Annotated in this window: 52 protein-coding genes (2 of these 52 cut by a window edge); 50 read left to right on the top strand and 2 right to left on the bottom strand. The window is 41.2% G+C overall.

The window, feature by feature from the left end; genetic code table 11:
- Positions 1–441 carry the beginning of an RNA-guided endonuclease TnpB family protein gene (locus tag JOC34_RS17440; protein ID WP_205138066.1) on the bottom strand. The gene continues 1,146 nt to the left of window position 1, outside the view, so the window shows 441 of its 1,587 coding nt (coding positions 1–441); the start codon lies at positions 439–441; its stop codon lies off the left edge, out of view.
- A 573-nt stretch (positions 442–1,014) separates the two neighbouring features.
- Here JOC34_RS17440 and JOC34_RS17445 point away from each other — a divergent pair.
- The 3 genes from JOC34_RS17445 to JOC34_RS17455 all read left to right on the top strand — a co-directional run bounded on the left by JOC34_RS17445 (position 1,015) and on the right by JOC34_RS17455 (position 3,583).
- Positions 1,015–2,334: an HD domain-containing protein gene (locus tag JOC34_RS17445; RefSeq protein ID WP_205138067.1), complete on the top strand. Its 1,320-nt coding sequence runs from the start codon at positions 1,015–1,017 to the stop codon at positions 2,332–2,334.
- Positions 2,324–2,824, top strand: coding sequence for a YwgA family protein (locus JOC34_RS17450; protein WP_205138068.1), 501 nt, complete (start codon positions 2,324–2,326; stop codon positions 2,822–2,824). Before JOC34_RS17445 ends, JOC34_RS17450 begins: the two co-directional genes overlap by 11 nt.
- A 237-nt stretch (positions 2,825–3,061) precedes the next feature.
- Entirely contained in the window at positions 3,062–3,583 is a 522-nt protein-coding gene (locus JOC34_RS17455) for a YwhD family protein (protein ID WP_205138069.1), read from the top strand.
- Positions 3,584–4,505: 922 nt separating this feature from the next.
- Here the strand turns inward: JOC34_RS17455 and JOC34_RS17460 are convergent.
- Complete coding sequence (locus JOC34_RS17460) at positions 4,506–6,563, bottom strand: transglycosylase domain-containing protein (RefSeq protein WP_205138070.1); 2,058 nt, start codon at positions 6,561–6,563, stop codon at positions 4,506–4,508.
- A gap of 158 nt (positions 6,564–6,721) precedes the next feature.
- Between JOC34_RS17460 and JOC34_RS17465 the strand changes: the two genes are divergently transcribed.
- The 47 genes from JOC34_RS17465 to JOC34_RS17695 all read left to right on the top strand — a co-directional run.
- Positions 6,722–7,156 (top strand): YwiB family protein, encoded by a 435-nt coding sequence (locus JOC34_RS17465; protein ID WP_338062695.1) that lies wholly within the window; start codon positions 6,722–6,724, stop codon positions 7,154–7,156.
- Positions 7,153–8,823: an arginine--tRNA ligase gene (gene argS / locus JOC34_RS17470; RefSeq protein WP_205138072.1), complete on the top strand. Its 1,671-nt coding sequence runs from the start codon at positions 7,153–7,155 to the stop codon at positions 8,821–8,823. The genes JOC34_RS17465 and argS overlap by 4 nt, the downstream gene beginning before the upstream one ends.
- A gap of 347 nt (positions 8,824–9,170) precedes the next feature.
- Positions 9,171–11,273 (top strand): heterodisulfide reductase-related iron-sulfur binding cluster, encoded by a 2,103-nt coding sequence (locus tag JOC34_RS17475; RefSeq protein WP_205138073.1) that lies wholly within the window; start codon positions 9,171–9,173, stop codon positions 11,271–11,273.
- 948 nt (positions 11,274–12,221) lie between these two features.
- On the top strand, positions 12,222–13,409 hold the full coding sequence (locus JOC34_RS17480; protein ID WP_205138074.1) for an acetyl-CoA C-acetyltransferase: 1,188 nt from the start codon (positions 12,222–12,224) through the stop codon (positions 13,407–13,409).
- Positions 13,410–13,447: 38 nt separating this feature from the next.
- Positions 13,448–14,299, top strand: coding sequence for a 3-hydroxybutyryl-CoA dehydrogenase (locus JOC34_RS17485; protein WP_205138075.1), 852 nt, complete (start codon positions 13,448–13,450; stop codon positions 14,297–14,299).
- A 35-nt stretch (positions 14,300–14,334) separates the two neighbouring features.
- Positions 14,335–15,468: an acyl-CoA dehydrogenase gene (locus tag JOC34_RS17490; RefSeq protein ID WP_205138076.1), complete on the top strand. Its 1,134-nt coding sequence runs from the start codon at positions 14,335–14,337 to the stop codon at positions 15,466–15,468.
- Positions 15,469–15,486: 18 nt separating this feature from the next.
- On the top strand, positions 15,487–16,626 hold the full coding sequence (locus JOC34_RS17495) for an acyl-CoA dehydrogenase (protein ID WP_205138149.1): 1,140 nt from the start codon (positions 15,487–15,489) through the stop codon (positions 16,624–16,626).
- 89 nt (positions 16,627–16,715) lie between these two features.
- Entirely contained in the window at positions 16,716–17,357 is a 642-nt protein-coding gene (locus tag JOC34_RS17500; RefSeq protein ID WP_205138077.1) for a TetR/AcrR family transcriptional regulator, read from the top strand.
- A 36-nt stretch (positions 17,358–17,393) separates the two neighbouring features.
- Positions 17,394–20,636: a fused isobutyryl-CoA mutase/GTPase IcmF gene (icmF, locus tag JOC34_RS17505; protein ID WP_205138078.1), complete on the top strand. Its 3,243-nt coding sequence runs from the start codon at positions 17,394–17,396 to the stop codon at positions 20,634–20,636.
- A 170-nt stretch (positions 20,637–20,806) separates the two neighbouring features.
- Positions 20,807–21,124 carry a DNA-directed RNA polymerase subunit delta gene (gene rpoE / locus JOC34_RS17510; protein WP_205138079.1) on the top strand — a complete coding sequence of 106 codons (318 nt, stop codon included), beginning with the start codon at positions 20,807–20,809 and terminating at the stop codon, positions 21,122–21,124.
- Between the two features lie 190 nt (positions 21,125–21,314).
- Complete coding sequence (locus JOC34_RS17515) at positions 21,315–22,919, top strand: CTP synthase (protein ID WP_205138080.1); 1,605 nt, start codon at positions 21,315–21,317, stop codon at positions 22,917–22,919.
- Between the two features lie 248 nt (positions 22,920–23,167).
- A complete protein-coding gene (locus tag JOC34_RS17520) occupies positions 23,168–23,536 on the top strand; it encodes a response regulator (RefSeq protein ID WP_205138081.1) in 369 nt (122 codons plus the stop codon).
- A 202-nt stretch (positions 23,537–23,738) separates the two neighbouring features.
- On the top strand, positions 23,739–24,596 hold the full coding sequence (locus JOC34_RS17525; RefSeq protein WP_205138082.1) for a class II fructose-bisphosphate aldolase: 858 nt from the start codon (positions 23,739–23,741) through the stop codon (positions 24,594–24,596).
- A gap of 77 nt (positions 24,597–24,673) precedes the next feature.
- Positions 24,674–25,315: a fructose-6-phosphate aldolase gene (gene fsa / locus JOC34_RS17530; RefSeq protein ID WP_205138083.1), complete on the top strand. Its 642-nt coding sequence runs from the start codon at positions 24,674–24,676 to the stop codon at positions 25,313–25,315.
- 146 nt (positions 25,316–25,461) lie between these two features.
- Positions 25,462–26,748 carry a UDP-N-acetylglucosamine 1-carboxyvinyltransferase gene (locus tag JOC34_RS17535; RefSeq protein WP_205138084.1) on the top strand — a complete coding sequence of 429 codons (1,287 nt, stop codon included), beginning with the start codon at positions 25,462–25,464 and terminating at the stop codon, positions 26,746–26,748.
- Between the two features lie 201 nt (positions 26,749–26,949).
- Positions 26,950–27,918 (top strand): class II fructose-bisphosphatase, encoded by a 969-nt coding sequence (gene glpX, locus JOC34_RS17540; protein ID WP_205138085.1) that lies wholly within the window; start codon positions 26,950–26,952, stop codon positions 27,916–27,918.
- Positions 27,919–28,256: 338 nt separating this feature from the next.
- The gene (gene rho / locus JOC34_RS17545) at positions 28,257–29,540 is read left to right on the top strand and encodes a transcription termination factor Rho (protein ID WP_205138086.1); all 1,284 of its coding nucleotides are present in this window, start codon (positions 28,257–28,259) and stop codon (positions 29,538–29,540) included.
- Positions 29,541–29,698: 158 nt separating this feature from the next.
- Positions 29,699–29,944 (top strand): type B 50S ribosomal protein L31, encoded by a 246-nt coding sequence (locus JOC34_RS17550; RefSeq protein ID WP_205138087.1) that lies wholly within the window; start codon positions 29,699–29,701, stop codon positions 29,942–29,944.
- 327 nt (positions 29,945–30,271) lie between these two features.
- Positions 30,272–30,892 (top strand): thymidine kinase, encoded by a 621-nt coding sequence (locus tag JOC34_RS17555; RefSeq protein WP_205138088.1) that lies wholly within the window; start codon positions 30,272–30,274, stop codon positions 30,890–30,892.
- A gap of 347 nt (positions 30,893–31,239) precedes the next feature.
- Positions 31,240–32,196 carry a nuclease-related domain-containing protein gene (locus JOC34_RS17560; RefSeq protein WP_205138089.1) on the top strand — a complete coding sequence of 319 codons (957 nt, stop codon included), beginning with the start codon at positions 31,240–31,242 and terminating at the stop codon, positions 32,194–32,196.
- 548 nt (positions 32,197–32,744) lie between these two features.
- Positions 32,745–33,815, top strand: a complete 1,071-nt coding sequence (prfA, locus tag JOC34_RS17565) for a peptide chain release factor 1 (protein WP_205138090.1) — start codon at positions 32,745–32,747, stop codon at positions 33,813–33,815.
- A 1-nt stretch (position 33,816) separates the two neighbouring features.
- Positions 33,817–34,671 (top strand): peptide chain release factor N(5)-glutamine methyltransferase, encoded by an 855-nt coding sequence (prmC, locus tag JOC34_RS17570; RefSeq protein WP_205138150.1) that lies wholly within the window; start codon positions 33,817–33,819, stop codon positions 34,669–34,671.
- A gap of 105 nt (positions 34,672–34,776) precedes the next feature.
- Entirely contained in the window at positions 34,777–35,385 is a 609-nt protein-coding gene (gene spoIIR, locus JOC34_RS17575) for a stage II sporulation protein R (protein ID WP_205138091.1), read from the top strand.
- A 76-nt stretch (positions 35,386–35,461) separates the two neighbouring features.
- Positions 35,462–35,857: a GNAT family N-acetyltransferase gene (locus JOC34_RS17580; protein ID WP_239544548.1), complete on the top strand. Its 396-nt coding sequence runs from the start codon at positions 35,462–35,464 to the stop codon at positions 35,855–35,857.
- A gap of 219 nt (positions 35,858–36,076) precedes the next feature.
- On the top strand, positions 36,077–37,105 hold the full coding sequence (locus tag JOC34_RS17585) for an L-threonylcarbamoyladenylate synthase (protein WP_205138093.1): 1,029 nt from the start codon (positions 36,077–36,079) through the stop codon (positions 37,103–37,105).
- A gap of 89 nt (positions 37,106–37,194) precedes the next feature.
- Positions 37,195–37,755, top strand: a complete 561-nt coding sequence (locus JOC34_RS17590) for a manganese efflux pump MntP (RefSeq protein WP_205138094.1) — start codon at positions 37,195–37,197, stop codon at positions 37,753–37,755.
- A gap of 147 nt (positions 37,756–37,902) precedes the next feature.
- A complete protein-coding gene (locus JOC34_RS17595; protein ID WP_205138095.1) occupies positions 37,903–38,502 on the top strand; it encodes a low molecular weight protein arginine phosphatase in 600 nt (199 codons plus the stop codon).
- A 91-nt stretch (positions 38,503–38,593) separates the two neighbouring features.
- Positions 38,594–39,034 carry a ribose 5-phosphate isomerase B gene (gene rpiB, locus JOC34_RS17600; RefSeq protein ID WP_205138096.1) on the top strand — a complete coding sequence of 147 codons (441 nt, stop codon included), beginning with the start codon at positions 38,594–38,596 and terminating at the stop codon, positions 39,032–39,034.
- An 18-nt stretch (positions 39,035–39,052) separates the two neighbouring features.
- A complete protein-coding gene (locus JOC34_RS17605) occupies positions 39,053–39,598 on the top strand; it encodes a TIGR01440 family protein (RefSeq protein WP_205138097.1) in 546 nt (181 codons plus the stop codon).
- Between the two features lie 197 nt (positions 39,599–39,795).
- Complete coding sequence (locus JOC34_RS17610) at positions 39,796–41,031, top strand: serine hydroxymethyltransferase (protein ID WP_205138098.1); 1,236 nt, start codon at positions 39,796–39,798, stop codon at positions 41,029–41,031.
- 146 nt (positions 41,032–41,177) lie between these two features.
- On the top strand, positions 41,178–41,807 hold the full coding sequence (gene upp, locus JOC34_RS17615; RefSeq protein ID WP_205138099.1) for a uracil phosphoribosyltransferase: 630 nt from the start codon (positions 41,178–41,180) through the stop codon (positions 41,805–41,807).
- A gap of 18 nt (positions 41,808–41,825) precedes the next feature.
- Positions 41,826–42,941, top strand: coding sequence for a non-hydrolyzing UDP-N-acetylglucosamine 2-epimerase (gene wecB / locus JOC34_RS17620; RefSeq protein WP_205138100.1), 1,116 nt, complete (start codon positions 41,826–41,828; stop codon positions 42,939–42,941).
- Between the two features lie 542 nt (positions 42,942–43,483).
- Entirely contained in the window at positions 43,484–43,681 is a 198-nt protein-coding gene (locus tag JOC34_RS17625; protein ID WP_205138101.1) for a hypothetical protein, read from the top strand.
- A 134-nt stretch (positions 43,682–43,815) separates the two neighbouring features.
- Positions 43,816–46,002 carry a S8 family serine peptidase gene (locus JOC34_RS17630; RefSeq protein ID WP_239544551.1) on the top strand — a complete coding sequence of 729 codons (2,187 nt, stop codon included), beginning with the start codon at positions 43,816–43,818 and terminating at the stop codon, positions 46,000–46,002.
- A 333-nt stretch (positions 46,003–46,335) separates the two neighbouring features.
- Positions 46,336–46,707 (top strand): ATP synthase subunit I, encoded by a 372-nt coding sequence (locus JOC34_RS17635; RefSeq protein ID WP_205138102.1) that lies wholly within the window; start codon positions 46,336–46,338, stop codon positions 46,705–46,707.
- 52 nt (positions 46,708–46,759) lie between these two features.
- Positions 46,760–47,482 carry a F0F1 ATP synthase subunit A gene (gene atpB / locus JOC34_RS17640; protein ID WP_205138152.1) on the top strand — a complete coding sequence of 241 codons (723 nt, stop codon included), beginning with the start codon at positions 46,760–46,762 and terminating at the stop codon, positions 47,480–47,482.
- Between the two features lie 91 nt (positions 47,483–47,573).
- Complete coding sequence (atpE, locus tag JOC34_RS17645) at positions 47,574–47,780, top strand: F0F1 ATP synthase subunit C (RefSeq protein ID WP_205138103.1); 207 nt, start codon at positions 47,574–47,576, stop codon at positions 47,778–47,780.
- Between the two features lie 169 nt (positions 47,781–47,949).
- A complete protein-coding gene (gene atpF, locus JOC34_RS17650; protein ID WP_239544573.1) occupies positions 47,950–48,453 on the top strand; it encodes a F0F1 ATP synthase subunit B in 504 nt (167 codons plus the stop codon).
- Positions 48,450–48,992 carry a F0F1 ATP synthase subunit delta gene (locus JOC34_RS17655; RefSeq protein WP_205138105.1) on the top strand — a complete coding sequence of 181 codons (543 nt, stop codon included), beginning with the start codon at positions 48,450–48,452 and terminating at the stop codon, positions 48,990–48,992. The genes atpF and JOC34_RS17655 overlap by 4 nt, the downstream gene beginning before the upstream one ends.
- A gap of 21 nt (positions 48,993–49,013) precedes the next feature.
- Positions 49,014–50,522 carry a F0F1 ATP synthase subunit alpha gene (gene atpA, locus JOC34_RS17660; protein WP_205138106.1) on the top strand — a complete coding sequence of 503 codons (1,509 nt, stop codon included), beginning with the start codon at positions 49,014–49,016 and terminating at the stop codon, positions 50,520–50,522.
- A 100-nt stretch (positions 50,523–50,622) separates the two neighbouring features.
- Positions 50,623–51,480 (top strand): F0F1 ATP synthase subunit gamma, encoded by an 858-nt coding sequence (locus JOC34_RS17665; protein WP_205138107.1) that lies wholly within the window; start codon positions 50,623–50,625, stop codon positions 51,478–51,480.
- Between the two features lie 89 nt (positions 51,481–51,569).
- Entirely contained in the window at positions 51,570–52,979 is a 1,410-nt protein-coding gene (gene atpD / locus JOC34_RS17670; RefSeq protein ID WP_205138108.1) for a F0F1 ATP synthase subunit beta, read from the top strand.
- Positions 52,980–53,066: 87 nt separating this feature from the next.
- Complete coding sequence (locus JOC34_RS17675) at positions 53,067–53,462, top strand: F0F1 ATP synthase subunit epsilon (protein ID WP_205138109.1); 396 nt, start codon at positions 53,067–53,069, stop codon at positions 53,460–53,462.
- A 259-nt stretch (positions 53,463–53,721) separates the two neighbouring features.
- Entirely contained in the window at positions 53,722–53,952 is a 231-nt protein-coding gene (locus tag JOC34_RS17680; RefSeq protein ID WP_205138110.1) for a DUF1146 family protein, read from the top strand.
- 130 nt (positions 53,953–54,082) lie between these two features.
- Positions 54,083–54,796: a YwmB family TATA-box binding protein gene (locus JOC34_RS17685; RefSeq protein ID WP_205138111.1), complete on the top strand. Its 714-nt coding sequence runs from the start codon at positions 54,083–54,085 to the stop codon at positions 54,794–54,796.
- Positions 54,797–54,831: 35 nt separating this feature from the next.
- Positions 54,832–56,160, top strand: coding sequence for a UDP-N-acetylglucosamine 1-carboxyvinyltransferase (murA, locus tag JOC34_RS17690; protein ID WP_205138112.1), 1,329 nt, complete (start codon positions 54,832–54,834; stop codon positions 56,158–56,160).
- Between the two features lie 533 nt (positions 56,161–56,693).
- Positions 56,694–57,671, top strand: partial view of a S8 family serine peptidase gene (locus JOC34_RS17695; protein ID WP_205138153.1) — the start only. It continues 2,445 nt past the right edge of the window; only the first 978 of its 3,423 coding nucleotides appear in the window; its start codon is at positions 56,694–56,696; the stop codon falls past the right edge of the window.

The following is a 57,671-nucleotide window of genomic DNA, read 5'->3' on the forward strand; positions in this document are numbered from 1 at the left end:
CGGTTTTTTCTCAGCTATGGCATGATCTAACAACTGATCCACAACTTGTAATTCATCTGTATCAAGAATGGACGCATTCAATAATGAAAAAAATGAAATATAAAGCAACAATTCCGGGCTTTCGTTTTGAATATAGCCGTAGAGGTTATTTCGGATTCGAATAAAATGATTATGCGTTTCTGTCATGGCTTGATCAATAGCATTTTGTCCATAGGCAGAACCAAGTGAATGTGTATTTCTCTCCTTCTTCTCCAATCCCCTAATCCTGGGTGACTGTTTATTTTTGTTAAATATATCCAAAAAGTAAACTTCATTGCTCAAAAGTATTTCTATAAAACGATTGATTAAAATGGTGTATGCCGCTTGTGTTTCTATAAATCTCTTTTCTTTTGTTTTAGTTGGATAACCATATAGGAATACCGACTTTACACTTGTTGTCAAAACGGATCATCCCCTTGTTTTTTAATTTTCTACATATCGTTTGATCGCCTCTTCAGATACTGAATCGACTGACTCGATATTAGAGCTACTGTTTCATAACCTTTCTTTCCATAATTTCCTCTTTATTTTCGGGAATTCAACAAACAATCTACTTCCAGAAATTCCTTTGGACATTTTTACAATATAAGAAGGAGAAAGGAAGCTTGGGTGGCGCTGAGACAAACATATGGCAAATCTATCTCAACAGCTTGAATAATGAATCCCTTCTCATTGTAAAGGGTTTCTTTTGAAAACACTCCCACATCCGGTGTTACCACCTTTCGTCGGTATTTTACCGATCAGACAATATGATAATTAATGTTATATACAATTGTTCTTCCGTAGGTTAATTTTGTTTTATTTACCATACATATAGTATATAATAACATAACTATAACTGGCAAAATTCAGGTAATGTAATAAACTTGTATCGTTAAAATGAAAACTAGCCGATTCATCCCAGCATTGAAATACTAGGGATTCTCGGCTATTTATCTAATTACAATCATCGAAAAGAAATGGGTTGGGGAATAGATGGCATATAAGGATGAACAGCTACATGAAGAGAAGGTTTTTAAAGACCCTGTACATAGATATATCCATGTCAAAGATCGTGTGATCTGGGACTTAATCGCCGCGCCGGAATTTCAGCGGTTACGCAGAATAAAGCAGCTCGGAACAACAAATTTAACATTTCATGGAGCGGAACATAGCCGGTTCAGTCATTCGCTTGGTGTTTATGAAATCGTTCGGAGAATCATATACAATTTCAAGGGACGCCGACATTGGAATGATGATGAACGCTTGTTGAGTCTCTGTGCAGCGCTCTTGCATGACTTAGGGCATGGACCATTTTCACATTCCTTTGAGAAAGTTTTTAAATTGGATCATGAATATTATACCCAGCAAATCATTATTGGAGACACAAAGGTAAATGAAATATTACGACGTGTTGCACCAGGTTTTCCGCAAAAAGTTGCCGATGTGATTGCCAAAACCTACGAGGATAAATTGGTTGTGAGTTTAATCTCCAGTCAAATTGATGCGGATCGGATGGATTATTTGCAGCGGGATGCGTATTTTACGGGTGTCAGTTATGGTCACTTTGATATGGAACGAATCTTAAGGGTGATGCGTCCAATCGAAGATCAAGTCGTCATTAAATCAACGGGGATGCACGCAGTGGAAGATTATATTATGAGTCGCTATCAAATGTACTGGCAGGTGTATTTCCATCCTGTAACAAGAAGTGCGGAAGTTATTTTAACTAAAATTCTGGATCGGGCAAAACACTTATTTGAAGCAGATGACTTCACATTTAAGCTGGAGCCAACGCATTTCGCTTCCTTTTTCACGAGAAGCGCTACATTGGATGAATATTTAAAGCTGGATGAAGCGGTTGTATATTATTACTTTCAGCAGTGGCAGGAAGAGGATGATGTGATTTTAAGTGATCTGTGCGAACGATTTATGAATCGCCGTTTGTTTAAATACATTGAATTTGACCCAAATAAGCAAATGGGTGAAGTAAAAGCACTTCAACAATTGTTCCGAGCAGCCGATATCGATCCGAAATATTATTTGGTGATCGATTCCTCGTCAGATCTACCTTATGACTTTTATCGTCCGGGGGAAGAGGAGGAACGTTTGCCAATTCATTTGCTTATGCCGAATAATGAATTGCGGGAGCTGTCACGCCAATCGGATATTGTCGAGGCAATTTCCGGAAAGAAACGAACAGATCATAAGCTGTACTTTCCAATGGATAAACTGGAAGAAATCAAAGACGAGGATTTAAAGCAACAAATAAAAGCGATACTTTATGATCAGGGAGAGATACAGGATGTTGAATAATCATGCTAAATTAATGCAATTCTTTTCAATCGCCCAGGAAGTAACCGGTAGAAAAAAGCTGCAAAAAATGATTTATATTTTACAAAAATGCAACATACCATTTGAAGAAAAATACGCGTTTCATGTATATGGGCCATACTCCGAAGAATTGACATTACGGGTGGAGGAACTTTGTAATTTGACGTTTATTGATGAAGTGAAAGAGGATAAAGGGAATTACTTCCAATACCATTATCATATTACCGACCGGGGAAAGAACTTTCTAGAAGAGTTTGGACTAGATATGCCGGATATGTCTAATAAAGTAGATCAGTTAAAATCAAAAAGCGCCCGTTTTCTGGAGCTTGTAGCAACAATGCTTTATTTTGATGACTTGACGAAATCAGAAGTCGAAGCGAAAATTCATCAAGTGAAACCAAAACAAAAATATAGTGAAGCAGAAATAGCTGCATCCTGGGCATTTATTGGTGATGTAACACAAACGCATTAATTCAGCGGGAAATTCACATGGGAATGGGAAAAAGGGTAGCGGTAATACTGGTGATGTTTCCTATACGTTTTTTGATATGCCATTTTTTGTAGACATTTTAGGCGGGTTAGTCATCAGCATGCGTTTCTTTATCATTCTCAGAGGACGTAAAAAAGCTTAGTATAGTACCAAACAAGTGAAAATCATGGGGCACCTATGCTAAAATGAAACCAGAATAACCAGAAGGAGGATCCTTTCATGTCTTCAGATCAATCTTCAAATAAAAAGAAGCAAAATGCGTTTACAATAATTAAAGATGATTCAACAGATGGTCATGGTGGGTATGGTGCGGGTACAGTTAGTCTAGAGAATATGTCCCCAGTCATTATCGATCCGGATGAAAATAAAGCCTATGTGGATATGGATGCAATGCATGCGCGTAGTGAAATTGAACGCCGGGTGAAGTATGTGCAGGATCGAAGCGAAGTGCCCGATCCCAAACTATATTGGATCGTATGGGTCAATGTGGAACGCGGGGAGCATGGTCCATTTTACGGTGGGGTTACAGGCTGCGAACTGCTGGTTGACCGCCCCAATAAACGTGCCTATAAGTCGATGGCACAACATGTGACCTATATGGAAAAGTCATTAAAGGGAAAAATAATCGTCGAGCATATGGATGATAAATCCAAAAAGCTGCTGAGGGATTTTCTTGTGACGTTTGACGAATCGATGTGGAACAATTCTACGGAAACGCTAAAAGAAACACTCCCGAAATAATGAACAATATGTGACCGAATCATGACGAATTAGCTAAACAGTTGTACTTTGTTATAAATGTTTGTAAAATGTAAATACATGGGCTATCTCATGTATTGCTAGGACAAAAAGGAAGCCGATTTTCAGGTGAACGGACTCACACTGATTATCGGCTTCTTTTTTGCAGTAGGAAAACTTCTCTACTGTCTTCGTTTTTTATACCAGGTGAACTTGCGCCAAAGACAAGCCCCTCAGCCTCAAGTTTCGTCAGATAACAATCTTATTAAGGTTGTTTTTAAAAGTTTGTCACTTTCCAAGTAATTAACCCTAACTAGTAGTTGATAGAAACTGCGACGTAATGAGTTAGTACTTATCTTCGCTACGGAAATACACTACGCTTTCCGCGGGCTCGCGCTGAGCCTCCTCGCAAAGAACGTGGCCACTGAAAAAGTTAAATATAGCACTATAATATGCAGATCTACCATCGCATCTTCGAATATACTGCGCTTTCCGCGGGCGAGTGTCGAGTCTCCTCGGACTACCGTCCTGCGGGGTCTCGTCGATCTCTTACTTCCCGCAGGAGTCTCCGTATATTCGAGATGCTAGATTAAGGTGAAAAGCAATTTTTTTTAAAATCTACCACTTTTTCAGTGACCACAAGAACGCTGCGGGGTCTCATCGTCTTCGCTTTCCCGCAGGAGTCTTCGTGTATATCCGTCGCTAGTATTGTGCAATGTTATATCATTTATCAATTGCTTTATAAAGTAGTCTCTCCACCTTCAAAGCTTGGAATTATTAATACAGTGCTTGTAAAGACAAATGAAGATAAAATACTGAACGCTATTCACGTAGGTTGATTGGAACGGAAATCAACCTGCTCTTACGTTGCAGTTTATATATCATTAGCAACAAACGCTGTGAAATGAGCTATTATTAACTACGGCTAAGAAAACAAATTAAACCACTTCTCAAGTATGCCTTCCTCTTCTTTAACATCATCCGTATTATCTTGATCGCTTCCACTATCATCTTCAGGAAAGTGCTTCGAACAATACACTTGCGGCTCTGTTCCTTTTTCAAAATACATGATCCGGCTTACATCACAATAAGGTGTCGCGCGTTCGCCTGTAGCAGGATCGATCGGGATCCCGACCACACCGTCAGGGATTGGGAAGTTTTCCTGATCGATGCCCTGATGCGCAGCTTCCATAAAATCCGCCCAAATATTTTTGCTGTAAGCTGATTCTGCAACAACTTCAATGGTGCGATTATCATCATAACCGGTCCAAATGCCTGTGACCAGTCTAGGACTGAATCCGATCATCCAGCTATCTGAACTGGTTGTCCCTGACTTTCCAGCATAAAGCCGTGTTAGCTTATCGGCAATGGTTGATCCGGTGACAGCCGTATAACCATCTAATTCCCGATCAAACATACCTGTCATTAACTGGGTTAAAATAAATGCCTTCTTCGGATCCAGCAACTTGTCTCCAGGTTTGTTTTTCCTTTCGAAAATGGTCTTGCCGTTTCGATCAACGATGCTATCAATCGTATATAAATCAATATCCTGTCCGCCATTTGCCAGTATGCCGTACCCGGTAACCATTTCCTTTAGAGATACTGTAGCCGTTCCGAGTGCGAGTGACGGTACTGCAGGCAGTTTGCTTGTAATGCCAAATTTTTCTGCGGTATCAACTAATTTGTCAGCGCCTAAGTAGATATTTGTTTTCACGGCATAGATGTTATCCGATAGTGCCAATGCTTGTGCTAATGGGATCCGCGCATTGGCATAGTAATCATTGTAATTACTTGGTTGATAGACCTCCCCGTCCTCCAAATCAAACACTGTAGGCTTACTTAATAGCATTGTCGTAGCGTTATAGCCATTCTCTAGTGCCGCATAATATAAAAATGGTTTAAAACTAGAGCCAGGCATCCGCTTGGCATCCATCGCTCGGTTGAACGGGCTTTTTGCATAATCAGTGCCGCCGATCATTGCCCGAACCGCACCTGTATCAGGATCCATCGCCATGCCACCAACCTCCATTTCACTAGAGGAATCGATCGTAGCATGCACCTGCTTTTCGAGCACTTTTTGCAAATTACTGTTCAATGTCGTATGAATTTCATAACCGCCAGAACGAATATCCTCTGGATCAAGCTTCAACAGACGGGAGGTTTCTTTTAAAGCAGTATCCTGAAAATAAGGTCCAAGCGCTTCCGATTCACTTTCCTCATGTGCTGTGTACGTTAATTGTTCCTGGATTGCTTCGTCATATGCTTGTTTGGTGATCGTGTTTGCATTTAACATTGCCTGTAAAATCCTCTTTTGCCGCTTGTTTGCATTATCTTCGTTGTTGAGGGGCGAATAATAGGTGGGTCCTTTTGGGATTCCTGCTAACATTGCCGCTTCGGCCAAGCTTAATTCCTTGGCTGTTTTATCGAAAAAGTAATGGCTTGCTGCTTCAATACCGTGTGCACCATGTCCATAATAGATCACATTTAAATAGCCCTCGAGAATTTCCGATTTGGAATAAAACATCTCCAGGCGAATCGTATAAAAAGCCTCCCGCACTTTCCGTGTCCATGTTTTTTCCTGGGATAGATACAGATTTCGGGCATATTGCTGTGTTAATGTGCTGGCACCTTCTTTAAAAGACATGCTTTTTATATTCTTGAGCACGGCCCCCACAATTCGTTTCAAATCAAAGCCATGATGTTCGAAAAAGTGCTTGTCCTCGATTGCAAGCGTCGCATTAATTAGGTCAGGGGAAATATCCTCTAAGTTCACCTGATAGCGACTTTGCAATCCGTGTTCTTCACCGATCACATCACCAGATTGGCTATAATAAATCGTGTTTTGCTCATTTGTTAGCTTTGGCGGACCTAATAAATAACTCAGCAAATAGACGCCAATGAAAAAACTGACACCAATTGCAATGACGCCAACTATGAATCGACGAATAAAATTCCTTTTTTTAGTGAATAATCCAAATCCCATCATGATTAGCTCCAATTTTCATACGTATTAGTCACATTATGGGAATAGATAACAAGAAATAAACGCAGTTAACAACTTTATATTGATAAAGCGCACCATTTACCGCTATAATAAGACAATATATGATTTGTTTAGGGACTGAGGGGATAAATTTGAGCGTGATTGAAAAAAAAGTATTTATTGAACTTCATACAATCATAGATGATGATGGACAAATGGAATACAACACAATCAAAAGTACTGGCATCTATTATCAAAAGGGTAATATTGATGTGCTCCGATTTGAAGAAACGTCGGAAGATAATGCACCGGTAAAAAATTTTATAACGATCCAACCAGATAAAGTAAATATTAAACGGAATGGTCATATTGTGATGAATCAGCAATTCCGGATGCGTCAAACAACAGAAAATGTATTCCGGCATCCTTATGGAACCATGCATATGGAAACAACTACGAATAAGATTACATACCAGCCACTAACGGAACAAGATAATGGATCCCTGGTCATGTCTTATAATGTAAAAATAAATGGGCAAGAAGAACGCCAGCACAAGTTAACTTTGACGTATAATGAGGAGGATGTAAGATGAACGTGTTGCAACAAACAGAAGACAACTTAAAACAGGAAATCTCTACTGCAGTTGTTCAAGCAGCCCTTGCAGAAACAGCGGATATTCCTGAAATTGTTTTAGAAAAACCAAAGGATAAAGCGCATGGTGACTTTGCGACAAATATCGCCATGCAGCTTGCGCGAATTGCTAAAAAGCCTCCCCGTAAAATTGCCGAGGATATCATGGAAAACCTTGATCAAACGAAAGCATCGATTAAAAAAATAGAAATTGCCGGACCGGGATTTATTAACTTTTTTATGAAGCAGGACTTTCTTGGAGAAGTAATCCCAACGATACTCGAGGCAAAAGATGCATACGGACAAACAAATGCCGGAGGAGGAGAGAAAGTTCAAGTTGAATTTGTCTCTGTTAATCCGACTGGTGATCTGCACCTTGGTCACGCTCGTGGAGCAGCTTTTGGTGATGTGCTATGTAATTTATTCGCGGCTTCAGGCTATCAAGTGGAACGCGAATATTATATTAATGATGCTGGTAATCAAATCGATAAACTAGGACTCTCCGTGGAGGCCCGCTATTTTCAAGCGTTAGGCAAAGATGTCGACATGCCGGAGGACGGCTACCGTGGTAAAGATGTTGTGGAAATTGGCAAGGCACTGGCAGCTGAATATGGAGATAAATGGGAACAAGCGGAAAGTACAGATCGTTTGAACTTTTTCAAAGAACACGGATTGCAGCGTGCTCTGGCCCGGATTGAAATGGATTTAAACGACTTCCGTGTACATTTTGATCACTGGTTCTCGGAAAGGTCATTATATAAAAATGGAAAAATCACCGAAGCACTTAGCACACTGGAGGCAGCCAATTACACGTTCAAACAGGATGGTGCTACATGGTTTCGTTCGACAGACTTTGGGGACGACAAGGATCGTGTATTAATTAAGCAGGACGGCTCCTACACCTATTTAACACCAGATATTGCTTACCACAAGGATAAGTTGGATCGTGGATTTGATAAAATCATTAATGTGTGGGGCTCAGATCATCATGGCTATGTTCCAAGAATGCGCGCAGCGATTCAGGCACTTGGCTACGAGAAGGAAAAGTTTGATGTAAAGATCATCCAAATGGTTAACCTGTTTGAAAACGGTGAAAAGATTAAAATGAGCAAGCGTACCGGAAAAGCTGTCGCATTGCGTGAACTAATGGATGAAGTTGGCATCGACGCTGTTCGCTATTTCTTTGTTGCCCGTTCTAATGATTCACAACTCGATTTTGACATGGATTTGGCTCGATCTGAATCAAATGAAAATCCGGTTTACTATGTTCAATATGCACACGCCCGAATTTGTACGATGCTCAAACAAGCGGAAACAAAAGGATTTACTATAGATGGTGACTTTGACGTAAGCTTGTTAACAGCAGAAAAAGAAGTGAATTTGCTAAAGAAACTTGGCGAGTTCCCGCAAGTAGTAGCAGATGCGGCACAGAAATCTGCACCACATAAAGTACCGCAATATGTATTTGATCTTGCCACCTTACTGCACAGCTTTTACAATGCGGAAAAGGTACTGGATGCGGATCACCAGGAACGGACAAGTGCACGTATTGCCCTAATGGAGGCTGTTCGTATTACGATTGCAAATGCTTTGAAGTTAATACATGTAAACGCGCCGGAAAAAATGTAAATGCTTGGAAGAACAAATTCCTCAACCTGTAATAGGTTGGGGAATTTCTATTGGCAATAAAAAAATATGGATGGCTTTTATTTTCTGAACAGGTGTAATCTAAGGCATTCCCCAAAAGGTTTGCGAATACCTATTTTTCTAAAAAATGTTCCTGTTAGCATGAATCCATACAGGTTTAGGCTGTAATCCGGGTTGGAAGATGTGATTAAAAGTAAAAATTCACATGAAAACGGTTGACTGAATGATCATTCACATTTAAAGTAGTAGTATAATGATTTACGAAAGTTAAGTTGTTTCGGAAAAATGCAATCGCTATCATTTCGAATATATAAAAGGGGGAGCAGAAAGTGGATACATTTTTGCTGATTAACGCAATAGCGTTCGTAGCCATCGTACTATATGGTCTATATTTATTTGCTAGGGTTGTAGCGACACGGGTGGCTTATATCAGGCTGGGAAAAAAGTCGGAATTTGATGGGGAAATTAAATTACGGCTTAAACGAATAGGGAAAATTGTCTTCGGACAGTCGAAACTTTTGAAAGATAAGAAATCGGGGACCATCCATGTGATGATGTTTTATGGCTTTATTCTTGTGCAATTTGGCGCCATAGACATGTTTATTAAGGGACTTTCACCTGGAAATCATTTACCGTTTGGAGCCCTTTATCCCGGCTTTGTATTTTTCCAGGAACTGGTTACCTTAATGATTCTTGTAGCTGTCGGCTGGGCCTTCTACCGCCGCTATATGGAAAAAATCGTTCGTCTGAAACGTGGCTTTAAGGCGGGATTAGTGCTTATATTTATTGGGACGCTAATGGTTTCCGTACTAGTAGGGAACGGTATGGCACAAATTTGGAACGGTACTAGTGCTGCATGGACGGAGCCGGTTGCGAGTTTAATAGGCATGGGATTCGGTTGGATGTCAGCACCTGCTGCAATGGTTGTATTTTATATAGCCTGGTGGGTACATACGATTACCATTCTCACCTTCTTGGTTTATGTACCGCAATCTAAGCATGCGCATTTAATTGCGGCACCCATTAACGTGTTTTTGAGTAAACGTGTACCAGGCAAGCTTAAAAAAATTGATTTTGATTTGGACGAGGACGCTGAGGAAGCAGAAATTTCATTTGGTGTTGGAAAAGTAGAAGACTTTGAGCAGCATCAAATGATTGATTTTTATGCCTGTGTGGAATGTGGGCGCTGTACAGATGTGTGTCCCGCTTCAGGTACCGGTAAAATGCTGTCACCAATGGATATTATGGTCAAAGTAAGGGACCATTTAACAGAAAAAGGGGCAGCAGTTACAGGGAAATCACCATGGGTTCCATCATTCGCTTTTGCCGGAACAGCGGGGAACCAGGTAAGTGCTGGTGGCGAGGCAGCTGCAACTGTACAAAGTGCAAGTTTGATCGGCGATGTGATTACTGCAGAGGAACTTTCTGGCTGCACAACATGCCGAAATTGTGAGGATGCATGCCCGGTGAATAATGAACATGTTGGTACAATTATTGACCTTCGCCGTTACCTTGTGATGACAGAAGGAAAAATGGACTCAGATATCCAACGCGCTGTTACGAATATCGAACGCCAGGGTAACCCTTGGGGACTATCGAAAAAAGATCGTATCAAATGGCGTGATCAAGATGAATCGATTGATATCCCAACAGTGAAAGAGCTGAAAAAGGAAGATAAGGAATTCGAATATCTGTTCTGGGTGAGTTCAATGGGCTCATTTGACAGCCGCAGCCAAAAAATCGCACTTGCATTCGCTAAATTAATGAATCAAGCAGGTGTTAGCTTTGCGATATTAGGAAATAAAGAAGCAAACTCCGGCGATACAGCACGTCGTATCGGGAATGAATTTTTATTCCAGGAAATTGCAGAAAAAAACATTAAAGAATTCCAGAAAAATAACGTAACAAAAATTGTCACGATCGATCCGCACGCCTATAATATTTTCAAAAATGAGTACCCGGACTTTGGGTTTGAAGCAGAGGTTTATCACCATACTCAATTGCTTTTTGATCTTATAACGGAGGGTAAATTGAAACCTCAAACTGCGATTAATGAACGATTAACCTACCACGATTCCTGTTATTTGGGAAGATACAACGGGGTATATGATCCGCCAAGAGAAATTTTGCAATCTATCCCAGGATTGGAATTAGTAGAAATGAACCGTAATAAGGAAAATGGCATGTGTTGTGGTGCGGGTGGTGGATTAATGTGGACGGAAGAAACAACAGGTAACCGTATTAATGTCGCTCGTACAGAACAGGCAATGGCTGTCGAACCGACGATGATTTCCAGTGCTTGTCCATTCTGCTTAACCATGTTAAGTGACGGAACAAAAGCAAAAGAAGTGGATGAAGATATCAGTACAATGGATGTCGCAGAAATCTTGGCATTATCTGTTTTTACTGAAGAAGAATCTCAATCAGCATAAAAAAAGTGTTCCAGCGGTTTGTGGGGAGCTTTTTGCGATATCTCAGAATACAAGTGGCTCGGGGAACTGAAGACTCCCCCAGAAAAAAGCGGGAAATCATACGGAAAAAGTTTTTCTTATCATCACGCAAATGGAATATACTGCGCTTTCCGCGGGCGAGTGTCGAGTCTCCTCGGACTACCGTCCTGCGGGGTCTTCGACGTACAGGATGTACTAGTACAGACGTTGCGACAGGACGTCGCGAATTTAGTCTGTGTACCACTTAATTACTTCCCGCAGGAGTCTCCGTATATTCGAGATGCTAGATTAAGGTGAAAAGCAATATTTCTAAAAATCTAACACTTTTTCAGTGGCCTCCTTGCTGTCCCACAGGAGTCTCACATATTCCATTTGCTGGGGGTGGATTTTTATTTTCGTCAGTTTGTATTACTGTTTTGGTTCATAGGAGCCAATTTCATAAGCGCTACAGCTTATCCATAGTCCCAAATATAAGATACACCATCATTTAATCATTCATTAATTCAGAGCACTACATCGTTGATTGGAACGGAAGGCGGCGACTCCAGCGGGAACAGCGCGTGTCTGAAGACCCCGCAGAGTGGGTTTCTCGAGGAGGCTGAAGCCGTGCCCGCGGAAAGCGTCCGCCTGCAGTGGAAATCAACGGTTTTAGCACACAGTGTAGAGGAGCGGCGGGCAAACAGATCCAACTATTATAGAAAAGCCCGTTTACTAGAAAATGATTTACTTTTTCGATAAATGAAAAAGGGCACATCGTAAAAAGCTCGTGGAAGTATCTCGTTTACACAAAAGAAGTTTATGATTATAATAGATTTACAGAGGGGTATCACAAGTACTCCTCTTCTTACCGACGCAAGTTGAGCGAGCGTTCAATCAAGACTAAAGTAAGCGCTAACAAAAAGTGTGTGAATATAGAAAGGAAGATGATCAATGAGAAAGAGCGTTATTGTTTCAGGTGCGAGGACACCCTTTGGGAAGTTTGGAGGAGCGTTGAAGCCATTTACTGCTTCCCAGCTAGGCGGCACCGCGATTCAGGAAGCATTAAGTCGTGCTGGGATGGAAGGTCCAGAGATTGATGAGGTAATCATGGGTACCGTATTACAAGGCGGTCAAGGTCAAATCCCGTCACGACAGGCTGCCCGTCATGCCGGCATTCCATGGGATGTTAAAACAGAAACCATTAATAAAGTATGTGCATCCGGATTACGCAGTGTCACACTGGCAGACCAGCTGATTCGGCTTGGGGATGAAGAAGTGATCGTTGCTGGTGGTATGGAAAGTATGAGCAATGCCCCTTATTTTCTGCCTGACGCGCGCTGGGGTAATCGGATGGGCGATAAATCCGTCAAAGATATGATGGTGCATGACGGGTTAACCTGCTCATTTGAAGGTGTCCATATGGGGAGTTATGGAAATAACACAGCGGAAAAGTACGGGCTGACAAGAGAAGCACAGGATGAATGGTCATACCGCAGTCACCAACGGGCTGTCCAGGCCATTGAAGATGGAAAATTTGCCGAGGAAATTGTCGCGCTCGAAGTTCCCCAACGTAAGGGTGAACCAATCGTCGTTGATACGGATGAGGCGCCGAGAAAAGATACGAGTGTGCAAACATTGGCGAAACTAAGACCGGCATTTGGTGCGGATGGCACGATTACCGCTGGAAATGCGCCCGGAGTCAATGATGGTGCCTGTGCCTTTGTCGTGATGAGTGATGAAAAGGCTAAAGGCTTAGGTAAAACAGCAATTGCAACTGTACATGGTCATGCGGAAGTTGCTGTGGAAGCGGAGAACTTTCCAGAAACCCCTGGACTGGTCATTAATAAATTGCTTGAGAAAACAGGGTATACGAAGGATGAGATTGATTTATTTGAAATTAATGAAGCCTTTGCAGTTGTCTCGCTTGCAAGTGGGAAAATTGCCGGAATCGATACGGACAAAGTAAATGTAAATGGTGGAGCAGTTGCGCTTGGTCATCCTATTGGTGCTAGTGGTGCACGGATTATTTTAACATTAATTCATGAATTAAAACGTCGTGGCGGCGGTCTGGGTATCGCGGCAATTTGCAGTGGTGGCGGGCAAGGGGACGCAGTGCTAATTGAAGTACCAAAGAATTAAACGAGCGCATATGGAATGAACAAAGGGGGAACTTTCAAGTGGAAATAAAGAAGATCATGGTCATTGGCGCTGGGCAAATGGGCGCCGGGATCGCGCAAGTCTGTGCACAGGCCGGGTATGATGTCCTGTTAAACGATATGAATGAAAAAGCGCTGGATCAGGGAATGAAAAATATTGAGAAGCACTTAACACGAGCAGTCGATAAACAACGAATTTCCGATCAAGATAAAGCAGAGACATTAGCTAGATTAACGGCCTCATCACAGCTTGAAGATGCAGAAGGAAGAGACTTTGTGATCGAAGCAGTAGTGGAAAATATGGATGTGAAGGCAAAGCTATTTCGTGACCTGGATACCATTGCGCCAAAGCATGCTATTTTGGCATCTAACACATCATCCCTTCCGATTACCGAAATCGCAGCGGTGACTGAGCGTCCGGACCAAGTGATTGGGATGCATTTTATGAATCCAGTACCGGTTATGAAGCTGGTGGAAATCATCCGGGGACTACAAACAAGTGATGAAACGTATCAGCAAGTTGAGGCGCTCACAAACGAATTGAAAAAGGCGCCAGTCGAAGTTGCGGACTTCCCGGGATTTGCTGCCAACCGAATTTTAATGCCAATGATCAATGAAGCGATCTATACCGTTTACGAAGGTGTGGCATCACCAGAAGATATCGACACGGTGATGAAACTAGGAATGAATCATCCGATGGGGCCGCTGACACTAGCTGACTTTATTGGCCTGGATACTTGTTTATACATTATGGAAGTGCTTTACGAAGGATTCAGTGACAGCAAATACCGTCCATGTCCATTACTACGCAAATATGTAAAGGCAGGCTGGTTAGGCAAAAAATCTGGCAGAGGCTTTTACCAGTACACGTAATTTACATCACGAGGAATGATACAGGGGGAACAAGGATGGACATACAATTTAGTGAGGAACAGGAAATGCTGCGTAAAATGGTCAGGGAGTTTGCGCAAAAGGAAATCGTCAAGGACATCGACCGGATGGAACAGGAAGACCGTTTTCCGAAAGAAATCATTCGAAAAATGGGTGAACTGGGATTAATGGGCATTCCGATCCCTGAAGTCTACGGTGGAAGCGGCATGGATTTTACGTCTTATATCAGTACGATCCACGAGTTGTCTAAGGTGAGTGCTACTATTGGCGTTATTTTATCTGTCCATACATCTGTTGGAACCAATCCGATTTTATATTTTGGTAATGAAGCACAAAAGAAACATTATTTACCTAAGCTTGCAGGTGGTGAATATTTAGGTGCCTTTGCAGTTACGGAGCCTGGCGCAGGGTCTGATGTGGGAAGCATGAAAACAACAGCGAAAAGAGATGGCGATCATTATGTTTTAAATGGTTCAAAGGTGTTTATCACCAATGGTGGTGAAGCCGATACCTATGTTACGTTTGCGCGTACTGGAGAGGGGAAGCGTGCTATTAGTGCTTTCATTGTGGAAAAGGATTCTCCAGGACTGATTATCGGGAAAAGGGAGAAGAAAATGGGCCTTCATGGTTCCAGTACGGTGCAGTTAACATTTGATCAATGTAAAATTCCAAAAGAACAGCTGCTTGGGGAAGAGGGGAACGGTTTTAAAACGGCCATGGCTAACCTTAATGTCGGACGAATCGGCATCGCCGCCCAAGCGCTGGGTATTGCAGAAGCGGCGCTGGAATATGCCACGTTCTATGCGAAGGAACGTGAACAATTTGGTAAATCGATCGCACATAATCAGGGTATCGCTTTTAAATTAGCAGATATGGCAACAGCGGTTGAATCTGCAAAACTATTAACCTATCATGCGGCATCGCTTGTCCAGCGTAATGTTCCTTGTGGAAAAGAAGCATCCATGGCAAAAATGTTCGCCTCCAAAACTGCGGTAAATGCAGCAATCGAAGCGGTCCAGATTTACGGCGGCTATGGCTATACTGAAGATTATCCGGTTGAACGCTTGTTCCGTGATGCCAAGGTCACTGAAATTTATGAGGGAACGAATGAAATACAACATATTGTAATCGCAAATAACTTACTTAAATAGCAAAAGGAGTTAATGATAATGGACTTTCAATTAACAGACGAACAGGAAATGCTACGCAAAATGGTTCGTGATTTTGCCAAAAAAGATGTTGAACCTACTGCAGCTGAACGGGATGAAGAAGAACGCTTTGACCGTGATATTTTCGACAAAATGGGTGAACTGGGTTTAACTGGAATCCCTTGGCCGGAGAAATACGGTGGTATTGGTGCGGATTACGTAAGCTATTGTATTGCGGTAGAAGAGCTCTCCCGCGTATGTGCCTCAACCGGAGTCACGTTATCGGCGCATCTTTCGCTGGCGAGCTGGCCGATTTACACATATGGCAATGAAGTACAAAAACAAACATTTTTAACCCGATTGGCGACAGGCGAAGCGTTAGGTGCCTATGCACTGTCAGAGCCTGGTGCGGGAAGTGACGTTGCATCGATGAAGACAACTGCTAAAGCAGACAGTGATCATTATGTGTTGAATGGTAACAAGGTCTGGATTACGAATGGTGGTGTCGCAGATATTTATATCGTGTTTGCCAAGACAGATGTAGATGCGAAGCATAAAGGAATCAGTGCTTTCATCGTAGAAAAAGGTACAGCAGGATTCACATTCGGCAAAAAGGAAAAAAAACTGGGCATCCGCTCATCGCCAACAACTGAATTGATTTTTGAAAACTGTCGTATTCCAAAAGCAAACATGCTGGGGGCCGAAGGGGATGGCTTTAAAATTGCCATGTTCACACTTGATGGTGGTCGTAATGGCATTGCTGCGCAAGCATTAGGGATTGCCCAAGGTGCACTGGATGCTGCGGCAGGCTATGCCAAGGAACGTGAACAATTCGGAAAGCCGATTGCGCACAACCAAGGCATTTCATTCAAACTGGCAGATATGGCCACCGATGTCGAAGCAGCTCGCCTACTAACCTATCAGGCGGCATGGCTAGAATCAAAAGGCCTGCCATATGAAAAGCAATCTGCCATGTCTAAACTTTTCGCCGGTGATGCCGCCATGCGAACCACAGTAGAAGCCGTGCAAGTATTTGGCGGCTACGGTTACACGAAAGACTACCCAGTAGAACGCTACATGCGCGATGCCAAAATTACGCAAATTTACGAGGGAACCAATGAGATTCAGCGACTGGTTATCGGAAGAATGCTAACCCAGTAAAAATAGCTGAAGTTGAGCGTGGTAGGTGTAAAGTTGATCGCAACACAACTAACCATCACCGATAGTGAAAAAGAAAGGAGGCAGATACAATGAGCCAAGACCAGATCCTATCCTCCATCAAAGACCAGGAACTGGTAGAAAAACGGCGGAATCAAATGATCCAGGGCGCGATCATCCTATTCAAGGAAAAGGGATTTCATCGTACAACGACGAGAGAAATCGCAAAAGAAGCAGGATTCAGCATTGGTACGCTCTATGAATATATTCGGACGAAAGAAGATGTGCTATTTCTTGTTTGCGATTCCATTTATGAACAAGTTCGCGAACGCTTAGAATTAGCAATAGACATGGAAAAGCCATCGATAGAAAATCTGGTTACCGTCATTAAGTCATATTTTTACCTGATGAACGATATGCAGGAAGAAATACTGATCATGTACCAGGAAGTTAAATCATTGAAAAAAGATTCAAAGGAATATGTACTGCAAAAGGAACGGGATATGGTTGGTATGCTTGAACGAGTCATTGTGGCATGCCTTCCGAACAATCTGGATGTATCCAAACAAGATGCTGTCCTTTTGGCGAATAATATTTTTATCCAAGGTCAAATGTGGGGCTTTAGAAGATGGGTACTGCAAAAGCAATTTACATTAGATGGCTATATAGATCGACAAATTCACTTTTTATTACAAATGATAGCTGCGGAAACCGAAGCAGATAAAGCGGAATAAATATTATCAGTTTCATACGAAAAGGAGGATTTCTTCATGGCGGAAGTAGAGATTTACAAACCGGAACATCCTGTACGATTTGTAACCGCTTCAAGTTTATTTGATGGGCATGATGTATCCGTTAATATTATGCGGCGGATTATGCAGGCAAGCGGAGCAGAAGTCATTCACCTTGGGCATAATCGGTCTGTTGAGGATGTCGTGCATGCCGCGATCCAGGAGGACGTTCAAGCGATTGCGATTTCATCCTATCAGGGCGGCCATATGGAGTATTTTAAATATATGCATGATTTATTGAAGGAATTAAATGCTGATCATATAAAGATATATGGCGGTGGCGGCGGTACGATTATCCCGCGCGAGGTCAAAGAATTGCATGATTACGGCGTGTCCTGGATATTCACCCCGGAGGATGGCCGGGGACTGGGGCTGCAGGGAATGATCAATCGGATGCTGGAAGAGAGCGATTTTATCCCGCCAATTGAGCTGGAAAAGGATCTGAAGCAATTGGCAAAAGGAAACCGGCAAGCAATGGCGCGTTTTATCAGCTATATGGAAAATGATGCAGCGGATCCGGATGAGAAGAAAAAGATACCCAGCGCCTTACGTAAAAAGGGAGATAACAAAATCCCTGTCCTCGGCATGACTGGAACAGGTGGCGCAGGTAAAAGTTCGCTGACCGATGAATTAATCCGCCGTTTTATCCACGAAATCCCCAACAAAAAAATTGCTATCATTTCGATTGACCCAACGAAGCGGAAAACAGGCGGGGCATTGCTTGGAGACCGGATTCGGATGAACGCTATTTTTACGGACCGCGTTTATATGCGTTCTTTGGCAACACGAGATTCCCGCAGTGAACTAACGGCCGCGATTGAGGAAGTAATCGACGTCGTCCGTGCATCGGGTTACGATTTCATTATTATTGAAACAAGTGGTATTGGGCAAGGGGATGCCGCAATCACAGATATTACCGATCTATCAATGTACGTGATGACGGCCGAATTCGGGGCACCAACACAGCTGGAAAAAATAGATATGATTGACTATGCTGATTTCATCGTCATCAATAAATTTGAACAAAAGGGTTCAGAAGATGCTTTGAATCAGGTGCGCAAGCAATATGAGCGCAGTCATATGCTATTTCATCAGGAAAAGGATAATTTCCCTGTCTTCGGGACCATCGCAAGTCAGTTTAATGATGCAGGTACGAATGCGTTATTTGCATCGATTATTGATACATTAAATGAAAAATACGGGTGGGATAGCCAGATTGATTTTGCCCGAAATACGATTGCGCAGAAACAAAATAGGATTATTACCAATGAACGCCGCCATTATTTACGTGAGATTGCCAACCATGTGCGTAACTATCATCAAGCCATTGAAAAGCAAAGCCAAACTGCAAGGAAACTGTATCAGCTTGAAGGGACAAAAGAAATCCTGGAAGATACAGATGTTGTAAAAAAACTGGATCAAAAAATTAATCAGTACCAGGATGAACTCGATCCGAAAGCAAAGCAACTGCTTGATGCCTGGGATGAAACAAGGGATAACTATAGCCAGGACACAATGACCTTCTCTGTTCGCGATAAGGAAATTAATATGGATATTTCCACACAATCTTTATCAGGCACCAGGATTCCGAAAGTAGCCTTTCCTAAATACCAGGATTGGGGAGAACGATTAACGTGGCTTTTAAAAGAAAATGTACCTGGTGCATTTCCATTTACTGCCGGGGTATTTCCTTTTAAACGAAAAGGCGAGGATCCGACACGTCAATTTGCAGGCGAAGGAACTCCAGAGCGAACCAATCGGCGCTTTCACTACTTATCGAAAGACGATGATGCGAAACGACTTTCCACTGCATTTGACTCGGTGACATTGTACGGGGAAGACCCTGCCGAACGGCCAGATATTTACGGAAAGGTTGGGGAAAGTGGTGTAAACATTTGTACACTGGAAGATATGAAAAAGTTGTATGCGGGTTTTGATTTAACCAATCCATTAACATCGGTATCGATGACAATCAATGGACCGGCACCGATTATTCTCGCCATGTTTTTTAATACCGCTATTGACCAGCAAATCACGAAATTTAAAGAAGAAAATAATCGTGAACCAAGTCCGACAGAACACGATCAAATAAAACAGGAAACAATCGCAGTTGTTCGTGGTACTGTTCAGGCAGATATTTTAAAAGAGGATCAGGGGCAAAACACTTGTATTTTCTCGACCGAATTTGCATTACGAATGATGGGGGATATTCAACAGTATTTTATCGATAATAAAGTGCGAAATTATTATTCGGTTTCCATTTCCGGTTATCATATTGCAGAGTCTGGCGCGAACCCGATCACACAGCTTGCCTTCACATTGGCCAATGGCTTCACCTATGTTGAATATTATTTAAGTCGGGGAATGGATATTAATCAATTTGCGCGCAATTTGTCTTTCTTTTTCTCGAATGGATTAGACCCTGAATATACGGTAATTGGTCGCGTTGCACGCAGAATCTGGGCGATTACGATGCGGGATAAGTACGGTGCAAATGAGCGCAGCCAAAAATTGAAATACCATGTACAGACGTCAGGACGTTCTCTGCACGCACAGGAAATTAATTTTAATGACATTCGTACGACATTACAAGCGCTACTGGCGATTCAGGATAACACCAACTCATTGCACACGAACGCCTATGATGAAGCCATTACGACGCCAACAGAAGAATCTGTCAGACGGGCCATGGCCATTCAAATGATCATTAACAAGGAATTCGGTCTAACCAAAAATGAAAATTCCTTGCAAGGATCTTTCATTGTGGATGAATTAACGGATTTGGTGGAAGAAGCAGTACTCGCGGAGTTTGAAAATATGAATGATCGCGGCGGTGTGTTGGGGGCAATGGAACGACAATATCAACGTGGTAAAATTCAAGAGGAGTCCCTTTATTATGAAGGGAAGAAACATTCCGGTGACTTACCGATCGTTGGTGTGAATACGTATCTCAATCCTAATCCACCAACTGAAGAACAGGTCGATTCCATGGAGTTGGCACGCGCCACAACCGAGGAAAAGGAACATCAAATTACAGAACTAAGGAGATTTCAAGATGCCAATCGTACACATGTGGAAACAGCATTGGCACAACTGAAAAAAGTAGCAGCATCTGGTGGAAACATTTTCGAAGAACTAATGGAAACGGTAAAAGTGGCTAGCCTTGGTCAAATTACAAACGCACTCTACGAAGTAGGTGGGCAATACAGAAGAAATATGTAAAAAACAGCATAAATAAAAGAAAAGTTGAGGAGACATAAGTGTTTGCTCAACTTTTTATTGTTTATTTCTGGCATATTCACCTTTCAATTGTGTATAATGTAAGTTATGATTAATTTTACTTATAAACATAAACAAGTGATTAAACTTTAAAATAAAGGGAGTGCATAACTGTGAGTTTAAAAAAGGTTAGTGCAGAAGAAGCAAAAGTGACACCGATGATTGATTTGGCACATATTTACTTAATAGATAAGAAAAAACCAGTTAAATTTTCAGATGTCTATGATAAAATTGCAGTACTCAAAGCATATACAGATGAAGAAAAAGCAGCGTATATCTCACAATTTTATACGGATTTAAGTGTCGATGGGCGTTTCCTGGCGATGGGACAAAACAAGTGGGCATTGAGACGCTGGTATCCGGTTGACGAAGCGGATGAAGAAGTAACCGTCACACCGAAGAAAAAGAAAAAGGCAGCAGCAAAAAAATAATCAAATAGGCTAATGAAAAAAGTTTAATAGGGTGCTTGACTTTTTTTAGCCATATGAGTACAATTTTTATTGGGCTCTTTAAATTCAATTACCAAAGCGTTTCCCCAGAAAGTGGGGAGGCGCTTTTATTATTTACACGGGTAGGAAAGAATAAATCTTAAAGCATATAGCGAAGGAAGAGGGATAAACAGTGACTAAATATATTTTTGTAACTGGTGGTGTTGTTTCATCTTTAGGAAAGGGAATAACAGCCGCCTCACTGGGACGTTTGTTGAAAAATCGTGGGTTAAAAGTTACCATTCAGAAATTTGATCCCTATATTAATGTGGACCCGGGAACGATGAGTCCTTACCAGCATGGAGAAGTGTTCGTGACAGAAGACGGCGCAGAAACGGACCTGGATTTAGGACATTATGAACGTTTTATTGATAATAATTTAAATAAATACAGCAATATTACAACTGGAAAGGTATATTCCAGTGTAATAAAAAAAGAACGTCGTGGCGCTTATGAAGGCAGAACGGTTCAAGTTATCCCTCATATCACAAATGAAATCAAGGAACAGGTTTTCCGTGCTGGCGAAGCGACCAAAGCGGATGTGGTGATTACAGAAATTGGTGGCACTGTTGGTGACATTGAATCGTTACCATTCCTTGAAGCCATTCGCCAAATTAAAAATGTTGTTGGCAGAGATAGTGTAATGTATCTGCATTGTACCCTTGTACCGTACATGAAAGCAGCTGGAGAAATGAAAACCAAACCAACCCAGCATAGTGTGAAAGAGCTGCGATCGTTGGGAATTCAGCCAGATGTGATTGTACTAAGAACAGAATTACCGATTAGTAAAGCAATGAAGGAAAAAATTGCCTTGTTCTGTGATATCAATGAAAAAGCAGTTATTGAAATGCGCGATGCAGATACACTTTATCATGTGCCGATTGCTTTACAAGAACAAAACTTAGATCAAATCACTTGTGACCATTTTAACTTGGATTGTAAACCGGCAGATATGGAAAAATGGAAAGACCTGGTTTCCAAAGTGAGAAACCTTTCTGGGAAAATTGATATTGGTCTCGTTGGGAAATATGTTGAGCTACCGGATGCTTATATTTCCGTTGTGGAATCCTTAAAACATGCAGGCTTTACCTATGATACGGATGTTACCATTCATTGGATTAATTCCGAATTGCTGGATAAGGCAACGATTCAGGAAGAACTCTCCCACGTGGATGGAATCATTGTACCAGGTGGATTCGGTAACCGGGGAATTGACGGGAAAATTGAAGCCATCCGTTTTGCCCGAGAAAACAAGATTCCTTTCTTTGGAATTTGTCTTGGCATGCAGCTGGCAACAGTGGAATTTGCTCGGAATGTGCTCGGATTGGAAGATGTTCATACAGCAGAGATTAATCCGAATACAGCAAACCCAATTATTGATTTAATGCTAGAACAAAAGGATGTTACAGATTTAGGTGGTACGTTAAGACTTGGAAAATATCCTTGTGAATTAAAAGACGGAACAAAAACGAAAGCAGCTTATAAAGGTGCTGCTGTAATTGAGGAACGTCATCGTCACCGTTATGAATTTAATAACGACTATCGTGAACAGATGGAAGCAAAAGGGTTTGTTATTTCAGGTACAAGTCCAAATGGAAAACTTGTGGAAACAATCGAGTTGGAAGATCACCCATGGTTTGTAGCCTGTCAGTATCACCCGGAATTTAAATCACGTCCATTAAGACCGCATGCATTGTTTGAAGGCTTTATCGGTGCTGCTGTTGCACATCAAAAATAAAATATGATTTAAAAAGAGCCCCGAATAGACGACTAATCCTATTCGGGGCTCTTTTATGACGCAAAGGACGTGCAAATGCAGTCGTTGTCACAATCGTTATGAATGAGGTCCCTTTCGTTACTTTCGTCTCGTGAATATAAAAAATATTGGGATAGACTGGTAAAACTTGCAGGAAAAAGCGGATGCCGTATAGAAATAAATATATAGCGAAAGAGATTACGGAAAAGAGAAAAGAGGGGGAAAATATAATGGTAAAGGAGATATTGATCGTTGACGACCAACTAGGCATACGTACATTGCTATCTGATATTTTAACAAATGAAGGGTATGGGGTATCGACAGCCGGGACGGGGAAAGAGGCATTGGATAAAGCATTAGCAAATTACTATGATTTAATTATTTTGGATTATAAGCTTCCATTTTTTAACGGTGTAGAGGTTTTACAACAATTACAGCAGAATCAAATAGAAATTCCGGCAATATTGATCAGTGGCTTAATTAATGATGAAGTAAAAAAAACAAGTGCTGGCTTGATCCAAAAGGTGATGGCAAAGCCTTTCAATGTTAAGGATATACAGCAATCTGTAAAATTAATTTTAGCAGATAGGGAAGTATAAAAGCTTTCCTCCTGCATAAGTGTAGGCTATGATATTCGCCATTAAATGCTTGGTGGATGCCAAGTTTTCTATGGCTGTGCTAAGGGAAAACGAATAATCATTATTTTTAAATGTTGCGCCAGCAAGCTCTAGTTGGTATCCTTATATAGGAACTAAAATTAATTAGGATAGATGAAGAACTCATCTAAGAGGGGGATATCACATGGCATTAGAATCGATGAAGGACATGCTTGAAAAAGGTAAAGCAAATGGATATGCTGTTGGACAATTTAATATCAACAATATGGAGTATATCCAGGCTATTCTCCAAGCAGCAGAAGAAGAGAAGTCACCAGTGATTTTAGGTGTATCTGAAGGCGCTGCGAGATACATGGATGGATTTAAAGTAGTTGTTAAACTGGTTGAATCATTTATGGAGGCATATGGTACAACAGTGCCGGTTGCGATTCATTTGGATCATGGGTCAAGCTTTGAAAAATGTGCAGAAGCGATTCATGCTGGATTTACATCTGTGATGATCGACGCCTCTACTAAGCCACTAGAAGAAAATATTGCAACAACGGAAAAAGTTGTTGAATTGGCACATCTCCATGGGGTTTCTGTTGAAGCAGAACTAGGAACAGTTGGTGGACAAGAAGATGATGTCATTGCAGATGGCGTTATTTATGCGGATCCCGCAGAATGTAAAAAACTTGTCACAGCAACAGGCATTGACTGTTTAGCTCCAGCACTTGGCTCTGTTCATGGTCCATATAAAGGTGAACCGAACCTAGGCTTTGCTGAAATGGAAGAAATCTCTAAAACAATCGACCTTCCTTTAGTACTTCATGGTGGAACTGGAATTCCAACTAAAGATATCCAACGCTCAATTTCATTAGGTACTGCAAAAATTAATGTGAATACAGAAAACCAAATGGAACAGGCAAAAGTGATTCGTCAAGTACTAGCGGATCAACCTGAACAATATGATCCAAGGAAATATATGGGACCAGGTCGTGACGCGATTAAAGAAACCGTTATCGGTAAAATGCGCGAATTTGGTTCATCTCAAAAAGCATAAGTAAATGAAGGGTGCACTTACACTGGTATGGAGGGTTAACTTTTTATATTAGTGTAAAAAAAGGAGGGGGAAATAAGATGAAATTTTTTATTGATACAGCAAATATTGATGATATTCGTTCTGCTAATGAATTGGGGATATTAGCAGGTGTAACAACAAACCCGAGTTTGGTTGCCAAAGAAGGAGTATCATTTCACGAACGTCTAAGAGAAATAACGGCAGAGGTTTCCGGATCTGTTAGTGCTGAGGTTATTGCAGAAGATGCAGCAGGTATGATCAAAGAAGGAAAAGAATTAGCTGAAATTGCTCCAAATATTACTGTGAAAGTTCCAATGACATTGGAAGGGTTAAAAGCAGTAAAAGCACTGAGTGACGCTGATATCAAAACAAATGTCACATTGATTTTCAATGCGAACCAGGCACTTCTTGCAGCACGTGCCGGCGCATCCTATGTCTCACCTTTCTTGGGGCGTCTAGATGATATCGGACAGGATGGGATGGATCTGATTGCAACTATTTCAGATATTTTCTCCATTCATGGTATCGAGTCAGAAATTATTGCGGCATCCATCAGACATCCGCTGCATGTGACTGATGCTGCATTAAATGGCGCTCATATAGCAACCATTCCATTTAAAATATTGGAACAGATTGTAAAGCATCCATTAACAGACCAAGGGATTGAAAAATTCCTTGCCGATTGGAATGCTGCAAATTAATTGCATGAATTTGGAAAAAAAGTACAAGCTAATATAAAAGGCTGAGGCTCCGGGATAAACCTGGAGCCAATGCTCATCATTACAACTTGAGAAATGTGTGTTCAAATGAATGATTTGAACAACTCCTATAAAGCGGGGGTATTTAAATGCAAAAGATGTTAATTGAAGGTGGTCATTTACTGAACGGTAGCGTGCGGGTCAGCGGTGCAAAAAATAGTGCGGTTGCACTGATACCAGCCTCCATACTTGCTGATTCAGAAGTAACAATCGAAGGTCTCCCTGAGATTTCCGATGTACACACACTAGGTGATCTATTGGAGGAAATTGGCGGAACCGTTTCCTGGGATGGACAAACTGTAAATATTGACCCTGAAAATATGATAGCGATGCCATTACCCAATGGAAAAGTAAAGAAATTACGTGCATCCTATTATTTCATGGGTGCGATGCTAGGTAAGTTTAACAAAGCAGTTATCGGTCTTCCGGGCGGCTGTTATTTAGGGCCGCGTCCAATCGATCAGCATATCAAAGGATTTGAAGCGCTTGGTGCAGAAGTAACCAATGAGCAAGGCGCGATTTATTTACGTGCCAAAGAGCTAAAGGGTGCCAGAATTTACTTGGACGTTGTCAGTGTTGGCGCAACAATTAATATCATGCTTGCAGCGGTAAAGGCAAAAGGAAAAACAGTGATCGAAAATGCGGCAAAGGAGCCTGAGATCATTGATGTAGCAACATTATTAACCAACATGGGTGCGAAGATTAAAGGGGTTGGTACAGATGTTATCCGGATTGAAGGGGTTCCCTCTTTACATGGATGCAGACACACGATTATCCCCGACCGAATTGAAGCTGGTACCTATGTAATTGCTGCAGCGGCTCAGGGTGAGGAAGTAATTGTTGATAATGTAATATCTCAGCATCTCGAATCATTGCTGGCTAAGCTACGAGAAATGGGTGTGTCGATTGAGGAAAGTGATGAATCACTATTAATTAAACCGAACAACCCGTTGAAAAGTGTAGATATTAAAACCTTAGTCTACCCAGGATTTCCTACAGATCTTCAGCAACCATTTACGTCCTTACTAACCAAAGCGGTTAATACAGGTGTCATCACAGACACGATTTATTCAGCCCGTTTAAAACATATTGATGAATTAAGGCGAATGAATGCTATAATAAAAGTTGAAGGTGGTTCAGCAATTGTATCTGGACCTGTTCAGCTTGAGGGTGCACGGGTGAAAGCCAGTGACTTACGGGCTGGTGCATCATTGATTGTCGCTGGCTTAATGGCAAACGGTGTTACAGAGATAACCGGTCTTGAGCATATTGACAGAGGTTATGAAAACATAGAAGAGAAATTGAATAACCTTGGTGCCAATATTTGGCGGGAGGAAATGACAGAACAAGAAATTGCACAATTTCAAAACTCATAAAGCTGGATATGCCTGTTCAGATAAATAAATTATACAGGATACATCAGTCATATAGCCTAGAAGTCCATGGATGGAGCAGGTAATCGAGACCCTGCTCTCTACCTTAATAAAACTTCCTTTTGGGATGAGGATATTTTATAGAAAAACGCACCAAAGACTAGCTTTAAAGCTAAAAACAGGTGCAAAAAGGGAGAGATATACATGGAAAGAAGTTTAACGATGGAAATAGTCCGTGTTACTGAAGCGGCAGCATTATCATCTGCACGTTGGATGGGAAGAGGAAAGAAAGAGGAAGCGGATGACGCAGCAACAACAGCGATGCGCAATGTGTTTGATACGATTCCAATGCAAGGCACCGTAGTCATTGGTGAAGGCGAAATGGATGAAGCCCCAATGCTGTATATTGGTGAAGAGCTTGGTACTGGTTCAGGTTCAAGTGTTGATGTCGCGGTTGATCCGCTGGAAGGCACAAATATTGTCGCACAAGGAACTTGGAACGCACTCGCAGTTATTGCGATTGCAGACCAAGGGACATTATTACATGCACCCGATATGTACATGCAAAAAATTGCAGTTGGCCCTGAAGCGGTAGGGAAAGTCGATATCAATGCTTCCACACTTGAAAATTTACAAAGTGTAGCAAAAGCCAAGAACAAACATGTAGAAGATGTAGTTGCCATTGTACTGGATCGTCCACGCCATACAAAATTAATTGCTGAAATCCGTGAAGCTGGAGCAAGAATTAAATTAATTCCGGATGGTGATGTGGCAGCGGCCATTAATACGGCTTTTGATGATACCGGTGTAGATGTGCTACTTGGAATCGGTGGTGCACCTGAAGGCGTCCTGGCTGCCGCAGCATTAAAATGCCTTGGTGGTGAAATTCAGGGAAAACTTGTTCCATCCAATGATGAGGAAGCGGCACGCTGTAAAGAAATGGGCATTACTGACATAGAAAAGATCTTTTACATGAATGACTTTTGTAGTGGGGATGACGCTATCTTTGCAGCGAGTGGTGTAACAGATGGTGAATTACTAAAAGGCGTCCAGTTTAAAGGTTCTAAAGCAACAACACAAACGGTCGTGATGCGGGCAAAAAGCGGCACAGTTCGTTTCATTGATGGAGAACATAGCTTAATTAAAAAACCAAATCTTGTAATGGAATCTTAAATATGCAGGGGGGAAGTCATGTAAACTGGCTACCTTCCTTTTTCTATCAATTATGTAATAAAAAATAGAGTTGAAAAATAGGTCGGGAAAGCGTAATATGATATATGTTTAATAAAACTATTAACTGGTTACGATAGTTTATAATTGCATGAATGCACATGCGAATTACTTTTATAACAATACGTGTCACAAAACGAACTTCTATTCTAGCTTCTCTCAAGCCTTCATTTCTTTACAACTGCTCTCCAAAAGAAGTGAAACACTCAACGAAATAATAAGTATGACACAGTCGATTTGACTGTTTAAATAGATTTAAAATAAATAGGCGTGGTGATTTTATGGCTGCATTAACAATCTCTCAATTAGAGAAGATTAATTTAAAAGAAATTTATGAGTTGGCACGGGAATACAAAGTGTCTTATTATGCAAAATTATCAAAAAGGGAACTTATATTTGCAATATTAAAAGCGCAAGCGGAAAAAGATGGATTTTTATTTATGGATGGTGTTTTGGAAATTATACCTTCTGAAGGTTTTGGTTTTCTAAGACCCATTAACTACTCAGCGAGCGCAGAGGATATTTATATTTCTGCCTCACAAATTCGTAGATTTGATCTACGTAACGGTGACAAAGTATCTGGAAAAGTCCGTCCACCAAAGGAAAACGAACGTTATTATGGACTGTTGCACGTTGATGCTGTTAACAGTGAAGATCCTGATTCTTCTAAGGATCGCGTTCATTTTCCGGGATTAACTGCTTTATATCCGGATCGTTTTATGCGATTGGAGAATGAAGAAAACAATAAATTATCTACCCGAATTATTGATTTAATGACACCTGTAGGATTTGGGCAACGTGGTCTAATTGTTGCACCACCAAAAGCGGGTAAAACGGTACTAATCAAAGAAATTGCGAATAGTATTTCAAAAAACCATCCAGAAGCTAAGTTGATTATCTTATTAGTCGACGAGCGACCGGAAGAAGTGACGGATATCGAACGATCTGTACATAGTGATGTTGATGTCGTCAGTTCCACATTTGACGAAATACCAGAGAATCATATCAAGGTAACAGAGCTTGTATTGGAAAGAGCCATGCGCTTGGTCGAACATAAGCGTGATGTGATTGTACTGATGGATAGTATTACACGTTTAGCGCGTGCATATAACTTAGTGATTCCGCCAAGCGGTCGAACACTATCAGGTGGTATTGACCCTGCAGCCTTCCATCGTCCAAAGCGATTCTTTGGTGCAGCGAGAAACATTGAAGAAGGCGGTAGTTTTACGATTTTGGCAACTGCTCTGGTTGATACTGGTTCACGGATGGACGACGTTATTTACGAAGAATTTAAAGGAACAGGAAACATGGAATTACATCTTGACCGTAATCTGGCAGAACGTCGTATTTTCCCTGCCATCGATATTTTACGTTCCGGAACTCGGAAGGAAGAATTACTTGTGGATAAAGCACATCTTGATAAAATATGGGCAATCCGCAAAACGATGCAGGATTCACCAAACTTCCTTGAACGCTTCTTAAAACGGTTAAAGGCTTCTAAAAATAATGAAGAATTCTTCCAATTGATGGATGAGGAAATGAAACGTAAAGGTATAAAGCGATAAAGATAGCTGATAAAGGAATATTTTTAACGCAGCTGTTGCATTCAAAACGGGAGACTGTTATAATTTCCTTATGTGAGTTTTAATAAGGTTAATACCTATGACGGCTCTTACGATAACTCTGTTTCCAAAGGACTCAGGGCAAAAAGGAGTGGAAAGACATGAAAAAGGATATTCATCCAGCGTATAGAAAAGTAGTTTTTCTTGATACGAGCTCAGATTTTAAATTCTTGAGTGGTTCAACACAAAACGCAGAAGAAACAATTGAATGGGAAGATGGTAACACATACCCATTAATCCGAGTGGAAATCAGCTCAGATTCACACCCTTTCTATACAGGAAAACAAAAAGCTGACAAAGTTGGCGGACGTGTAGATCGCTTCAAGAAAAAATATAATATGAAGTAAAAGGCTGAGGCAATTGTTCAGAAGCGGACGCAGTAAGGGACCGAAGAGCGGATGATTTTGTCGTTCAAAGTGTCAATTGCTTATGACGGCAGCTTCTAGGAGCCTAAGCTAGATTGAAATAATTGGCGCAGCGGACTTGTTAAGCGACGGATGGCTTAAGTAAGCTACCATCGGCGCAAGGTACAGCGCTTTTCGTAACAAACAGACAGGCAAAGTAGAAATATTTTGCCTGTTTTTTTACGGTTAAAAGTGATAAAGATGAGTTAATATAATCGGAATTAGTGGTAAACTAATCTATACATAGTGGCATGAAAGGGGCACCTATCAATGTATGTAATGAAGCACAGTGGATGGTTAGAAGTCATTTGCGGTAGCATGTTTTCAGGGAAATCAGAGGAATTAATCCGCCGGGTGCGTCGAGCAACCTATGGTAATTTATCTGTACGGGTCTTCAAACCGGCAATCGACAATAGATATGATAATAAATCTGTCGTATCCCATGATGGTTCTTCAACCATCGCAAGGCCTGTAACATGCTCCGATGATATATTAGAGCATATCGATGGTCACCTGGACTTAATCGGCATTGACGAAGTGCAGTTTTTCGATGAGAAAATTGTGGACGTCGTTGATGAATTGGCCAATCAAGGAATACGCGTGATCGTAGCGGGTCTCGATAACGATTTCCGCGGTGAACCATTCGGCCCCATGCCAAAGTTGATGGCACTAGGTGAGTCAGTAACTAAATTAAACGCTATATGTCCCATTTGCGGATCACCAGCCAGCCGTACGCAGCGCTTAATCGATGGCAAACCGGCATCCTATAACGACCCAACCATTCTGGTCGGCGCATCCGAATCTTATGAACCAAGATGTCGCCACCATCACGAAGTACCAGGAAAACCAGCAAACGATGTGGTTAAAAATTTAGTTAAACTATCCCAATAAAAATTAGCGCAGGCATTTGCCTGCGCTAATTTTTATTTGCAGATGTTAAACCTTGCCTGATTGGTTACTGCTTAATGCCGCGAACGATGAACTTTATCCCGCGTGCGGCTGAACCTTAGGACATGATCGCAGGGCTTAATGTGGTAATCGCCGAACTTTTAGACGTGAGCGCCGGACGTGATGCGCTAATCGCCGAACGACCATGTCATGAATCCTAATTCGAAAGTAATAATATACAAAGAAGGATTTTCTATCCGTTCTGTAGAATGAGTTCAAGAGTGAAAAATAAAATATGAAGGTAGTGATAGAGGATCATGATTGTTAAGAAGCGTGGGAAGACTCTAGAAATGATGCGACTTGATGCGCTTTTGCGAAGATTACCTGAGTCTCATTATAAGAAAGGAACTGTACAGAATGATTATAAAAAGAAAATTAGTGAGTTGAGAGGGGAAAGGGAAGTAGATTATCCATTGGGGTTTTTAGATGATAAGGATTATTTGATTTTACACAATGTGCGTTTAGCAGATGTAAATGGCTATTTTCAAATAGATACATTAATTTTAACGGAAAAATATATACTGATTTTAGAAGTTAAAAATTGGTATGGCACTATCCTATTTGGAGAAAACGGACAAGTAACGCGAGTTGGGGATGATCAGAAAGAAGAGGGGTTTGCCAATCCAATTCCCCAGGTTAAGACACAATTGCATCGTCTGCAAAAATGGATTCGTTCAAGGGGAATGCCAGCAATTCCAATTAAATTCTTCGTAGTAATTAGTTATCCTTCTACCATAATCAAATCAACATCTCCAAATAATATAATCCCAAATGAAGTTATCCACAACAGCCAATTATTTTTTCAAATAGAAGAATTAAGCAGCAAACTTCCTCCTTCGGGGCTGAGAATGAATCAACTTATAAACCTTTCCGAACAAATAACAAGATGCCATGTGCCTCCAACAGAAAATATTCTGGGAAAATATAATTTATCAATGGATGATCTGATAAAGGGGGTTGTATGTCCAAGTTGTATGGGGATACCGATGATAAGGGCAAAAAGAAAATGGTTTTGCAATAAATGTAATCATTCATCAGTAAATGCACACTTGATTGCATTGAATGATTACAAATTATTAATTGGGGACATCATAACAAATCGGGATAGTAGAAGTTTCCTGCTTATAGAATCGTCGCATGTTGCAAAACGGCTATTAAAAGGAGCGAACTTTAAAGCGATTGGTAGTACAAGTAAGCGCAGGTATGAATTAACACTGAATTTGAATAATCAAAGCACCTCACTATAAGCATTGACCTCTCCACTGCGAGCACTGAACGCCACCCGCTGCGAACGCCGAACCACACGCCGTGAGCGCTGAACGAATCACGATAACCGCTGAACCTTCTGGCATGAGCGCCGAACGATTAGCGTATCGCTGAACGTCCGACCGTGAACGCTGAACAAATCGCAGTAATCGCCGAACCATTCGCCACGAGCGCTGAACGAATCGCGACAACCGCTGAACCTTCTGGCATGAGCGCCGAACGAATAGTGTATCGCTGAACCACACGCCGTGAGCGCTGAACAAATCACGATAACCGCTGAACCTTATGTCGTGAGCGCCGAACGATTAGTGTATCGCCGAACGTCCGACCGCGAACGCTGAACAAATCGCAGTAATCGCCGAACCACACGCCACGAGCGCTGAACGAATCGCAATAACCGCTGAACCTCCAACCACGAACGCCGAACCAAGGACAGTAATCCTAAACCCCCATCCACCACATCAAAAATAACTTTGACCTTCACCACAAATGTATATTATAATGTTACTTAGTAGAAAGAGGTGCCGTGATGATAGATCGATTACAATCATTGGAGAATCGTTATAATAAATTAAATGAAATGCTTAGCGACCCCGAAATTATTAATGATACAAATAAACTACGTGAATACTCAAAAGAACAATCTGGCCTGGAAGATGTTGTGCAGGCTTATCGTGAATATAAAGATGTTTCATCCCAGCTGAAAGATGCGAAGGAAATGCTGGCGGATAATTTAGATGATGAAATGTATGCAATGGTGAAGGCTGAAATTGAGGAACTAACAGGAAGTCAAACAGATTTGGAAGAGAAGATGAAAGTGCTTCTTCTGCCAAAAGATCCTAACGATGATAAAAACGTATTTGTGGAAATTCGTGCTGCAGCGGGTGGCGATGAAGCGGCTTTGTTTGCCGGCGATCTTTATCGGATGTATTCGAAATACGCGGAGAACCAGGGATGGAAAACGGAAGTGATGGAAGCCCATACGACAGGTGTTGGCGGATATAAAGAAATCATTTTCATGATTAACGGAAAAGGCGCGTATTCGAAATTGAAGTATGAAAATGGCGCACACCGTGTTCAGCGTGTTCCTGAAACAGAATCCGGCGGCAGAATTCATACATCCACTGCAACGGTAGCTGTTTTGCCAGAAGCGGAAGATGTGGAAGTCGATATTAATGAAAAAGATATTCATATGGATACGTATCGGTCAAGCGGAGCTGGCGGTCAGCATGTAAATACAACCGACTCTGCAGTAAGATTAACGCATGAACCAACAGGTGTGGTAGTTTCTATACAGGATGAAAAATCTCAAATTAAGAACAGAGAAAAGGCTATGAAGGTATTACGTGCTCGAATTTATGACAAGTATCAACAAGAATCACAATCTGAGATTGACGAAAACAGAAAGTCTGCAGTCGGCACTGGAGATCGTTCCGAACGAATCAGAACATATAATTTCCCTCAAAGCAGAGTAACTGATCATCGAATTGGTTTGACATTACAAAAGCTCGATCAGGTATTAGAAGGAAAATTAGATGAATTCATTGACGCATTGGTAATTGGGGAACAAGCGGAGAAAATGGAGCATATAGGTGAATAATATGGAACAAACCAAGCAATATGAAGTCCTGCAATGGGCTTCTCTTTTTTTAGAAAACCATCAGCGAGAACCAAAGGTAGCGGAAATATTACTGCAGCATTATTTAAACATCTCACGTTCAAAATTTTATACCATGATGCGGGATCCGATTGCTGAGGATGTCATCAAGCTATTTAAAAGTGCAATCAAGCAACATGCCACGTCAGGCATTCCTGTCCAGCATCTAATAGGGTATGAAATGTTTTACGGACGCGAATTCGCGGTGAATAAGCACGTGCTGATCCCTAGGCCGGAAACGGAAGAACTTGTGCAGCATGTGATACAAACCGCTGGCCAGCATCAACGCCCGCTTACGATTGTTGATGTTGGTACGGGAAGCGGAATTATTGCGATTACGCTCGCCTTGGAGCTTGTACATGCAACCGTTTATGCGACGGACATTTCTACGACTGCACTGGAAGTAGCACAAAAGAATGCGGAACAGCTACAAGCTAATGTGACTTTCCTAGAGGGTGACTTTTTACAGCCGCTTCAGAAGGAAAATATTCAAGCAGATATCGTCGTTTCGAATCCACCTTACATTGCCCGGGCAGAGGAAGCACTTTTAGCGGATACAGTGAAAAACTTCGATCCTGAGCTTGCTTTGTTTGCTGAAGATAATGGACTAGCTGCCTATAGACTGATTATCGAGCAAAGCAAAAAAGTCGCGAAACGGCACGCGGTGTTAGCATTTGAAATTGGCGATGCCCAAAGTGAAGCTGTCCGTTCATTGATCAAAGAAACCTACCCAACCAGTAACGTACACACAATCAAAGATATAAACAAAAAAGACCGCATTATCTACGCACAACTGTAAAGAAAGGCGGTCGATCAACGAATTAATATTTTACGAGAATACTAGTTTAAATTCATCACCCCCTGTCCATACTAAGAATAGATCAAGGGAGAGGGGAACTAAACGATGAGGAAACTAGTATTTTTTGCTTTCATACTTATAATTTTATTTTTCGCCGTACCGGTAAAAGGTGTTGGACAACAAGCTGAGTCAGCGGATGATTATCAGGTTATTCCGGATGAAGCGATTCGTCTGCGGATTCTTGCAAATAGTGATACAGAAGCAGATCAGGATCTTAAGCGGACCGTTCGTGATCGTGTAAACGAGCAGATCACTGTTTGGGTGAAGGATATCGATACGATTGAGAAAGCTAGAGAGCTGATAGAGAGTAAAATCCCTGACATCGAGGCGATTGTTGCACAAGTATTAAAAGAAGAAAATGCAGATATCGATTATGAAGTCGAATATGGTAGCGATATTAGTTTTCCGGCGAAACTTTACGGCCCCTATCTATATCCAGCGGGGGAATATGAGGCAGTACTCATTACACTTGGTGAAGGGCAGGGTGCAAATTGGTGGTGCGTACTATTTCCACCACTATGCTTTTTAGACTTTTCAAATGGAACAAGTGTGGCAGCGGCTGAAGCTGAAGCGGATGAGGAAGATGTTCAGGAGGAAGAAACGGAGCAGGTAGAAGTAAAGTTCTTCCTATTTGAGTGGTTTGGTTGGTCATAATCTCTGAATAGGTGCATAGAATGGTAGTAAAGCAAAAGTTATCTATCAAAAAATAGTAGAGGTGAATCCCATGCATATGATCAGAGCTCATGACGTTTCATACGACCGATTAAAAGTATTCCTGGAAAAAAATCAAACCGTAGATAAAGTAAATTTGCTGAAAAATGGTTATGTCGTGGAAATACAGGATGAAATCGAAGGCTGCTTTATATTGGAAATGATGCGTGAAGGTGAATATTGGTTGAAACAGCTTTTCATTACAAAAGAACATGCGGCAATGTTGCCTGTGCTATTGGAAGCAATTCTCACACTGGCAAAACAGCAACGAGCGATCGTTGTCTATGTGCACAGTTATCAACCGGTTGTGGATATATTATTGGAAGCGCTACAATTCCATCCACAAAAAGAAAAGGATTTCGTGGATAAACATGAAATAAACAAGGGAAATTGGTGGTCTTACAGTGTTTCTTAAGAACATATACACAATATCCACAAGAGGTTGTGAATAACTTGTGTGAATGCTGTGCATAACTATTGTGATATGTGCATAACTTTAATAAAAATAATAAAAAAAGCGAATGTATAACAATTAATCTGTGGATAAAAGCCTGCAGATTTTTTGTTTTTATCCACATTTTGCGTAAATAGCTGTTATCCTCTAAAATATAAAATAGGAAAAGAGGTAACAGCAATGAGACAAACCAAACGTTGGTATTTAAAAAATGATACAACCTATAATCAAGAAGCATTAATAGAGGCTGCAAATCTGCTGACAAGTGGGGAAACGGTAGCCTTCCCGACTGAAACAGTTTATGGATTAGGGGCAGATGCCACCAATGAAACAGCCATCATGAAAATTTTCCAGGCAAAGGGACGCCCGCAAGATAATCCGTTAATTGCACATGTAGCAACAAAAGAACAATTACTAAAGCTTGTGGATGGATTACCTGCCTATGCAGAAAAGCTTGTGGATCAATTTTCACCAGGCCCCTTAACTTTTGTATTGCCGGAAAATGGGACGTGCGCAGCGAATGTAACTGCTGGGTTATCCACAATTGCGGTAAGAATCCCGGATCATCCGGTCGCACAACAATTATTAAAACAATGCAATATCCCAATTGCCGCCCCAAGCGCGAATATTTCCGGAAAACCGAGTCCAACAACGGCAGGCCATGTTTGGACAGATTTACAAGGAAAAATTTCCGGTCTGATCGATGGTGGTCCAACTGGTGTAGGGGTGGAATCCACGGTGATTGATTGTACACAAGATATTCCCACTATCCTTAGACCGGGTGGCATTACGAGAGAACAGCTAGAGGCGGTGGTTGGCAGGGTCGGAGTTGACCCCGCACTAACGAATAAAACAGATCGTCCGAAAGCGCCGGGAATGAAATATAAACATTATTCTCCAGAGATGCCAATGTGGCTTGTCGCTGGTTCAGCGAGAAAAATCCAGGAAGTTGTGGACAAAGAGCGAAGTAAAGGACAGCGAATTGGTGTACTAGCAAGCCTCGAAACAGCGGAAAAAATAAATGCGGACGAGGTGATGTCATTGGGTAAGGAAATGGACGAGATAACGGCTAATTTATACACTGGCTTGCGTACTTATAAATCGAATGACATAGATATGATTATATGTGAAGCTTTTCCCGAAACAGGGATTGGCGAAGCTGTGATGAACCGTTTAAAAAAAGCTGCCAGTATTTATATTCGTGACTAGTAAACACATGTATTATCTTAATGTACCACCTATCATAATCCCCCTTGGGCATGCATATATTTTAAAAGCATGTCCAAGGGGGAAGACGTATGTCATTACAAGCGCATTATTTAGGGGAAATAATCACATTATTATTTATGGCTGTTGCATTGGGAATGGATGCATTTTCTGTAGGTCTCGGTCTTGGCATGCAACAGCTAAGACTGAAAAAGATTGCATTCATTGGATCCATTATCGGTGTGTTTCATATTATTATGCCGTTTATTGGCATTGTTTTAGGACATGCGATCTCAGGTAAGATTGGCCATGTAACCACATTCGCCGGCGGTCTACTGCTGGTTGGGATTGGTGCACATATTTTTTTCAATGCGTTTCATCAGGATCGGAAAATAAATGTTTCCCTTGTTGGACCCGGCATTTATATTTTAGCATTTACCGTTAGTATCGATAGTTTTTCCGTCGGACTCAGCCTTGGCTTGTCGGGAGTGAAAACAGTACTCGCCTTACTTTTATTTGGTATGGCCAGCGCAGTACTTGCATGGGTGGGAATGCTGTTAGGCAGAAAAGTGCATGGCGTGCTTGGTGCATATAGTGAAGTCCTTGGTGGCAGTATTTTATTTGGCTTTGGATTACTTTTGTTATTTAGCTGATTTCCGATGGCTTATATTCGAACACCTCCCTTCTATTGCGAATTCCTATCCCCAGGATAATTCTATTCAAAAGATAACGATTTACCCTAACATGCCTGCTCAAAATGTGATATATTTGATGTATGGAAATGTAACGGAGGCACACTAATGAAGATTTTGTTTATCTGTACAGGGAATACATGTCGAAGTCCGATGGCAGCATCCTTGCTGAAAAATAGGTTACCAGAAGCTGAGGTGCAGTCTGCCGGTATTTTTGCTGGTAAAAATCAGCATGCAAATCAGTATGCAATTCAGGCGTTAGCACAGCGTAACATTGCGCTGGATCATTATTCACAGCCGGTAACAAACAACCTGTTAAATTGGGCGGATATTGTATTAACCATGACGACCAACCATAAACGGACACTGATCATGGATTATCCCGACTTTCAAGATAAGTTTTTCACTTTAAAAGAATATGCGTCAGATGACGATAAAAAAGTATGGCAAGAATTAAAAAAGGCTTATGCTGATTATGAAGAAAAACGGAGCCATATCATTCAACAGAATGAGCGTAAAATGAGTCAAACACAGCTCAACCAATTGCTTGAAAAAAAGCTAGTGAAAGATATTGACCATATTAGAAAACTGGAGTCCTGCATCATTAGTTATGATATTTCTGATCCGTTCGGCGGCGATTTAAAAGTATATCAGGAGACCATTGATGAACTAGACGAATATATAGATCTGCTCCTTAAAAAAATATAATTTATCTCCAAAACGTCTAAGTCTGAAACTTTAGGAGTAAATCCACAAATTAAATAACATATAGCGTTTAAAGAAAGGGTGCGAATAAATCATGAAAGTCATTATTACCGGAGACCATGCAGGAATGACCATCCGTAACGAAATCAAAGCACTTTTAGAAGAAAAGGGAATCGACTATGAGGATACAGGCTGCAGCTGTGAAACGTCCGTCGATTATCCGGATTATGCACTTCCAGCTGCAGAACGGATTGCAAGTGGTGAATTTGACCGCGGTATTTTTATATGTGGGACAGGCATAGGCATGTCGATTGCTGCAAATAAGGTGAAGGGTGTTCGCTGCGCGTTGACCCATGATGTGTATAGTGCGAAATTAACCCGTCAGCACAATGACTCCAATGCGATTGCACTTGGTGAACGTGTAATTGGGCCGGGGCTAGCAAGAGAGATTGCTGAAGTTTGGCTGGACACAGCATTTGATGGGGGACGTCACGCCAATCGAATCGGGAAAATTACGACATACGAAGATCAATAAATGGCAGGTGAGCTTCACATGACAAATACACGAAATAAAGTGGAACAGGATTTAGAGTCATTAGTAAATGGATGGATCAGCAGTGACTATTTAGAAGCGGGTGACCTGTTCATAATCGGTTGTTCAACAAGTGAAGTTGCCGGTAAACATATTGGAACTTCCGGGAGTGAGGAGATTGCAGCCATTCTGTTTCGGGGATTGAAAAAGCTTGCACAGCAAAAACAAATCCAACTTGCATTTCAGTGCTGTGAACATTTGAACCGTGCAATTGTAATAGAAAAAGAAACGGCAAAAGCCTACGCTTATGATGAAGTGGCTGTTGTACCAATCCCGACGGCGGGCGGTTCAATGGCATCTTACGCCTATAAACATATGGATAACCCGGTTGTCGTGGAACATATTCGGGCAGATGCTGGGCTAGACATTGGTGAAACCATGATCGGCATGCATTTAAAACCGGTCGCTGTTCCACTAAGATTCGATCAGAGAAGCATTGGGGAAGCGCGAGTAAATGGCGCCAGAACGCGACCGAAATTAATCGGTGGCGAACGGGCACAATATTAATCACCAAGCTTTGATGATGAAATATAATAGCTGTTTTATAAAATATTGTTGCTATTCAGTGGGTGGTAAGGGCTGGGATAACAACAGGATACGAAAAGAGCCACTATAATAGTATTCGCCTGCATGGCTGGCAAAAAAGCATCGTGGGCGGCATACATATTTTAATTATAAAAACAAAAAACGGGAGGCTACATAATATGGAACATGTGAAACAAGCAGATCATGAACTATTCGAAGCAATCCAAGCAGAAAAGAATCGTCAGCAGGAGAAAATTGAGCTAATCGCGTCAGAAAACTTTGTATCTGAAGCGGTAATGGAGGCAATGGGCTCTGTTTTAACCAACAAATATGCGGAAGGTTATCCAGGAAAAAGATACTATGGTGGTTGTGAACATGTCGACGTAGTAGAAAACCTTGCTCGTGATCGTGCGAAGCAACTATTCGATGCGGAACACGTCAATGTTCAACCGCATTCTGGCGCACAGGCCAACATGGCGGTTTACTTTTCAGTGCTCGAGCCAGGTGACACGGTTCTGGGAATGAACTTAAACCATGGTGGACATCTAACACACGGTAGCCCGGTGAACTTCAGCGGTAAATTATATAATTTTGTTGACTATGGTGTTGATAAAGAAACGGAACAGCTGGATTATGATGTGGTGCTGGAGAAGGCGAAAGAAGTAAAACCAAGAATGATTGTTGCTGGTGCAAGTGCCTACTCGCGTGCAATTGATTTTGCTAAATTCCGTGAAATCGCTGATGCTGTAGATGCTTATTTAATGGTTGATATGGCACATATCGCAGGACTGGTTGCTACAGGTTTACACCAAAACCCAGTACCATATGCAGATTTCGTAACGACAACAACGCATAAGACACTACGTGGTCCACGTGGCGGAATGATTTTATGTAAAGAAGACTTTGCAAAGAAAATTGATAAGGCAGTATTCCCTGGTATGCAAGGCGGCCCATTAATGCATGTGATTGCAGCCAAGGCAGTATCATTTAAAGAAGCTTTATCAGATGATTTCAAAGTCTATACAGAACAAATTATTAAAAATGCACAGTGTTTACATGATGCATTAACTGAAGCGGGTGTACGTGTTGTTTCAGGTGGAACAGATAATCATTTGTTATTACTTGACGTTACGCCACTTGGCCTGACAGGAAAAGTAGCTGAGCAAGTTTTAGATGAAATCGGTATAACAACCAACAAAAATACGATTCCATTTGATACAGCAAGTCCTTTTATAACAAGTGGTGTACGTATCGGTACAGCGGCAGTCACGACGCGTGGATTTGCTGAAGCGGAAATGAAGGAGATCGCAGCAATCATTTCTCTTACGTTAAAAAACCACGAAGACGAAGCGACATTAAAAGAAGCAGAAGAGCGCGTAATTGGTTTAACTAACAAACGTCCATTATATGCATAAAACGGAAGAAGAGGATATCCCTTTTTTAGCGTGGATATCCTTTTCGTTTGTCGTAAATTATTATAAGAACATATATTAACTTGAAAGCTGGGAGTTTTTTCAGTACAATTTTAAAGATACAACAAATTCGAAGGAGTGAGCGGCAAATGTCAAAGGTTTTCGTACTGGATCATCCGTTAATTCAACACAAATTAACGTACATAAGGGATAAAAACACAGGAACAAAAGAGTTCCGTGAATTGGTTGATGAAGTTGCAACATTGATGGCTTTTGAAATCACAAGAAATTTAGCGCTACAAGTTAAAACGATCGAAACACCAGTTAAGGAAACAAACGCGAAGGTATTAGCTGGTAAAAAAATTGGGCTTATCCCTATTTTACGTGCGGGATTGGGCATGGTCGATGGCATGTTAAACTTGATTCCAGCAGCCAAAGTAGGTCATGTTGGCTTATATCGTGATCCGAAAACATTAGAACCGGTAGAATATTATATTAAGTTACCGTCTGACATTTCCGAACGTGAATTGATCGTGCTTGATCCGATGCTTGCAACAGGAGGTTCAGCAAACGATGCCATCCATTCCTTGAAAAAGCGTGGTGCGAAGAACATTCAGCTCATGTGTTTGGTGGCTGCTCCTGAGGGCGTGGAAAAAATCCAGGAAGAACATCCGGATGTTGATATATATTTAGGTGCACTTGACGAAGCATTAGATGATAAAGGCTATATTGTCCCAGGACTTGGTGACGCGGGTGATCGCCTGTTTGGTACAAAGTAAATTAATGGAGAGACGATGATGGAGAAGCGTATTAAAGTGATGACGATATTTGGTACAAGGCCAGAGGCGATTAAAATGGCGCCGCTTGTACGTGAATTGAAAACACGTCCACAGGAATTCGAGCCAATCGTTACGGTTACAGCGCAGCATCGTGAAATGCTGGATCAGGTATTGGATATCTTTCATATAACACCGGATTATGATTTAAATATCATGAAGCAAAACCAGACACTTGCACAAATTACGACCCGCGCGCTTGAGGGGTTGGATGAAGTGATGAAGGCAACGAATCCCGATATCGTACTCGTACATGGAGACACAACGACAACATTTGCGGCTTCGCTTGCAGCCTATTACAATCAAATTGTTGTTGGTCACGTGGAAGCTGGACTACGTACATGGAATAAGTATTCACCTTATCCGGAAGAGATGAATCGTCAGCTTACCGGTATTATGGCGGATTTACATTTTTCACCAACAGAGATGGCTAAACAAAATCTATTGAATGAAAGTAAACCAGCAGATCGGATCTATGTAACAGGTAATACAGCAATCGACGCGCTAAAAACAACGGTAAATGAAGCCTACACGAGCCCGGTGCTGGACGCTTTGGGTGATAAACGACTTGTTTTGATGACAGCCCATCGCAGGGAAAACCTCGGCGATAACATGCAGCAAATGTTTCGTGCAGTGAAGCGACTTGTTGAAGCGCATGATGATATTCAAGTGATTTATCCTGTACACTTAAACCCGGTTGTCAGGAAAACGGCTGCGAGTATTTTAGGAAATGATGACCGTATTCAATTAATTGAACCGCTCGACGTTATCGATTTTCATAACTTTGCAGCACATGCACACCTGATTATTACGGATTCTGGGGGTGTGCAGGAAGAGGCACCTTCCCTTGGTGTACCTGTGTTGGTTTTACGTGATACAACGGAACGACCAGAAGGAATCACCGCTGGGACATTGAAGTTAGCTGGAACAGATGAGGATACGATTTTTAATCTGGCCCATGAACTGTTAGCTGATCAAACAGCACATGATCAAATGGCCAAAGCATCGAACCCATATGGCGATGGCGAAGCATCAAGACGGATAGCAGACGCTATTGTAGATTATTTTGGCAGTTAAGAAAAACCGAGAAAATCACTTGTTTCTTATGGATCCTTTATCAAGTAGGACGTCCGCTCCAGGTAGTCGCTTTCCGCGGGCAACACTTCAGCTTCCTCGAAAGCAAAGAACGCTTTCTGCGGGATCTTCAGTTGGGACTGCGCTAACTCGTCCCACCATAAAGACTTGTTGCTTTTCCCGCAGGAGTCGACTACCTTCCGCGGCCATCCGTGATATTCTAAGGTAACCTTCTTTCTCTAAAAAGGAAAAATCAGCGGCTTTCCCCTTGCTTCCTTTTTTAATCATGCAAGGATAGATAACTGTCAAGAATCAACTATTCACCAGAGCGGAAGAAATATACGTAGACTCTTATGGGAAAAGCGTAGTATATTTCTGGAGCGGTGGGTATTAGCGCGCCATTCATTTATAGTTTCTTTACCTGTAAGCAAAACAGCTTGTTATCAAGATAAGATAACAAGCTGTTTTTTATGGATAATGGAGTCAGAATAATGTGATTCATCATATGTATATGATAAAATAAGATAAGAGAGGAGGAGAGAACCGTGGCACAAGAACAAACGAATCTTGTGGATGAAAAGACACTGGAATATAGACAGCGCGTAGCTAATATGATCAGTGAAGGCGGTTTAGGTGCGATGTATTACTATAACTATCAATTTTACGATGATAATGTTTATGAGACTGACGAAACCAATGCAATGCAGGATACGACGCAACATAATCATATACCACCACATTAGTTGTGCAGTTATCCTAGCGAAATTTGCTAGGACTTTTTTTCTTCTTATAAGCACTTTATATAAAAAATTCCCCAATCATGTATGTTTCTCCACTTTTATCCAAAAGCTAAACAAAAAAAGGAGAACCATCACCCATGCACCTTTTCTTATCTATATGCACATTCCTAAACATCCTTACAGCGATTCCGACAACAGATGTGGAAATGGAAAACGATGAAAATCTTGAATCCGTAATTATTGAGGTCGAAGGGAACCCTCAAGAACATAAAGCATACTTGGAAACTTATTATCCATACATAGAAGTAATCGCTGTCTATGAGAAACTATTTAATGGATTAGCACTTAAAGCAGCTCCTGAAAAGCTTGAAAAAATAAGTGAACTGGACTTCGTGAAGACGATCAATACAGCGAAGACCTATGAAGCGACCACTGACCTCCCATCGAATTTGACAGAAGCTAATCCCAATACAGTGATGCCCGGAGATTTAAATACAACGAACTATACCGGGAAGGGTGTAAAAGTTGGTGTCGTGGATACCGGCATCGATTATAATCACCCAGACTTAAGCAAAAATTTTATCCGTGGATATGACCTCGTTGACCTGGATGACGACCCCATGGAAACGACCCCAGAACAAGGGATGCCAACCTTACATGGGACACATGTGGCGGGAATTATTGCTGGGAATGGTGAATTAACAGGCGTCGCACCGGATGCTGATATATATGCCTACCGTGCGCTTGGGCCCGGCGGCATGGGTTCCTCTGTGCAAGTAATAGCGGCAATGGAAAAGGCTGTGGCAGACGGGGTGGACGTGATCAATTTATCTTTAGGAAATACAGTGAATGGGCCTGACTACCCTACCAGTGTGGCAGTTAATCGGGCAGCAGATCTTGGAGTCTCCGTTGTGATTGCGAATGGAAATGATGGCCCGGATAACTGGACAGTAGGCGCACCGGCAACCGCAACAAAGGCGATTGGAGTAGGCGCAGCAGAAAATGCGGAACAGGTTCCGTTTTTGTATGAAGGACGTGCCGATAAGAAGATTGCCTTATACCCAATGCAAGGCGCTATCCCTTGGCAGCTGGATCGATCTTATCCAATCGTCGATATGAGCGAAACAAAAGAAAACCCAAGAGGAAAGATCGCATTAATCGAAAGAAGTGACATCCCCTTTTATGACATGGCAAAAGCGGCCGAAGAGGAAGGTGCAGTTGCTGTCGCTATTTATAATAATGAAAAGGGCATGTTCCAAGGTATGGTAGAAAATGAAGATGACCCCATCAATATTCCAGTCGTGGCACTAACGAAACAGGATGGCACATGGCTGCTGAAGGAGATGGAAAAGCATGCATTAAATCTCGAAACAACCTATCAAGAGAGCGACGCCGGTATCGCCAACTTTAGTTCCAGAGGACCAGTAGCAGTCAATTGGCATATCAAACCAGATATTCTTGCACCCGGAACCAATATTAAAAGTACCGTTCCTGACGGTTATCAGGAACTCCAAGGGACGAGTATGGCCGCACCACATATTACGGGTGTCGTTGCTTTAATTAAAGAGGCCCACCCTAATTGGTCCAATGAGCAAATATTTGGTGCCATAAAAACAACGGCGACGCAATATAAAGATGAAAATGATGTGCCGATTGCACCAAATATCCAAGGAATGGGCATGGTTCAGCCCGGCGAAGCAATCGCTGCAAAGACAATTATCGAACAGCCCGAGTTGGCATTTGGAAAAATGGATGACTACCTGGATACGAAAAAAGTCAACATGACGATTGAAAACACAACAAATAAACGACAAACATATGTATTTCATGTTCCAAAAAAACAACAAGGAATGAGCTGGAAGCTACCGCAAACATTTACGCTGAAAAAAAACGAAAGCAAGACCATTCCAATTGAATTGAGTATTACGACGTCACTTTTGGATGATGGGATCCACCAAGGATGGTTGACATTAGAGGGAGAGGATGAAGCATTCCAATTGCCATATTTGTTTGTAAATAAAACAGCAGATAACCCGAAGGCGATGGGATTTGATTTTGCATTAAAACCTTTTTCCGACAATCAATATGCTTATCAATTATATGTGACCGATCCAACCAAACATGTGGAAGTGGATTTGTACGACCCAGAATCATTGATTTATCAACGTACATTATTAGAAGCGGATGATTTAACCGTTGGTATGAATGAGGGAGAATTAAAACAAGCGGAAATAGGAGAGCCAGGGTCATACACAGCACTGATTACAGTCTATTTGGAGGATGGCACATTTGAAAGCTATGAAACCCCTGTATACATTGAATAAAAATGTTATGTACAGTTGTTCACAAAAAGTTCATAATCACTGTAAAGAAAATCCGCTATAATAGCAGGTAGAGTGGAAAACATGCCGCAATTTGCCTGCTTTTGTCCGCCTTAAATCATATGTGCACATTGAACAAAGGTGCAAATGAATAAAAGTCTATAATCGATTGACAACAAAGGTGTGGCTAAGGTAAAATTGTAGAGTGTGCATGAATGGGTTTACAATTTTAATTTCATGGCATTTTTTGTGTGAATTGCAAGAAAAATGGCATTGTAAAATTGTTGGTTGTTCATACCACGATGATCGTTTTATTTTAAGGGAGAAGCGTAAAACATGACGGAATATGAAAGTATGGCAGCCCGGCAACGGAAGTGGATGTTCTATCTCCTCGCAATACTAGTGCTTGGGGCAGGATTTACTCCTTACTTGACGATATTCCTCGGGCTTCTGTTAGGAAGTGCCGTTAGTTTATATAACTTATGGCTTTTACAAAAGAAGATTGTTGATTTTACAGGAGCAGTAGCAGAAAAGCAACCTGTAAAAGGGATTGGAACAATGTCACGTTTTGCAGCAGCGGCATTGGTGGTCATTATTGCACTGCGATTTGATGAATATTTTAATGTTATTGCCGTTTTAATCGGTTTGATGACATCCTATCTGGTGATCACGCTGGATTTTGCTGTAAGCCACTTTAAGAAGAAGTGAAATTCTTCTTGTAAAAAGGTAGAAAATCGTGCTTGAAAGCGGGGTGAATATGGTGGATCATGGAGCACCAATTGTAGAAAATGTATTTGGAATATCCTGGCTTGATTTTAATTTATCTAACGTACTTATGATTGCAGTAACTTCACTAATTGTATTCGTTCTATGCATGCTCGGAGCGAGAAAGCTAAAGATGAAGCCTACTGGTGTACAAAATTTTATGGAATGGATCCTTGATTTTGTCAAAGGGATTATCAATGACACAATGGACTGGAAAACAGGAAAGGTTTTTCTTCCATTGGGACTAACACTATTTACATACATTTTAGTTGGGAACCTACTAGGTGTTATGACGAACGGTGTTTATAATGACGAAATATGGTGGAAATCACCAACAGCTGATCCGGGAATTACCCTCACTTTAGCTGCAATGGTAATCGTCTTGTCTCACTTTTATGGGATTAAGATGCGTGGTGGAAAAGAATATGTAAAAGATTACTTCCGACCAATGTGGCCACTTTTTCCAATTAAGATTGTTGAGGAATTTGCAAACACGTTAACATTGGGTCTTCGTCTATTTGGTAACTTATTTGCCGGGGAAGTACTTTTAGCATTGTTAGTTGGACTGGTAACATCCGGTTTTTGGGGTGCTATTGGGGGTTTTATCCCATTCCTGGCATGGCAAGGATTTAGTATCTTTATTGGCGGAATCCAGGCATTTATTTTCACGATGCTGTCAATGGTTTATATTTCGCACAAAGTCACTGCGGAACATTAAAATTGTTAATTCACCAGTTCTGGCAGAATGACTGTTGGAACCGGAAATTATTGTATAACTTATTATAACTATTTTGAGGAGGATTTATATTATGGGAGCTTTAGCAGCTGCAATAGCAGTAGGATTGGCGGCACTTGGTGCTGGTGTAGGTAACGGTTTGATTGTAAGTCGTACGGTTGAGGGGATTGCTCGTCAACCAGAACTAAAAGGGTCATTACAAACAACCATGTTTATAGGTGTTGGTTTAGTTGAGGCAATGCCGATCATCGCGGTAGTTATCGCATTAATGGTCATGTAATCGAGCGCCTTGAACAATTAGTAAAGACAAAGAACTATAATGGCGAAGATACACTTCCATAGTCGAAGCTTCGCCGTTGTTTATAAAGACGGGCAATAAAGCAAATATGTAACATTCACTAATGAAGGTGAAAGGAGTGAATTCTGTGCAAACATTCACTGATTATTCCATGATTTATGCTGCATTAGGCGGTTTTCGCGTAGGAGATATGCTCGTACAACTGGTCTTCTTCCTCGTATTGCTTTTCTTAGTGAAGAAATTCGCTTGGGGTCCAGTTATGGACATGATGCAGAAACGGGAAGATTATGTTGCAAGTGAAATAGAAACGGCCGAACAAAGTCGTGCGGCAGCAGAGAAATCAGCAAAAGAAGCTGCAGAACAATTAAAACAAACAAAACAAGAAGCACAACAAATGATAGAAGATGCAAAAGAGGCCGGCGTCAGACAAGAGAAAGATATTGTTGAATCGGCTCGTTTAGAGGCGGACCGCATTAAAAAGTCTGCACAGGAAGAAATTCAAAACGAGAAAGAAAAAGCCCTGCAAGCACTACAAGATAAAGTTGCTTCCTTATCTGTTCTCATTGCAAGCAAAGTGATTGAGAAGGAAATTAGCGCACAGGATCAGGAGAAACTGATCAATGATTACATTAAAGAGGTAGGAGAAGAGCTATGAGTGAAACGGTAGTTGCTAAACGTTATGCCGAAGCTCTCTTTCAACTTGGAAATGAAAAAGCGGTTCTGGAACAATTTGTTGAAGAGTTACAGACCGTGAAAGAAGTATTTGAAAAGAATAGTAAGCTATATACAATCCTGGAGCATCCTCGGATTGCAAAAACGAGAAAGCAACAATTTCTGGATGAAGTATTTCAAAGCCTTAACACAGATATCGTTAACACTTTGAAAATCCTCGTAGAGCGGCATCGAATTATGATCACGCCATCCATGATTGAGCATTTTATCTACTTGTATAATGATGCGAAAGGAATTGCAGAAGCAACGGTATATTCTGTCCGTAAGTTATCCAATCCCGAAAGACAAGCACTTGTGGCGTCATTCGTGAAACGATTTAACAAAAGTACGTTTGACATCCATAACATCGTTGACCCATCGCTTGTCGGTGGAGTTAAAATCAGAATAGGCAACACAATTTATGATGGATCGGTTAGTGGAAAACTAAAACGTATCAAACAGAATATCGTAACTGCAAATTAATGATGATAGGGGTGAAATGGTATGAGCATTAAAGCTGAAGAAATCAGTACACTGATCAAACAGCAGATCGAAACTTTCGATGCAGATATTGAAGTAAGTGATGTCGGCACAGTTATCGAAATCGGTGATGGTATCGCAAGGGTTCACGGTCTTGATAATGTAATGGCGGGAGAACTTGTTGAGTTTTCAAACGGTGTGATGGGATTATCACAAAACCTAGAGGAAAGTAATGTTGGTGTTGTTATTCTTGGACCATACACAGAGATAAAAGAAGGCGATGAAGTTCGTCGTACAGGCCGGATTATGCAAGTACCTGTTGGAGAAGAATTGTTAGGTCGTGTGGTGAACCCACTAGGTCAACCAATTGATGGAAAAGGTCCAATTGAAACATCAAAAACACGCCCAATCGAGGCAGCTGCACCAGGTGTTATGGATCGTAAATCAGTTGACGAACCATTACAAACAGGTATTAAAGCAATAGACGCACTTGTACCAATCGGTCGTGGTCAACGTGAGCTTATTATTGGAGACCGTCAAACCGGTAAAACAACGGTTGCGGTAGACGCCATCATTAACCAGCAAGACCAGGACATGATTTGTATTTATGTCGCAATAGGTCAGAAAGAATCCACAGTTCGCAGTACGGTAGAGACATTCCGCCGTTATGGGGCACTGGATTACACAATCGTTGTATCTGCAGGTGCATCTGATCCTGCACCATTACTGTACTTAGCGCCGTATGCTGGTGTATCCATGGGTGAGGAATTCATGTACAACGGGAAACACGTACTTGTTGTTTATGATGATTTATCGAAACAAGCGGTAGCATATCGTGAACTTTCTTTACTATTACGTCGTCCTCCAGGTCGTGAAGCATTCCCTGGGGATGTATTCTACTTGCACTCCCGTTTATTGGAACGTGCAGCCAAACTGAGTGACGCACTTGGTGGTGGATCATTAACAGCATTACCATTTGTTGAAACACAAGCAGGCGATATTTCTGCCTATATCCCGACAAACGTGATCTCGATCACAGATGGACAGATCTTTTTACAATCAGATCTCTTCTTCTCCGGTGTTCGTCCAGCAATTAACCCAGGGCTTTCTGTGTCCCGTGTTGGTGGATCTGCACAAATTAAAGCAATGAAGAAGGTAGCAGGTACATTAAGACTTGACCTTGCATCATTCCGTGAACTAGAAGCATTCTCACAATTTGGTTCAGACCTTGATAAAGCAACACAAGCAAAACTTGGTCGCGGGGAACGTACGGTGGAAGTTCTAAAACAAGGCTTGCATAAACCACTCGTTGTGGAAAAACAAGTCATGATCATCTATGCATTGACGAAAGGTTTCCTTGACGACATTGCCATCAAAGATATTGTTCGTTTTGAAGATGAATTCCATGTCTGGTTAGATGGTAACCGTAAAGAATTGTTAGCCTCTATCCGCGACACTGGAAAACTTCCAGAAACAGAAGATATGAACGATGCAGTTGAATCATTTAAGAAAACATTTTTAGCGACTGAATAAATTCGTAAACGCAGACGACGAGTTCAGTAAAGTGAAAACTGAACTTGTCTGCTAATTAATAAGATCAGGCAACCTTTTACATGAAAGGGTGGTGAAAAGCTTGGCATCACTAAGAGATATTGAAGGTCGAATTAACTCGACCAAAAAGACCAAAAAGATTACGAATGCAATGCAAATGGTATCTGCCTCGAAAATGAGTAAAGCAGAACGAAATACCAAAGCATATATTCCCTATAGTGAAAAGATGCAGGAAGTTGTAGCAAGTATTGCCAACAGTAGTACAGACGTCTCGCATCCGATGCTCAGTAAACGGGAAGTAAAAAAGACAGGATATCTTGTCATTACATCTGATCGTGGTCTTGTAGGTGCTTATAATAGTCATATTTTAAAACAACTGCAAAAAACGATTCAGGAAAACCATCAGTCAACAGATGAATACACGGTTATCGCTGTTGGCCGCATGGGATATGATTTTTGTAAGAAGAGAGAAATTCCTGTTGCTTTGAGTGTTTTAGGGGTAGCAGACCAGCCGCGTTTCTCTGAAATTAAAGATCTGGCTTCTGATACTGTTCAAATGTTCAGTGATGAGGAAATTGATGAACTGGTCATTATCTATAATCACTACGTAAGTGCGATTACACAAGATGTAACAATGAAAACACTGTTACCAATTACAAACATTGAAAGCAGTGCTTCCAGCAGTGATTATGAATACGAACCGAACCAAGAGCAAATTTTACAAGTGCTTTTACCACAATACGCTGAAAGCTTAATATTTGGCGCTCTACTGGATGCTAAAGCGAGTGAGCACGCAGCAAGTATGACCGCGATGAAGAGTGCAACTGATAATGCGAACGATCTTATTGACGATCTGACATTATCTTTCAACAGAGCACGCCAGGCAGCTATTACACAAGAAATCACCGAGATTATCGGTGGCGTGGCAGCACTGGAATAAAAATATAATGATAAACATAAGATGGCGCTTTTGCTAAGTAACATAAAGCGAAGCGCTGGATTTTCGAAAGTTAGTAAGGAGGGAAACCGATGAGCACTGGACACATTACACAAGTTATGGGACCTGTTGTTGACGTGAAATTCGACGACGGACAGCTCCCAGCTATTTATCATGCATTAACAGTCCAAATTGAAGCGACAGAAGAACGTGAAGCAGCGACACTTACATTGGAAGTAGCACTTCATTTAGGTGATAATACTGTAAGAGCTATCGCTATGGACTCTACAGATGGTGTAAAACGTGGGGCATTGGTACAGAATCAGGGAAAACCAATATCTGTACCAGTTGGAGATGTTACATTAGGTCGAGTATTTAATGTACTAGGTGATAAAATTGACCTTGATGAACCATTGGCAGCCGATACACGTTTAGACCCTATTCACCGCAAATCACCAGATTTTCAAGATTTGACGACCGATACAGAAATTTTGGAAACAGGTATCAAAGTTGTCGACCTATTAGCACCATATATTAAAGGTGGTAAAATCGGTTTATTTGGCGGAGCCGGTGTTGGTAAAACGGTATTGATTCAAGAATTAATTAACAATATTGCTCAAGAGCACGGCGGTATTTCTGTATTCGCCGGTGTTGGTGAGCGTACACGTGAAGGTAATGACCTTTACTATGAAATGAAAGACTCAGGTGTTATTGAAAAAACAGCGATGGTATTCGGACAAATGAACGAACCGCCTGGAGCACGTATGCGTGTAGCATTAACAGGTCTGACAATGGCCGAATATTTCCGTGATGAACAAGGACAAGACGTTTTGTTCTTTATCGATAATATTTTCCGTTTCACACAAGCTGGTATGGAAATCTCTGCATTACTTGGCCGTATGCCTTCTGCAGTTGGTTATCAGCCAACACTTGCAACAGAAATGGGCCAATTGCAAGAGCGTATCACATCAACAGATAAAGGATCTGTAACGTCAATCCAAGCGATTTACGTGCCTGCGGATGACTATACAGACCCAGCACCAGCTACAACGTTCGCTCACCTTGATGCAACAACCAACTTGGACCGTAGCTTATCTGAACAAGGTATCTATCCAGCGGTAGATCCACTGGCATCAACATCACGTGCATTGGACCCTGAAGTAGTAGGGGAAGAGCACTATGAAGTAGCAGCAGAAGTTCAACGAACATTACAACGCTACAAAGAATTACAGGATATCATTGCGATCCTTGGTATGGATGAGCTTGGTGATGAAGACAAATTAGTTGTATCCCGCGCACGCCGTGTACAATTTTTCTTATCCCAAAACTTCCATGTTGCTGAACAGTTTACAGGTCAAAAAGGTTCTTATGTACCTGTAAGTGAAACAATTAAAGGATTTAAAGAAATCTTATCCGGAAAATATGATGACCTACCTGAGGACGCATTCCGTTTAGTAGGACGCATAGAAGAAGTAGTTGAAAAAGCAAAAGGTATGGAATAATAGACAGATGCAGAAGGTTGGATCGATCGGAATGATGAATTTAATTATCATTCCTGTCTTCCTTCGCAAGTCTGAGGAGGGGTTACATTGAAAACACTAACTGTGAGTGTTGTTACTCCTGATGGTCCGGTTTTGGAAGATGACTTTGAGATGGTTAGCTGTAAAGCCGAAAACGGTGAACTTGGCATCCTGCCAGGACACATTCCACTGGTAGCTCCACTGACAATCAGTGCAGTTCGTTTGAAACGTGGTGATGGTGTGGAACATGTTGCTGTCAACGGTGGATTTCTAGAGGTCAGACCAGATAAAGTAACAATACTTGCTCAATCTGCGGAAACACCTTCAGACATCAACGTACAGCGCGCCGAAGAAGCTAAAGAACGTGCGGAACGCCGCCTTCAGATGCAACAGGATCATGTTGACTACCAAAGGGCTGAATTAGCACTCAAACGAGCAATGAATCGCTTAGATGTTTCAAATTAAATGAAGATCTCTTATAACTTGCTGTTGTAAGAGATTTTTATTTGCAGTAAAGCAAGCCCCCGCCCCATTGAAAAATGTTTCGTCAGCTCATCCTTCATATTTCCCTACAGATTATGTCGATATTTCCCGGGAAATGAGCCGGAAATTGTTACATTATTTAATCCACATCTAAAAATAAATCACGCCATACAAAAACCGTTGACTTTTAGAAACAAACATGGCAAAGTTACATATAGCAAATTAATTTAAGGTGGTTCTTATGCTCTCAATCGGACAAACAGCATTATTTAGTATCATATCACATCTGCTTTTTATCTATATAACCTGGCGAGTAATCCTGTCGATTAATTTTGATGCTGTTATTAGAAAAGGACACGTGACAGAGGCAAAAATATTACTTGTGTTTATTACAATTGTCATCGGGACAGGTGTAAGCAGATTTGTCATTGAACTCGTTCAATGGTCTAGGGATCTGCTGTATCTTTTCTAAAGCGCACGTGCTAATTGGCAGGCCTTTCCACATAGACTGATAATCTATTATTTTGTCGCAAATTGTACCGTATGTAAATAGATTCCCCTGTTCATACTATAGCTATTATAGATGAAGGCAGGGGATTTTTATGAAGAAAATCATACTAGTAGCATTATTATTTTTATGCTTAACAACAAATACAATGGCACAAGATATAGAATCAGATGAACTGCATGACATTGCAACCTTTGTTACCGAAGCAAATATGCAGGTTGAAGAATGGGAAGTTACGTGGAAAGAAACGATCAGTAAAGAAGATATAGAGGGTATGATAGCAACCATAAGTAAAGATAATGAATTTACTGTGACAGTGGATAATGATGTGAAAAAATATTTAGCTGAGGACATGCATAAAAAGGGTGGTATCACCGTATCTTATGAAGTGATTCTCCCGAATGATGAGGCGTATCCACCGGAATTAATCGCCGTTATCAAAGGAAACTCATGGAACAAATCAATTGAAGCAATCTATCAAACTGAAAAAGAAATACTCGGTCACCAATTGTTCACAGATTCTGTTAAGGCATATACTTGTCTGACAACACAAGGTGATGCTATAATAGATAGTGACGGTTTTTTAGAAGGTTTTGCAAATTACTTTAATATTCAACAACAACATACACAATTAGACACAATCAAAAATTCAACGCATAAAAAAATATTTTACGGGTATAACCCTGTATGGGTACATAGCTTTTCCATAAACGGGACCCAAATGAACGTACAAGTAGCTGTTACAGAGAATGCAGATGAACATCCGAAATACACGATAGGCACACCTATCCTAATCAATGAATATTAATATAGTGAAAATGGATCTGAAGGAGATTATGAATCATGGAAAAAATCATCGTAAGAGGTGGACACAAGTTAAACGGCACAGTTAAAGTTGAAGGTGCTAAGAATGCAGTTCTACCTGTTATCGCCGCAAGTCTTAGCGCAAGTGAAGGAAAGAGTACAATTACAGATGTCCCGGTTCTAGCTGATGTTTATACAATCAATGAAGTTTTAAAAAATATGAATGCTGACGTAAAGTTTAACAATCACACAAACACCATTGAGGTAGATGCTTCCAAAAAGTTAATGACGGAAGCACCATTTGAATATGTACGTAAAATGCGTGCATCTGTTCTTGTGCTGGGACCATTATTGGCCCGGTATGGTCATGCGAAAGTTGCGATGCCTGGTGGATGTGCAATTGGATCACGCCCAATTGATTTACATTTAAAAGGATTCGAAGCGATGGGCGCAGATGTACACGTCGGTAATGGTTTTATCGAGGTAAGTGTAGCAGGACGTCTTAAGGGTGCTAAGGTTTATCTGGATATGCCGAGTGTTGGCGCAACAGAAAATATTATGATGGCTGCAGCTTTGGCCGATGGGAAAACAATCATCGAAAACAGTGCAAAAGAGCCTGAAATTGTTGACTTAGCCAATTATTTAAATAAAATGGGTGCCAAAGTTGTTGGTGCGGGAACTGAAACAATCCGCATTCATGGTGTTGAAACATTACATGGCGCGGAGCATTCGATTATTCCAGACCGTGTTGAAGCAGGTACTTTTATGGTTGCAGCGGCAATTACCGGTGGAAATGTGCTTATTGAAAATGCAGTGAGTGAACATTTACGATCTGTTATTTCTAAATTGGAAGAAATGGACGTAGTTGTTAAAGAAGAAGGAAACGGTATTCGCATTATCGGCCCGAAAGAATTAAAGGCAACCGATATTAAAACATTGCCACATCCCGGCTTTCCAACAGATATGCAATCCCAGATGATGGCATTGATGTTGAGTGCGGAAGGTACAAGTGTAATTACGGAAACTGTATTTGAAAACCGATTTATGCATGTGGAGGAATTCCGCCGCATGAACGCAAAAATGAAAATCGAAGGACGCAGTGTCATTATTGAAGGACCATCCACACTACAAGGAGCAGAAGTAGCTGCAACAGATTTACGTGCAGCTGCTGCACTTATTCTAGCTGGATTGGGTGCTGATGGTTTAACACGTGTAACAGAATTAAAGCATCTTGACAGAGGCTATGTAGATTTAGTGGGTAAATTAGCTTCACTAGGTGCAGAGATTGAGCGTATTGACGATAATGAGGATACTGTCAACCCAGATGTACAAAAAGATTATCAAAGCGAAAGCATGGCAGCTGAATAATTAAACAACCTAATACAAACAGATGGTACCAAATAGGGTACTGTCTGTTTTTTTATGGAAAAATCACCTTCTTCGTTTCTATTTTCATTGATTTGGAAAAAAAGCAAAAATAAAACTTATTTAAAACAGGTCGAAATGATCATCTTTGATAAATTGCTTATTATTTAAAATTATTCGGAAGATAAATGAACGAGATCCTCCCTTTTATACCAACCTTTGAAAAGTGCTGTCCAATTTATCGGGACTTTGATCCTATGAACAAAAGCGAGAAAAACTGATTCGAATCTATCAATTTAATGATCTATGAAATTATTCGACAAATTATGACAGGATTCTTTGTTTTTATTTGTTAAGGTTTTAGATACAACTAAGTTTTGACAAACGAAGGCGTTAAGTGATGACTTAACATAATTTTAAAAAAGGAGGCTAAGAGACTGCAATCTATTTATCTACTAGATCGTTTGCTTACGAACCGGGTTTAAAATTTGGAGGGAGGATTCACTTTGAAGAGGAAAAGACAGCGTCAAATAAGTATGTTCAGTATACTGGCATCATTCCTGTTGATATTTTCGCTAATTACACCAGTTGCTGCCAATGCAGAATCCAGCGGGAAGTTACATCAGTCATTAAATGATAATCAGACAAATGCCAAAGCAAAAGTAAGTGATCGTTTACTGGATGAATTTAAAGACGATGATAAGGTCACCTTTCTAATTAAATTTGAAGAACAAGCAGATGTTGAAAAGGTTGCAAAAAAAGCCTTATCATCAGCTAAAAAGTCTAAAATAACCGCATATAAAGCGGAATTAGCGCAGCGCTCTGCAGTGGTATCCGAATTAAAATCAACTGCAATCAGCTCGCAGCAAAATGTGCAACAATACCTTGATGGGGAAGTGGATAACGGAAATGTTGAAGACGTGACTTCCTATCATATTGTAAATGGTATGGCTGTAACTGCTACAAAAGAAGTGGCACAAAAAGTAGCTTCATTCAGTGAAGTAGAGAAGATTTTACCGAATGAAAAGAGAGAGTTAATCAAACCAGTCGAAGAAAATACAAAATCTGCCAAGGTGCAGGATGCAGATGATGAAGTAGAATGGAGTATTGATCGTATTGGTGCTCCGGCCGTTTGGGATACAGGTATTGATGGTTCTGGAACTGTCGTGGCCAGTATTGATACGGGTGCCCAGTGGGATCATCCTGCACTAAAGGAAAAATACCGCGGTTATGATGCAGAAACAGAAGAAGTTGATCATGACTTTAACTGGTACGATGCGACTGGTGGTGAAGATGAACCATATGATGATGTTGGTCATGGTACACATACGATCGGAACGATGGTTGGTGGTGAACCAGATGGATCCAACCAAATCGGTGTGGCTCCAGGAGCAAAGTTTATTGCAGTAAAAGCTTTTACTGAAAGTGGCGGTACAGATGCGGATCTATTAGCAGCAGGTGAATGGGTGCTAGCACCAACAGATGCAGATGGAAACGAGCGTGTAGATATGGCG

The sequence above is a fragment of the Virgibacillus halotolerans genome, from assembly GCF_016908515.1.
Classification (GTDB): Bacteria; Bacillota; Bacilli; order Bacillales; family Amphibacillaceae; genus Virgibacillus_M; species Virgibacillus_M halotolerans.

What these genes read in the sequence shown, in the direction of transcription:
- JOC34_RS17445 (WP_205138067.1), top strand. Translation starts at nt 1,015, where the DNA reads ATGGCATATAAGGATGAACAGCTACATGAAGAGAAGGTTTTTAAAGAC.
- JOC34_RS17450 (WP_205138068.1), top strand. Translation starts at nt 2,324, where the DNA reads ATGTTGAATAATCATGCTAAATTAATGCAATTCTTTTCAATCGCCCAG.
- JOC34_RS17455 (WP_205138069.1), top strand. Translation starts at nt 3,062, where the DNA reads ATGTCTTCAGATCAATCTTCAAATAAAAAGAAGCAAAATGCGTTTACA.
- JOC34_RS17460 (WP_205138070.1), bottom strand. Translation starts at nt 6,563, where the DNA reads ATGGGATTTGGATTATTCACTAAAAAAAGGAATTTTATTCGTCGATTC.
- argS (WP_205138072.1), top strand. Translation starts at nt 7,153, where the DNA reads ATGAACGTGTTGCAACAAACAGAAGACAACTTAAAACAGGAAATCTCT.
- JOC34_RS17480 (WP_205138074.1), top strand. Translation starts at nt 12,222, where the DNA reads ATGAGAAAGAGCGTTATTGTTTCAGGTGCGAGGACACCCTTTGGGAAG.
- JOC34_RS17490 (WP_205138076.1), top strand. Translation starts at nt 14,335, where the DNA reads ATGGACATACAATTTAGTGAGGAACAGGAAATGCTGCGTAAAATGGTC.
- JOC34_RS17495 (WP_205138149.1), top strand. Translation starts at nt 15,487, where the DNA reads ATGGACTTTCAATTAACAGACGAACAGGAAATGCTACGCAAAATGGTT.
- JOC34_RS17500 (WP_205138077.1), top strand. Translation starts at nt 16,716, where the DNA reads ATGAGCCAAGACCAGATCCTATCCTCCATCAAAGACCAGGAACTGGTA.
- icmF (WP_205138078.1), top strand. Translation starts at nt 17,394, where the DNA reads ATGGCGGAAGTAGAGATTTACAAACCGGAACATCCTGTACGATTTGTA.
- JOC34_RS17520 (WP_205138081.1), top strand. Translation starts at nt 23,168, where the DNA reads ATGGTAAAGGAGATATTGATCGTTGACGACCAACTAGGCATACGTACA.
- JOC34_RS17525 (WP_205138082.1), top strand. Translation starts at nt 23,739, where the DNA reads ATGGCATTAGAATCGATGAAGGACATGCTTGAAAAAGGTAAAGCAAAT.
- fsa (WP_205138083.1), top strand. Translation starts at nt 24,674, where the DNA reads ATGAAATTTTTTATTGATACAGCAAATATTGATGATATTCGTTCTGCT.
- JOC34_RS17535 (WP_205138084.1), top strand. Translation starts at nt 25,462, where the DNA reads ATGCAAAAGATGTTAATTGAAGGTGGTCATTTACTGAACGGTAGCGTG.
- glpX (WP_205138085.1), top strand. Translation starts at nt 26,950, where the DNA reads ATGGAAAGAAGTTTAACGATGGAAATAGTCCGTGTTACTGAAGCGGCA.
- rho (WP_205138086.1), top strand. Translation starts at nt 28,257, where the DNA reads ATGGCTGCATTAACAATCTCTCAATTAGAGAAGATTAATTTAAAAGAA.
- JOC34_RS17550 (WP_205138087.1), top strand. Translation starts at nt 29,699, where the DNA reads ATGAAAAAGGATATTCATCCAGCGTATAGAAAAGTAGTTTTTCTTGAT.
- JOC34_RS17555 (WP_205138088.1), top strand. Translation starts at nt 30,272, where the DNA reads ATGTATGTAATGAAGCACAGTGGATGGTTAGAAGTCATTTGCGGTAGC.
- JOC34_RS17560 (WP_205138089.1), top strand. Translation starts at nt 31,240, where the DNA reads ATGATGCGACTTGATGCGCTTTTGCGAAGATTACCTGAGTCTCATTAT.
- prfA (WP_205138090.1), top strand. Translation starts at nt 32,745, where the DNA reads ATGATAGATCGATTACAATCATTGGAGAATCGTTATAATAAATTAAAT.
- prmC (WP_205138150.1), top strand. Translation starts at nt 33,817, where the DNA reads ATGGAACAAACCAAGCAATATGAAGTCCTGCAATGGGCTTCTCTTTTT.
- spoIIR (WP_205138091.1), top strand. Translation starts at nt 34,777, where the DNA reads ATGAGGAAACTAGTATTTTTTGCTTTCATACTTATAATTTTATTTTTC.
- JOC34_RS17580 (WP_239544548.1), top strand. Translation starts at nt 35,462, where the DNA reads ATGATCAGAGCTCATGACGTTTCATACGACCGATTAAAAGTATTCCTG.
- JOC34_RS17585 (WP_205138093.1), top strand. Translation starts at nt 36,077, where the DNA reads ATGAGACAAACCAAACGTTGGTATTTAAAAAATGATACAACCTATAAT.
- JOC34_RS17590 (WP_205138094.1), top strand. Translation starts at nt 37,195, where the DNA reads ATGTCATTACAAGCGCATTATTTAGGGGAAATAATCACATTATTATTT.
- JOC34_RS17595 (WP_205138095.1), top strand. Translation starts at nt 37,903, where the DNA reads ATGAAGATTTTGTTTATCTGTACAGGGAATACATGTCGAAGTCCGATG.
- rpiB (WP_205138096.1), top strand. Translation starts at nt 38,594, where the DNA reads ATGAAAGTCATTATTACCGGAGACCATGCAGGAATGACCATCCGTAAC.
- JOC34_RS17605 (WP_205138097.1), top strand. Translation starts at nt 39,053, where the DNA reads ATGACAAATACACGAAATAAAGTGGAACAGGATTTAGAGTCATTAGTA.
- JOC34_RS17610 (WP_205138098.1), top strand. Translation starts at nt 39,796, where the DNA reads ATGGAACATGTGAAACAAGCAGATCATGAACTATTCGAAGCAATCCAA.
- upp (WP_205138099.1), top strand. Translation starts at nt 41,178, where the DNA reads ATGTCAAAGGTTTTCGTACTGGATCATCCGTTAATTCAACACAAATTA.
- wecB (WP_205138100.1), top strand. Translation starts at nt 41,826, where the DNA reads ATGGAGAAGCGTATTAAAGTGATGACGATATTTGGTACAAGGCCAGAG.
- JOC34_RS17630 (WP_239544551.1), top strand. Translation starts at nt 43,816, where the DNA reads ATGCACCTTTTCTTATCTATATGCACATTCCTAAACATCCTTACAGCG.
- JOC34_RS17635 (WP_205138102.1), top strand. Translation starts at nt 46,336, where the DNA reads ATGACGGAATATGAAAGTATGGCAGCCCGGCAACGGAAGTGGATGTTC.
- atpE (WP_205138103.1), top strand. Translation starts at nt 47,574, where the DNA reads ATGGGAGCTTTAGCAGCTGCAATAGCAGTAGGATTGGCGGCACTTGGT.
- atpF (WP_239544573.1), top strand. Translation starts at nt 47,950, where the DNA reads ATGATTTATGCTGCATTAGGCGGTTTTCGCGTAGGAGATATGCTCGTA.
- JOC34_RS17655 (WP_205138105.1), top strand. Translation starts at nt 48,450, where the DNA reads ATGAGTGAAACGGTAGTTGCTAAACGTTATGCCGAAGCTCTCTTTCAA.
- atpA (WP_205138106.1), top strand. Translation starts at nt 49,014, where the DNA reads ATGAGCATTAAAGCTGAAGAAATCAGTACACTGATCAAACAGCAGATC.
- atpD (WP_205138108.1), top strand. Translation starts at nt 51,570, where the DNA reads ATGAGCACTGGACACATTACACAAGTTATGGGACCTGTTGTTGACGTG.
- JOC34_RS17680 (WP_205138110.1), top strand. Translation starts at nt 53,722, where the DNA reads ATGCTCTCAATCGGACAAACAGCATTATTTAGTATCATATCACATCTG.
- JOC34_RS17685 (WP_205138111.1), top strand. Translation starts at nt 54,083, where the DNA reads ATGAAGAAAATCATACTAGTAGCATTATTATTTTTATGCTTAACAACA.
- murA (WP_205138112.1), top strand. Translation starts at nt 54,832, where the DNA reads ATGGAAAAAATCATCGTAAGAGGTGGACACAAGTTAAACGGCACAGTT.